This is a genomic window from Mesorhizobium sp. Root157, from assembly GCF_001427385.1.
Taxonomy (GTDB): Bacteria; Pseudomonadota; Alphaproteobacteria; order Rhizobiales; family Rhizobiaceae; genus Mesorhizobium.
On sequence record NZ_LMGJ01000008.1, the window covers coordinates 1 to 56,321 of the forward strand.

Annotated in this window: 53 protein-coding genes, 2 tRNA genes and 2 pseudogenes (1 of these 57 running past the window's edge); 34 read left to right on the plus strand and 23 right to left on the minus strand. The window is 62.5% G+C overall.

Translation table 11 applies throughout. The annotated features are described in order from the left end of the window. Positions 1–110: 110 nt before the first annotated feature. Positions 111–794: pseudogene (locus tag ASD64_RS06925) on the minus strand (IS110 family transposase); the annotation flags it as partial. A gap of 148 nt (positions 795–942) precedes the next feature. On the opposite strand from ASD64_RS06925, the pseudogene ASD64_RS20520 reads away from it, so the two are divergent. The 5 genes and pseudogenes from ASD64_RS20520 to ASD64_RS06955 form a co-directional block, all read left to right on the plus strand. Then, a pseudogene (locus tag ASD64_RS20520) lies at positions 943–1,294 on the plus strand (integrase core domain-containing protein); the annotation flags it as partial. 97 nt (positions 1,295–1,391) lie between these two features. Then, complete coding sequence (locus tag ASD64_RS06935; protein WP_056102803.1) at positions 1,392–2,048, plus strand: amino acid ABC transporter permease; 657 nt, start codon at positions 1,392–1,394, stop codon at positions 2,046–2,048. A 978-nt stretch (positions 2,049–3,026) separates the two neighbouring features. Further along, the gene (locus ASD64_RS21635; protein WP_056103037.1) at positions 3,027–3,287 is read left to right on the plus strand and encodes a DUF3489 domain-containing protein; all 261 of its coding nucleotides are present in this window, start codon (positions 3,027–3,029) and stop codon (positions 3,285–3,287) included. A gap of 5 nt (positions 3,288–3,292) precedes the next feature. Further along, complete coding sequence (locus tag ASD64_RS06950) at positions 3,293–3,766, plus strand: DUF2924 domain-containing protein (RefSeq protein ID WP_056102809.1); 474 nt, start codon at positions 3,293–3,295, stop codon at positions 3,764–3,766. After that, entirely contained in the window at positions 3,763–5,451 is a 1,689-nt protein-coding gene (locus ASD64_RS06955) for a recombinase family protein (protein WP_056102812.1), read from the plus strand. The genes ASD64_RS06950 and ASD64_RS06955 overlap by 4 nt, the downstream gene beginning before the upstream one ends. A 218-nt stretch (positions 5,452–5,669) precedes the next feature. On the opposite strand, the gene ASD64_RS06960 is transcribed toward ASD64_RS06955, so the two are convergent. Further along, positions 5,670–5,746 (minus strand) — tRNA-Arg (locus ASD64_RS06960). Between the two features lie 136 nt (positions 5,747–5,882). Then, positions 5,883–7,046: a M20 aminoacylase family protein gene (locus ASD64_RS06965; protein WP_056102815.1), complete on the minus strand. Its 1,164-nt coding sequence runs from the start codon at positions 7,044–7,046 to the stop codon at positions 5,883–5,885. Positions 7,047–7,268: 222 nt separating this feature from the next. On the opposite strand from ASD64_RS06965, the gene ASD64_RS06970 reads away from it, so the two are divergent. Together ASD64_RS06970 and ASD64_RS06975 are read left to right on the plus strand one after the other, a co-directional pair. Further along, complete coding sequence (locus tag ASD64_RS06970; RefSeq protein ID WP_056103041.1) at positions 7,269–8,387, plus strand: D-alanyl-D-alanine carboxypeptidase family protein; 1,119 nt, start codon at positions 7,269–7,271, stop codon at positions 8,385–8,387. Positions 8,388–8,394: 7 nt separating this feature from the next. Beyond that, positions 8,395–9,516, plus strand: coding sequence for a CobW family GTP-binding protein (locus ASD64_RS06975; protein ID WP_056102818.1), 1,122 nt, complete (start codon positions 8,395–8,397; stop codon positions 9,514–9,516). A gap of 218 nt (positions 9,517–9,734) precedes the next feature. Here the strand turns inward: ASD64_RS06975 and ASD64_RS06980 are convergent, their stop codons facing one another. The 4 genes from ASD64_RS06980 to ASD64_RS06995 all read right to left on the minus strand — a co-directional run bounded on the left by ASD64_RS06980 (position 9,735) and on the right by ASD64_RS06995 (position 13,503). Further along, positions 9,735–11,030, minus strand: a complete 1,296-nt coding sequence (locus ASD64_RS06980) for a L,D-transpeptidase family protein (protein WP_056103044.1) — start codon at positions 11,028–11,030, stop codon at positions 9,735–9,737. 342 nt (positions 11,031–11,372) lie between these two features. Next, on the minus strand, positions 11,373–12,323 hold the full coding sequence (locus ASD64_RS06985) for an acetyl-CoA carboxylase carboxyltransferase subunit alpha (protein ID WP_056102821.1): 951 nt from the start codon (positions 12,321–12,323) through the stop codon (positions 11,373–11,375). Positions 12,324–12,418: 95 nt separating this feature from the next. Continuing rightward, on the minus strand, positions 12,419–13,336 hold the full coding sequence (locus ASD64_RS06990; RefSeq protein WP_056102824.1) for a site-specific tyrosine recombinase XerD: 918 nt from the start codon (positions 13,334–13,336) through the stop codon (positions 12,419–12,421). A gap of 17 nt (positions 13,337–13,353) precedes the next feature. Continuing rightward, a complete protein-coding gene (locus ASD64_RS06995; RefSeq protein ID WP_056102828.1) occupies positions 13,354–13,503 on the minus strand; it encodes a hypothetical protein in 150 nt (49 codons plus the stop codon). Positions 13,504–13,646: 143 nt separating this feature from the next. On the opposite strand from ASD64_RS06995, the gene ASD64_RS07000 reads away from it, so the two are divergent. The 3 genes from ASD64_RS07000 to ASD64_RS07010 are packed head-to-tail and all read left to right on the plus strand — an operon-like array spanning position 13,647 to position 16,263. Further along, positions 13,647–14,243 (plus strand): shikimate kinase, encoded by a 597-nt coding sequence (locus ASD64_RS07000; protein WP_056102830.1) that lies wholly within the window; start codon positions 13,647–13,649, stop codon positions 14,241–14,243. Then, positions 14,240–15,355 carry a 3-dehydroquinate synthase gene (aroB, locus tag ASD64_RS07005; RefSeq protein ID WP_056102833.1) on the plus strand — a complete coding sequence of 372 codons (1,116 nt, stop codon included), beginning with the start codon at positions 14,240–14,242 and terminating at the stop codon, positions 15,353–15,355. The genes ASD64_RS07000 and aroB overlap by 4 nt, the downstream gene beginning before the upstream one ends. Then, positions 15,352–16,263: a transporter associated domain-containing protein gene (locus ASD64_RS07010; protein ID WP_056102836.1), complete on the plus strand. Its 912-nt coding sequence runs from the start codon at positions 15,352–15,354 to the stop codon at positions 16,261–16,263. The genes aroB and ASD64_RS07010 overlap by 4 nt, the downstream gene beginning before the upstream one ends. Here ASD64_RS07010 and ASD64_RS07015 read toward each other — a convergent pair. The 4 genes from ASD64_RS07015 to ASD64_RS07030 all read right to left on the minus strand — a co-directional run bounded on the left by ASD64_RS07015 (position 16,211) and on the right by ASD64_RS07030 (position 18,246). Next, entirely contained in the window at positions 16,211–16,921 is a 711-nt protein-coding gene (locus ASD64_RS07015; RefSeq protein ID WP_056102839.1) for an aquaporin, read from the minus strand. The genes ASD64_RS07010 and ASD64_RS07015 overlap by 53 nt on opposite strands. Beyond that, positions 16,918–17,445, minus strand: coding sequence for an arsenate reductase ArsC (locus tag ASD64_RS07020; RefSeq protein ID WP_056102841.1), 528 nt, complete (start codon positions 17,443–17,445; stop codon positions 16,918–16,920). The genes ASD64_RS07015 and ASD64_RS07020 overlap by 4 nt, the downstream gene beginning before the upstream one ends. Then, positions 17,442–17,828, minus strand: a complete 387-nt coding sequence (locus ASD64_RS07025) for an ArsR/SmtB family transcription factor (protein ID WP_056103047.1) — start codon at positions 17,826–17,828, stop codon at positions 17,442–17,444. Before ASD64_RS07025 ends, ASD64_RS07020 begins: the two co-directional genes overlap by 4 nt. Positions 17,829–17,943: 115 nt before the next feature. Beyond that, positions 17,944–18,246: a BolA family protein gene (locus ASD64_RS07030; RefSeq protein ID WP_056103050.1), complete on the minus strand. Its 303-nt coding sequence runs from the start codon at positions 18,244–18,246 to the stop codon at positions 17,944–17,946. A gap of 158 nt (positions 18,247–18,404) precedes the next feature. Between ASD64_RS07030 and ASD64_RS07035 the strand changes: the two genes are divergently transcribed. The 5 genes from ASD64_RS07035 (at position 18,405) to ASD64_RS07055 (ending at position 23,485) form a co-directional block, all read left to right on the plus strand. Further along, positions 18,405–19,022, plus strand: coding sequence for a J domain-containing protein (locus ASD64_RS07035; protein ID WP_056102844.1), 618 nt, complete (start codon positions 18,405–18,407; stop codon positions 19,020–19,022). A 126-nt stretch (positions 19,023–19,148) separates the two neighbouring features. After that, positions 19,149–20,135, plus strand: coding sequence for a cobaltochelatase subunit CobS (gene cobS, locus ASD64_RS07040; protein ID WP_056102845.1), 987 nt, complete (start codon positions 19,149–19,151; stop codon positions 20,133–20,135). 12 nt (positions 20,136–20,147) lie between these two features. Further along, positions 20,148–20,495: a GFA family protein gene (locus ASD64_RS07045; RefSeq protein WP_056102848.1), complete on the plus strand. Its 348-nt coding sequence runs from the start codon at positions 20,148–20,150 to the stop codon at positions 20,493–20,495. 12 nt (positions 20,496–20,507) lie between these two features. After that, entirely contained in the window at positions 20,508–22,406 is a 1,899-nt protein-coding gene (cobT, locus tag ASD64_RS07050; RefSeq protein ID WP_056102851.1) for a cobaltochelatase subunit CobT, read from the plus strand. A gap of 44 nt (positions 22,407–22,450) precedes the next feature. Continuing rightward, the gene (locus tag ASD64_RS07055) at positions 22,451–23,485 is read left to right on the plus strand and encodes an esterase-like activity of phytase family protein (protein ID WP_082549892.1); all 1,035 of its coding nucleotides are present in this window, start codon (positions 22,451–22,453) and stop codon (positions 23,483–23,485) included. A gap of 834 nt (positions 23,486–24,319) precedes the next feature. Here ASD64_RS07055 and ASD64_RS07060 read toward each other — a convergent pair. Both ASD64_RS07060 and ASD64_RS07065 read right to left on the minus strand, forming a co-directional pair. Next, a complete protein-coding gene (locus tag ASD64_RS07060; protein WP_056102853.1) occupies positions 24,320–24,529 on the minus strand; it encodes a DUF1737 domain-containing protein in 210 nt (69 codons plus the stop codon). Between the two features lie 43 nt (positions 24,530–24,572). Then, positions 24,573–25,454, minus strand: coding sequence for an HpcH/HpaI aldolase/citrate lyase family protein (locus ASD64_RS07065; RefSeq protein ID WP_056103056.1), 882 nt, complete (start codon positions 25,452–25,454; stop codon positions 24,573–24,575). A 94-nt stretch (positions 25,455–25,548) separates the two neighbouring features. Here ASD64_RS07065 and ASD64_RS07070 point away from each other — a divergent pair, with 94 nt between their 5' ends. Then, a complete protein-coding gene (locus tag ASD64_RS07070; RefSeq protein ID WP_056102857.1) occupies positions 25,549–26,718 on the plus strand; it encodes an NAD(P)/FAD-dependent oxidoreductase in 1,170 nt (389 codons plus the stop codon). Positions 26,719–26,942: 224 nt separating this feature from the next. Here the strand turns inward: ASD64_RS07070 and ASD64_RS07075 are convergent, their stop codons facing one another. Beyond that, positions 26,943–27,365, minus strand: a complete 423-nt coding sequence (locus tag ASD64_RS07075; RefSeq protein ID WP_056102860.1) for a metallopeptidase family protein — start codon at positions 27,363–27,365, stop codon at positions 26,943–26,945. Positions 27,366–27,563: 198 nt separating this feature from the next. On the opposite strand from ASD64_RS07075, the gene ASD64_RS21640 reads away from it, so the two are divergent. From ASD64_RS21640 to ASD64_RS07090, 3 genes are read left to right on the plus strand one after another with little or no spacing between them, the layout of a single operon-like run. Beyond that, the gene (locus tag ASD64_RS21640; protein WP_244480731.1) at positions 27,564–28,499 is read left to right on the plus strand and encodes an ImuA family protein; all 936 of its coding nucleotides are present in this window, start codon (positions 27,564–27,566) and stop codon (positions 28,497–28,499) included. 28 nt (positions 28,500–28,527) lie between these two features. Then, positions 28,528–29,922 (plus strand): Y-family DNA polymerase, encoded by a 1,395-nt coding sequence (locus ASD64_RS07085; RefSeq protein WP_244480732.1) that lies wholly within the window; start codon positions 28,528–28,530, stop codon positions 29,920–29,922. Beyond that, positions 29,919–33,332 (plus strand): error-prone DNA polymerase, encoded by a 3,414-nt coding sequence (locus ASD64_RS07090; protein WP_056102865.1) that lies wholly within the window; start codon positions 29,919–29,921, stop codon positions 33,330–33,332. The genes ASD64_RS07085 and ASD64_RS07090 overlap by 4 nt, the downstream gene beginning before the upstream one ends. 46 nt (positions 33,333–33,378) lie before the next feature. On the opposite strand, the gene ASD64_RS07095 is transcribed toward ASD64_RS07090, so the two are convergent. The 4 genes from ASD64_RS07095 to ASD64_RS07110 form a co-directional block, all read right to left on the minus strand. Continuing rightward, entirely contained in the window at positions 33,379–33,585 is a 207-nt protein-coding gene (locus ASD64_RS07095; RefSeq protein ID WP_056102868.1) for a Trm112 family protein, read from the minus strand. Positions 33,586–33,599: 14 nt separating this feature from the next. After that, a complete protein-coding gene (locus tag ASD64_RS07100; RefSeq protein WP_056103061.1) occupies positions 33,600–34,271 on the minus strand; it encodes an LON peptidase substrate-binding domain-containing protein in 672 nt (223 codons plus the stop codon). A 149-nt stretch (positions 34,272–34,420) separates the two neighbouring features. Next, positions 34,421–35,398: a thioredoxin gene (gene trxA, locus ASD64_RS07105; protein WP_056102871.1), complete on the minus strand. Its 978-nt coding sequence runs from the start codon at positions 35,396–35,398 to the stop codon at positions 34,421–34,423. Between the two features lie 79 nt (positions 35,399–35,477). Then, positions 35,478–35,975 (minus strand): prolyl-tRNA synthetase associated domain-containing protein, encoded by a 498-nt coding sequence (locus ASD64_RS07110; protein WP_056102874.1) that lies wholly within the window; start codon positions 35,973–35,975, stop codon positions 35,478–35,480. Positions 35,976–36,187: 212 nt separating this feature from the next. On the opposite strand from ASD64_RS07110, the gene ASD64_RS07115 reads away from it, so the two are divergent. From ASD64_RS07115 to ASD64_RS07155, 9 genes are all read left to right on the plus strand, one after another. Next, positions 36,188–36,262, plus strand: a tRNA-Gly gene (locus tag ASD64_RS07115). A 1,054-nt stretch (positions 36,263–37,316) separates the two neighbouring features. Beyond that, positions 37,317–40,607 (plus strand): helicase-related protein, encoded by a 3,291-nt coding sequence (locus ASD64_RS07120; protein WP_056102877.1) that lies wholly within the window; start codon positions 37,317–37,319, stop codon positions 40,605–40,607. A 39-nt stretch (positions 40,608–40,646) separates the two neighbouring features. Continuing rightward, complete coding sequence (locus ASD64_RS07125; protein WP_056102880.1) at positions 40,647–41,030, plus strand: RNA-binding S4 domain-containing protein; 384 nt, start codon at positions 40,647–40,649, stop codon at positions 41,028–41,030. A gap of 153 nt (positions 41,031–41,183) precedes the next feature. Continuing rightward, positions 41,184–41,522, plus strand: coding sequence for a ferredoxin FdxA (fdxA, locus tag ASD64_RS07130; protein WP_056102883.1), 339 nt, complete (start codon positions 41,184–41,186; stop codon positions 41,520–41,522). 355 nt (positions 41,523–41,877) lie between these two features. After that, positions 41,878–42,459 carry a CarD family transcriptional regulator gene (locus ASD64_RS07135; protein ID WP_056102887.1) on the plus strand — a complete coding sequence of 194 codons (582 nt, stop codon included), beginning with the start codon at positions 41,878–41,880 and terminating at the stop codon, positions 42,457–42,459. A gap of 401 nt (positions 42,460–42,860) precedes the next feature. Continuing rightward, entirely contained in the window at positions 42,861–43,994 is a 1,134-nt protein-coding gene (alr, locus tag ASD64_RS07140; protein WP_056102891.1) for an alanine racemase, read from the plus strand. A 344-nt stretch (positions 43,995–44,338) separates the two neighbouring features. Next, on the plus strand, positions 44,339–44,758 hold the full coding sequence (gene rnk / locus ASD64_RS07145) for a nucleoside diphosphate kinase regulator (protein WP_056103064.1): 420 nt from the start codon (positions 44,339–44,341) through the stop codon (positions 44,756–44,758). Between the two features lie 17 nt (positions 44,759–44,775). After that, positions 44,776–45,318 (plus strand): hypothetical protein, encoded by a 543-nt coding sequence (locus ASD64_RS07150; RefSeq protein ID WP_056102894.1) that lies wholly within the window; start codon positions 44,776–44,778, stop codon positions 45,316–45,318. 21 nt (positions 45,319–45,339) lie between these two features. Then, the gene (locus ASD64_RS07155; protein WP_056102897.1) at positions 45,340–46,593 is read left to right on the plus strand and encodes a D-amino acid dehydrogenase; all 1,254 of its coding nucleotides are present in this window, start codon (positions 45,340–45,342) and stop codon (positions 46,591–46,593) included. 47 nt (positions 46,594–46,640) lie between these two features. Here the strand turns inward: ASD64_RS07155 and msrB are convergent, their stop codons facing one another. The 3 genes from msrB to ASD64_RS07170 form a co-directional block, all read right to left on the minus strand. Continuing rightward, positions 46,641–47,042 carry a peptide-methionine (R)-S-oxide reductase MsrB gene (gene msrB / locus ASD64_RS07160; RefSeq protein WP_056102900.1) on the minus strand — a complete coding sequence of 134 codons (402 nt, stop codon included), beginning with the start codon at positions 47,040–47,042 and terminating at the stop codon, positions 46,641–46,643. 83 nt (positions 47,043–47,125) lie between these two features. Next, positions 47,126–48,316: a vWA domain-containing protein gene (locus ASD64_RS07165; RefSeq protein ID WP_056102906.1), complete on the minus strand. Its 1,191-nt coding sequence runs from the start codon at positions 48,314–48,316 to the stop codon at positions 47,126–47,128. Positions 48,317–48,326: 10 nt separating this feature from the next. Beyond that, positions 48,327–48,773 (minus strand): GNAT family N-acetyltransferase, encoded by a 447-nt coding sequence (locus ASD64_RS07170; RefSeq protein ID WP_056102909.1) that lies wholly within the window; start codon positions 48,771–48,773, stop codon positions 48,327–48,329. 321 nt (positions 48,774–49,094) lie between these two features. Here ASD64_RS07170 and ASD64_RS07175 point away from each other — a divergent pair, with 321 nt between their 5' ends. Together ASD64_RS07175 and leuD are read left to right on the plus strand one after the other, a co-directional pair. Beyond that, on the plus strand, positions 49,095–49,577 hold the full coding sequence (locus tag ASD64_RS07175; protein ID WP_200957812.1) for a glyoxalase superfamily protein: 483 nt from the start codon (positions 49,095–49,097) through the stop codon (positions 49,575–49,577). A gap of 145 nt (positions 49,578–49,722) precedes the next feature. Beyond that, positions 49,723–50,328 carry a 3-isopropylmalate dehydratase small subunit gene (leuD, locus tag ASD64_RS07180; RefSeq protein ID WP_056102912.1) on the plus strand — a complete coding sequence of 202 codons (606 nt, stop codon included), beginning with the start codon at positions 49,723–49,725 and terminating at the stop codon, positions 50,326–50,328. A 29-nt stretch (positions 50,329–50,357) separates the two neighbouring features. Here the strand turns inward: leuD and ade are convergent, their stop codons facing one another. Beyond that, on the minus strand, positions 50,358–52,058 hold the full coding sequence (gene ade / locus ASD64_RS07185) for an adenine deaminase (RefSeq protein ID WP_056102916.1): 1,701 nt from the start codon (positions 52,056–52,058) through the stop codon (positions 50,358–50,360). A 227-nt stretch (positions 52,059–52,285) separates the two neighbouring features. Between ade and ASD64_RS07190 the strand changes: the two genes are divergently transcribed. From ASD64_RS07190 to ASD64_RS07205, 4 genes are all read left to right on the plus strand, one after another. Continuing rightward, entirely contained in the window at positions 52,286–53,128 is an 843-nt protein-coding gene (locus ASD64_RS07190) for a hypothetical protein (protein WP_056102919.1), read from the plus strand. 37 nt (positions 53,129–53,165) lie between these two features. Beyond that, on the plus strand, positions 53,166–53,561 hold the full coding sequence (locus ASD64_RS07195) for a RidA family protein (protein WP_056102922.1): 396 nt from the start codon (positions 53,166–53,168) through the stop codon (positions 53,559–53,561). 117 nt (positions 53,562–53,678) lie between these two features. Beyond that, positions 53,679–54,782, plus strand: a complete 1,104-nt coding sequence (leuB, locus tag ASD64_RS07200) for a 3-isopropylmalate dehydrogenase (protein WP_056102925.1) — start codon at positions 53,679–53,681, stop codon at positions 54,780–54,782. Positions 54,783–54,890: 108 nt separating this feature from the next. Beyond that, positions 54,891–55,784: a DMT family transporter gene (locus ASD64_RS07205; RefSeq protein WP_156460048.1), complete on the plus strand. Its 894-nt coding sequence runs from the start codon at positions 54,891–54,893 to the stop codon at positions 55,782–55,784. A 6-nt stretch (positions 55,785–55,790) separates the two neighbouring features. Here the strand turns inward: ASD64_RS07205 and ASD64_RS07210 are convergent, their stop codons facing one another. Beyond that, positions 55,791–56,321, minus strand: the end of a protein-coding gene (locus tag ASD64_RS07210) for a DEAD/DEAH box helicase (RefSeq protein ID WP_056102931.1). 1,326 nt of this gene lie beyond the right edge of the window; 531 of the gene's 1,857 nt are visible here — the last part of the coding sequence; its start codon lies off the right edge, out of view — the gene reads right to left on this strand; it ends in the stop codon at positions 55,791–55,793.

Here is a 56,321-nt window from a genome sequence, read left to right on the forward strand (position 1 = left end):
TCGACACGGCGAGCTTCGATGGAAATTCTGCGCTCATCTACTGATCCTCTCAAAAACGAGGGGTCAGTTCTTCGTTTCGTTCGGGGGTCAATTTCTCATTTCGCCTGACACTCGTAAATATCCATCAGAATCTGTGACTTGCTGACCTTGCGGCCAACGACATCCCAGGCTGCCTTGACGAACTCCTCCTTCGTCAGCGCCACGATGCTTGCCGGTGTCGGAAAGGCATCGAGGAAAGCGAAGAACCAGTCGCTGCGGCTGTTTCCCCGAAAGCGATCGATCTCGGGAAAATACAGCGGCAGGTAATGCGTCAGGATGCGGTGCTGGATCTCGGTCTTGGCCCTGGCGATCGCTTCATGCGTCTTCGACAGTTCCTGCACGTCGTTGATGCCGGCGCGCAGCGGATCATGATAGCGCTGCGTCGCTTGGATTCTCAGCATGTGCAGGATCACCTGCGCATCCTTGGGATCGTTCTTGTCCCAGCTGTTGTGCAAGGCCTCCCGGGTCCGGGCGAGCGCCAGCGACGACACCAGCCGCACCTCGAAACCGGCCTCAGTCAGGCGCCATGCGATGGGTCTGTGATAATTGCCCGTCGCTTCGAAGCCGCAGATCACCGGTCGGCCATACGCCCGCAGAACATCGATCAGCCGGTCGTGCTCAGCACGGCTGTTGAGGACCGAAAGGCGACGGCGGCGCTTTTGCCCTGACGCTTCGATCAGGACCTCATTGCGCACCTTGGCAATGTCGATCGCTACCAGGACTGCATCGGCGGGTGTAGAATCTGCAACGGTCATGGTCGGTCTCTCCGGAATGGGTTGTGAACATTCACATTCTAGAGAAACCTTGACTGGCCATGGCCACCTCGACCGGTGCGCGCCTGCAGCGAAAAGCTGCGCGCACCGTCGTCTCGGCGGTTCCCTCTCTTCCTTCCGTAGGTGCTACGGCCCGTCCTACATCGCCGCCGAACTCGCCGAGTGGATCGACGCCAACGGCATGAGCCATGTCCGCGGAGCGCCACTTCACCCGCAGACCCAGGGCAAGATCGAGCGCTGGCACCAGACGCTCAAGAACCGCATCCTGCTCGAAAACTACCTCCTGCCAGGCGATCTCGAGCGGCAGGTCGCGGCCTTCGTCGAGCATTATAACCCATCGCCGCTACCACGAGAGCCTCGGCAATCTAACCCCTGGCGACGTCTACTTCGGTCGCGGCGACATCATCATGCTGGAAAGGGAAAGGATCAAACTCGAAACCATCAGACAACGCCGCTTGCTTCACCGGGAAGCAGCCGCATAAAATGACAACCCGGATGGGCCAGAGCCTCAGTTAGCTCACGCCGCCAGTTGTCCCAAAATCCCTGACGACGGACACGTTACGATGTCAGAAGCGGCCGATGATTTGGCATCAGTTGGCGACACTGACCGGCAGCTATTCGCTTGCACTGCGCGGGTTAGGCATGACGGTGATCCTGTCCGCCCTCAGCCTCATTATAGGCACAATGCTTGGATTTGCACTCGGTATTGCCCGCGCTGAGGGTGGGCGCATCCTTTCGTCATCCATCGACGTGTGGGTGGACCTGATCCGCGGAACGCCGTTTCTGGTGCAGGTGTTCATTGTCTTCTTCATCCTGCCGGAGGTGGGTATCGAACTAGACGCATTCTCTGCTGGAGTCATATCGCTCTCCAACATGGCAGCCTGCTTCATCTGCGAGATAGTGAGGGCAGGGGTTGCAGCTGTTCCGAGAAGTCAGGCGGAAGCAGCAGCCACGCTCGGGTTACGAAGGTGGCAGCGCATGCGCCTTGTCGTCATACCACAGGCCATGCGACTGATTCTGCCGCCACTGGTTGGGCAGTATGTGCTGCTAATCAAAGATTCTTCGGTAGTCTCCGTCATTGGTCTAACAGACCTGACACGGATCGGATGGCTGGTAGTACAGCGCGTGCCGAACGGGCTGCTTGTCTTCGCACTGATCGGGCTCGGATACTTTCTAGTTTGTTATCCCCTTATTCTTTTAGCACGGCGGTTGGAAAGGCGAATGCGTGCCCAATAGATCGCGAAGGGAACGGTGGTGCGTTGGTAAGCGGCCGTGGAGAGAATACCTAGACATAGCACGAGGGGACCATCCTGCCTCCTCATCGCAAAACCGGCGACACGCGACAACTTTACCATCTTTAAATGGCGGTAATAAGGTCCGAACGAATGGGGGCTACAGAAAGCTGGCCGACCGCCAGCATCAACCTAACGGGCGGTCTGTCAGTCAGCCTTAAGCGCGTCTCGCCATCCTGTCCGCTGTCCAGACGTCACAAACCACTGGACTTCTTTGTGCACCCAAGCGTGTGTGTCGCGACCTTGACGGGAGCGCGACATGGGGAAACGATCGGATAAATACCACGCTCGACGAGAAGAGGAGGTCTTGCTCGATCTGCTTGATAGGATGGAGCCAGACCTAAGATTGTTGGAGGGCTCAGTGTCGGTGCTCCGGGCTTTGTCCGAGGCGAGCGACGCTGTCGAGCCAGTTGCCATGGAGGCAATGGCTCATTTGGCGGGCGAAAGCCTCGAACGGGTCGCATTGCGATGGCGCGAGGCGTGCGGTGTCTTGCGAAAACGGTGAAGGCTGTCGGCTAAGTCTACCCGCCGTAGGGTCCGATCTCACATGAAAGCCTGTCAACCATTACCTTCATTTATTTGCCGTTGATCAATTCCCAACTAATCGGTGGACTTCTGCTGCAAAGCAAGCATTCGTTTCTCACGACGCGGGCTGATAAATAGCCGACGTCGAGGTGCAACTTCTCTCCGCCCGCCTTTGTGCGGGCTTGGGTCAGTGCAGGTACTGGATTTTCCAGCGCGTCACTTTGCATTGATGGAGAGCACCATGACCCAGACCATAATCGCGACAACTATACCGGCACCTAACCCTGCCATTGGACGCATCACATCCAGGAGCACGGCTCCCGCGTCACCGACCGCTGATACGACCCTCCCGATTCATGGGTCGAAGGCAATACCTGCGAAGACCAAACCCTCTCAATTGAAGAAGTCAGGACGACATAAGGAGTCCGGCAGTCGGGACCAGATTTCCAAAGCCGACATCATCCTGAAGAAGCTTCGGCTGGTTCGTGGCGTAACGATCGCGCAGATAGTGGAAGCGACAGGATGGCAGGCGCATTCGGTGCGCGGCTTTCTGTCCGCGGTGGTACGAAAGAAGCTCGGGCTCGATCTGGTGAGCGAGGTCGGCAAGGATGGGCTGCGTCGCTATCGCATTGTCGAGCGTGACAGCGAGACGGCGTGAGTACCATGCGCAGTACGCCGGACATTCATGCCGAAGTTGCAGCCTTGAACGACCTCTCACGAGATAATCTCGCAGAGCGATGGCGGAAGGTTTATGGCTATCCGCCACCGAAGGGTGCCCGCCGTGATTTTCTGCTGCGCACCGCTGCCTGGCATCTCCAAGCCAAGCGGCTTGGCGGCTTGCCCTCAGACACGCGCAGGCTACTGCGCGTCGCAGTGACGAACGTCGAGAAGCAGTTGGTCTTCAAGGAATCTCAGACTGCTGTCCTGGAGCCTAAGATTGCAGCACAAGACGCTCAGCCTCGTAAGCAACTTTCGCCTGGTATGCGACTGGTTCGCGAATGGAATGGACGCAGCCATATTGTCGATGTGCTGGAAGAGGGCTTTGCCTTTGAAGGCAGATTGCACAAATCGCTGACTGCGATCGCCCAGCAGATCACGGGAACGCACTGGTCCGGACCGAGGTTCTTCGGACTATGAGCGCGCTACAGAAGAAGCTGCGCTGTGCGGTCTATACCCGCAAGTCGACCGAGGAAGGCCTCGACCAGGAGTTCAACTCGCTCGACGCGCAACGCGAGGCCTGTGTCTCATTTATTGCCTCTCAGGCCGGGCTGGGTTGGCGTGTCGTAGCAGACCCGTACGACGATGGCGGCATCTCCGGCGGCACGATGGACCGTCCAGCACTGCAGCGACTATTGCAGGACGTTCGCGACAGAAAGATCGATGTGGTGGTGGTCTACAAGATCGACCGCCTCACCCGATCTCTCATGGACTTCTCCAAAATCGTCGAAGTCTTCGATGCCAATGACGTATCCTTCGTCTCGGTGACACAGCAGTTCAATACCACCACGTCGATGGGCAGGCTGACGCTCAATGTCTTGTTGTCCTTTGCCCAGTTCGAACGGGAGGTTACGGCAGAACGCATCCGCGACAAGATTGCCGCTTCACGCAAGAAGGGCATCTGGATGGGTGGTTCGGTGCCGTTCGGCTATCAAGCAATCGACAAGAAACTGATCATCGACCCGGAAGCTGCCAAGAAAGTTCGATCGATCTTCAGCCGCTATCTCGAACTCAAATCCGTCTTTCTCCTGCTGGAAGAGCTAAATTCGGGTGCCTGCGACGCGGACGGCTCATCGGCATCGAACTCACAGAAGCGCACGTTCTATTCGCGAGGTATGCTTTATCATCTGCTGTCCAATCCGGTTTACATCGGCAAGGCCAGACACAGGGACATGGTCTACAACGGAGAACATCAAGCCATCATCGACGACGAGACCTTCGCATCGGCTCAGGCGATTTTGAAAGCCCAGGCACCTCATCGCAAGAGCAGAAACCGCAGCCAGAGCCTGCATCTGCTCACCGGCCTTCTCTTTGATGAAACCGGGGATCGGCTAAGTCCGGTGTTCACCACCAAAGGTGAGCGACGCTTTCGCTACTATGTCTCCCACCGGCTTGAGATTGGAAGACGAAACGATCCGACAGGATGGCGGCTGCCGGCTGAGGATCTTGAGCAAACCGTTCTTTATCAACTGGGTCTGATCCTTCGCGATGAGGTCCGATTGTCCGAATGGGGCAACACAGTATCGCCGAGCGCCCACATCGAAACCGTGATTGCGAAGGCAGCTCAGCTTCGTAAGGCGCTAAAGACAGCATCCCATGTTGAATGCGCCAAGATGCTGAAGGCCCTGCTTCGATCGATTCGCATAGGGCCCGGCGAGATGGTGCTGGAGATCAATCCTCATGCTGTGCTCGAAGTAAGCCATTGTACCGATGAAAGACAGCATGACGGTCAGGAACAACAACAATCGGTAACGATCACCGTACCGTTTACGCTCCGACGCAGGGGTTTTGAGTCCAAGCTTGTTCTGGAAGGCTCTTCTGGCCGCCAACAACCTGATGACAACCTCATCGAACTGTTGGCTAAGGCCCACGTTCTGCTCGGCATGCTCACTGATGGTTCAGGTCGCACTATTGCCGATGTAGCAAATGCCGCCGACATCCACGTGGCCGATGTCAGCCGCATTCTTCCCCTTGCCTTCCTCGCGCCAAAGGTCACTGACGCCATCTTGCGCGGCCGCCAGCCCGTAGAGCTTACCGCTCGCTCCTTGGCGCGGGACGATCTTCCAATGCTATGGTCCGATCAGCGCCAACAGTTCGCCGTCTAGGCCAGCAACTGAGCCGATCCAGGTAAATCTCCAAGCATCAGCGCTGAAATCTATTGGGCACGATCTGCGCTCGAAAGAGACGATACGGCAATTTGGCCCAATACTCAGCCCCAAAGTGCGTCTCTGATCCAACAGTTCGGCTTAACCGCGCACTAAGCGACGGAAATGACGAGGCTTTTCTACCACCTCACAAGAAGTCGACAAAGAGCCTGACTGAGTGGTGATCCCGACAGGAATCGAACCTGTGACCTACAGATTAGGAATCTGCCGCTCTATCCTACTGAGCTACGGGACCACTCGGGCAGACACATAGCGGCTTGCGGGCGCTTCGCCAAGCCGATCCCTCGTGAAAAAGCCGGCCGATCCGCAAAATGAACACCTGCCGCCCGCGTCTCGAATACCCTTGGACAATCCCGCGGCGCGGCCTCGCCTCATGCGGCAAGCGCCGTCTCCGCCAGCTTGACCCAATAGCTCATGCCGTGGGCGATCGCCTCGTCGTTGAAATCGTAGGCCGGATGGTGCAGGCCGGCGGTAGCGCCATTGCCGATAAAGATGAAGGCGCCGGGCCGGGCTTCCAGCATGTAGGAAAAGTCCTCGCCGCCCATCACCGGCGGCATGGCGCGGTGCACCTGCGTCTCGCCGGCGACGCCGGCCGCGATGTCGCTGGCGAAGACCGTCTCGTCGGGGTCGTTGAAGGTCACCGGGTAGTTGGCGTCGAAATCAAGCTCGACCGCCACGCCGAACGCCGCGGCCACGCCGGCGCAGACGGCGCGAAGCCGTTCCTCGGCGAGCTTTGCCACTTCCTTCTTCAGCGTGCGCACCGTGCCGGCCAGTTCCGCCTTCTCGGGAATGACGTTGTAGGCGTCGCCGGCATGGAACTTGGTCACCGACACCACCACCGCCTCGACCGGGTCGACATTGCGCGATGCGATGGTCTGCAGCGCCCCGACCAACTGGCTGCCGACGACGATGGGGTCGAGCGTGCCGTGCGGCATCGCCGCATGCCCGCCGCGCCCCTTGACGCGAATGGTGAATTCAGCCGTCGCCGCCATGATCGGACCGGGGCGAATGGCAAACTGCCCGACCGGCAGGCCAGGCATATTGTGCATGCCGAACACCCTGGCGATGCCGAAGCGCTCCATCATGCCGTCCTTGACCATCTCGTTGCCGCCGCCGCCGCCTTCTTCCGCCGGCTGGAAGATCACCGCCACCGTGCCGGCAAAATTGCGCGTTTCGGCCAGGTACTTGGCCGCGCCGAGCAGCATGGCCGTGTGGCCGTCATGGCCACAGGCATGCATCTTGCCGGGAACCGTCGAGGCGTAAGGCTTGCCGGTGATCTCCTGGATCGGCAGCGCGTCCATGTCGGCCCTGAGGCCAATGGTGCTGCCGCTGCCCAGATTGCCACGGATGACGCCGACGACGCCGGTCTTGCCCAGCCCCGTCACCACCTCGTCGCAGCCGAACTCCTTCAGCTTGCCGGTGACGAAGGCCGCCGTCTCGAAGACGTCGAAGTTCAGTTCGGGCATCTGGTGCAGATGGCGACGCCAGGCGGCGACTTCATCCTGCAGTTCTGCGGCACGGTTCAGGATCGGCATGTTTGTCACACTCGCTTGGTGGTCCAGGGACTTTTATGCACTTGGGCTGGCCCTGCCAAAATTGTGAAAGGCTGAACCTTTGCCATGTTGATGTCACATAGGCTAAATAGCACCAGCGCGAAAGCTGCCGGGCAGGCCCCAACCGGCAGGCTGATCGAATTTCGTGCGGAAATCTTAGGAAGCCGCATGCGGCCACGGCAAGAGGCGATTTCGAATTTCACGATGACAAGCACGCATTTCCTGAAACGCGCACTGTTTGGCGCGCTTGTGCTGGCCGCATCCGCTGCCCCGGCGCTGGCCAATCCCGCCCTCGTATTCGACCTCAAGGACGGCCAGGTCCTGCAGCATGAAGACGCCTTCAAGCGCTGGTACCCGGCTTCGCTCACCAAGCTGATGACGGCCTATGTCACCTTCCGTGCCCTCGAAGCGGGCGAAGTGGCGCTGGACTCGCCGATCAGGATGACCCGGACCGCCGTCAACCAGCCGCCCAGCAAGATGGGCTTCAAGGTCGGCCAGGTCATGCGCCTCGACAACGCCTTGAAGATGATGCTGGTCAAGTCGGCCAACGACGTCGCCATGGCGATCGGCGAAAACATCGGCGGCTCGCAGACGGAATTTGCCCAGCGCATGAACGCGGAAGCCGCGCGGCTCGGCATGAGCAACAGCCATTTCGTCAATCCCAACGGCCTGTTTTCGCCGGACCAGTACATCACCGCGCGCGATCTCGGCCTGCTGGTCACGGCGCTGCGCCGCGATTTCCCGCAATATACGTCATGGTATGGCATCGAAGGCCTGGCCGTCGGCAAGAAGGCGATCCCCAACTACAACCTGCTTGTCGGCCGCTACCCCGGCGCCGACGGCATGAAGACCGGCTTCGTCTGCGAATCGGGCTTCAACCTGATCGGTTCGGCGACGCGCAACGGCCGCACACTGGTTGCCGTCGTGCTGGGCGAACAATCCGGCATCACGCGCGCCGAGCGGGTGGCGAAAATGCTCGACCAGGGTTTTGCCGCGCAAGGCGGCGCCACCGTCACCTTGCCCGCCCTGCCGAGCTATGGCGACACCACCTCATTTACCGACATGCGCGCCGAAATCTGCGAGAAGAAACCGGCAGCGGAACTCTCCGAAGCAGCGCCCGCCGAAAAGAAGGACGCACCGAAATCGGTTTTCCGGCAGAAGCTGACAAATCCCACGCTGGTCGCGGTCGGGCTTGGCGGTGCTACCGGCCCGCTGCCCAAGGCGATGATCGGCAAGATCGAATATGCCGATGTGCCGGTGCCAGGCTGGCGTCCGGACCTGCCGCCGCCAGTCCGGGCCGAGCCGACCGCGCAAGGCGGCTGAACGCCCAATGGCCACATTCCCCATCCCCGTATCGGTCATCACCGGCTTCCTCGGCGCCGGCAAGACGACCTTGCTCAATCGGCTGCTGAAAGACCCAGCGCTCGTCGACACCGCCGTCATCATCAATGAATTCGGCGACGTCTCCATCGATCATCTGCTGGTCGAACAGGCGTCCGACGGCATCATCGAGCTTTCCGACGGCTGCCTTTGCTGCACGGTGCGCGGCGAACTGGTCGACACGCTGGCCGAACTCATCGACCGCCTGCAGACCGGCCGCATCGCCAATCTGTCGCGCGTCGTTATCGAAACCACAGGGCTGGCCGATCCGGCGCCGGTGTTGCAATCCATCATGGCCCACCCGGTGCTGGTGCAGGCGTTCCGGCTCGACGGCGTCGTCACCATGGTCGACGCGGTCAATGGCGCGGCCACGCTCGACGCCCATGTCGAGGCGGTGAAGCAGGCGGCGGTCGCCGACCGCATCGTCGTCACCAAGACCGATCTGGTCGCCGGCGAGGGCGAATTGGCGGCTTTGCGCGCTCGCCTGCACCTGCTCAATCCCGGCGCCCCCCTGATCGATGTCGGCAAGGCAGGCGTTTCCGAATTGTTCGACTGCGGCCTCTACAATCCCGCCACCAAATCGGCCGACGTGCGCCGCTGGCTGGGCGAAGCGGCCGACGAGCACACACACGACCATGGGCATGACCATCGGCACGATCATGCCCACGCCCATCATGACCACGACCACGGCCATCATCGCCACGATGCGCGCGTCCGCACCGATACGCTGGTCCATGACGGTCCCTTGCCGTTCTCGGCCATCGAAATGTTCCTCGATCTTTTGCGCTCCACCCATGGCGAGCATCTGCTGCGCATGAAGGGCATCATCGAACTGACTGACGACCCGTCGCAGCCGCTGGTGGTCCATGGCGTCCAGAAGATTCTGCATCCGCCGGCCCGCCTGCCGGCCTGGCCGGACGAGCGGCGCGGCACTCGTTTGGTGCTGATCACGATGGACATGCCGCAGGACTACATCAGCCGGCTTTTCGCAGCGCTCACCAACCGGCCACAGGTCGACACGCCCGACCGCGTGGCGCTGGAGAACAACCCGCTTGCCATCGCCGGGCGATAACGCAACGAAACAGCGCCGCCCCCGTCCGGGGCGCGACCTCTCAACCTCATCATCCCGGAATTCCCTTTCGAGCGGAGAGAGAAAGGAATGTCCTGGCATCCGGCCGGTGTGGTGGCGCGCAGGGCCGGTGAGGGGGAAGCGCGAACGTTGGTTGGTGCGAGAGGCGCAGCCAACCTGGAAATGCACCGATCCAGAAAAACAGGCTCGCCGCTGAAAACTCAGCCGCCGAACATGCCGAGCAGCCGCTTCTTCAGCTTGGAAACGGTGCCGTCGGACTGCGCGGTCTGCATCTCGGACGCAGGCGCTGCTTCGACCGGCTGCTGGACGGCGACAGCGGCAGGCTGTTGCTTGGCAGCCTTGGCTGCGGCCTTTTCGGCAGCGAGTTGCTGCTGGGCAAGTTCCTTGGCGGCCTTGGCGGCCGCGACCGCAGCAGCCTTTTCTTCCGCTGCCTTCTGCTTGGCGGCCTTTTCGGCATCCAGCGCGGCCATCTTTCGCCCGGCCGGCGAATCGATACGGCCCATGCGCTGGGTTTCTGTGACCGTGCCGTCGGTGTTCAGTGACGGCGGCTCGATCGGCACGCGTTCGCCACGGGCGCGCTTGCGCGTCCATTCCGAAACGATGTTGGCTTCCTTGATCCCGGCAATGGTCGGCTTCGGCGCCGGCGTCGAGGTGTTGACGGCGCTGTTGAAGGCGGCCTCATAGGTGCTTTGATAGGCGCTGTAGGCCATCCTCAGCGAATCCGGCTGCGTGGTGGCCGGGCAGGTGCCGGCCGGGTCGAAGCCCTGCCCGTCGGCCGCGATCTGGTTGAAGACGTAGCGCTTCTCGCACACGTCCACCTTCGGCGGCACCTTGGTCACTTCGAAATTGTCGTAGCCGGCCTTCAGCATCTTCCAGAACTCGTAGTTCGGGTCGTTGCGGTAGCGCGCCATGTTGGCGGCGGTCATGCGGAAGGGAAAAGCCTGGATCTGGAACTCGGTCTGGCCGCCCTTGAAAGCGTCGCGGCCGAAGGCGTAAATCTCCTCGATCTGCGGATCGGTCATCGAATAGCAGCCGGACGAGGAGCAGGCGCCATGCACCATCAAATTGGAGCCGGTGCGGCCGTTGACGCGGTCATAGGCGTTGGGATAGCCCATGTTGAAGGCGAGGTGATACTGCGAATTCGGCTTCATCTGCGCCGGGCGCACCGTGTAGAAGCCTTCCGGCGCCTGGCGGTCGCCTTCGGTGAATTTCGGCCCCAGCTTGCCCGACCATTTGCAGATGTCGTAGCTGGCGATGATGTCGTAGCGGCCGTTGCTCTTCTGTTTCCAGATTTCGAGCTTGCCTTCTTCCTTGAAGATACGGGCCATGACCGGCGCGGTTCGGCTCATGCCCTTCTTGCTCATCTCGGCGAGAACCTTGGCCGGCAATTGCCGGTTGGCGTGCTGCGGGGCGAAGTCGCCAACCGACGATTCGGTGCAGCCGGCAACGCCGAGAGCAGCCACGATAAGTCCAGCACGAGCAAATTTGGCCAGCAAGGATGCAGTTTTCGTCATTTTTCCCATGCCCCGGCCTTTTGCAGCCGGGCCGAACAACCGAACATCGACGGACACTAAGCCCGTTAACCTTGAAAATTCCTTACCGCAAGTGGCGCGAAAAACCTCTCACGGCTTTGTCATTGGGCCAAACCAGCGGCATTTTTGTGGCGCAAATGCGCACAAGGCGTTGGCCCGCAGCGCAGACCATCTGGAAATTCGCTCTGGCGAGGCAAATGGTGTGGTTTTCGAGAACCGGAGCGGAGCGTACGTTAAGGTACGTGAGCACCGGAAGCGCAGAAAGCCGCATCAGTTGCCCGCCGGAGTAGAATTACCAAAGGTCTCCTAGAGGCTGCGGCCCATGGCGAGATACTTCTCGCGCCGCTGCTCGCGGAAATCGGCATTGGTGCCGGCAAATTCCTTCATCGTCTTCGCGATCAGGTCGCCGGTCGAGGCAATCACCGTCTCGGGCGCACGGTGCGCCCCGCCGAGCGGTTCTGGAACGATCGCGTCGATGATCTTGAGGCCGAGCAGGTCCTGCGCCGTGATTTTCATGTTGGTGGCCGCGTCCTTGGAACGCGTCGTGTCGCGCCACAGGATCGAGGCGGCACCTTCCGGGGAAATCACCGAGTAGATCGAATGCTCCAGCATGTAGACCCGGTTGGCGGTGGCGATTGCAATCGCCCCGCCCGAGCCGCCTTCGCCGATCACCACCGAGATCGACGGAACCTTGAGCGCAAGGCAGGCAGAGGTCGAGCGGGCGATGGCCTCGGCCTGGCCGCGTTCCTCGGCGCCGACGCCGGGATAGGCGCCCGCCGTATCGACGAGCGTGATCAGGGGAATGCCGAAGCGGTCGGCCAGTTCCATCAGCCGCACCGCCTTGCGATAGCCTTCCGGCCGTACCGAGCCGAAATTGTGCCTCAGCCGGCTTGCCGTGTCGGAGCCCTTCTCCTGGCCGATAATGGCCACAGGCTCGCCCTTGAAACGGGCAAAGCCGCCGACGATCGCCTGGTCCTCGCCATAGGTGCGGTCGCCGGCCAGCGTGGTGAAATCGGTGAACAGGCCCTTGATGTAGTCGAGGCAGTGCGGCCGGTCGGGATGGCGCGCCACCTGCACCTTCTGCCATGGCGTCAGCGCCTTGTAGGCATCGCGCAGCGCGTCGCGCGAGCGCTTTTCCAGCCGGGCGATCTCGTCGGCGACATCGACTGCCTCGCCGCTCTCCGCCAGCTTCTTCAGTTCGAGAATCTTGCCTTCGAGATCGGCAACCGGTTTTTCGAAGTCGAGGTAATTGTACATTCGTGAGCTGACCAGTGCGCCGTAAACGACGAGGGTTGATGCCTGCCGCCGGATGAGCAAGCGCTAAATGTCGCCCTCACATAGCGGCATGAGCGCTAGTCGGCAAGCGGATGGTGGTCATTGACCAGCCGCACAAGCCGCTCCTCCAGCACATGCGTGTAAATCTGGGTGGTCGAGATGTCTGCATGGCCGAGCAACTGCTGGACGGCGCGCAGATCCGCGCCGTTTTGCAGCAAATGGCTGGCGAAGGCGTGGCGCAGCACATGCGGCGACACCTTTGCCGCGGATATCCCGGCGCGCGCGGCCAGCCCCTTCAGGTCGCGGGCAAACACCTGCCTGGCCAAAAAACCGGTATCGGAAGCAGCCGGAAACAAAAACGGGCTTTCAGCAAGAGCCGGCGCGCGCGTGCGTTCCGTCAGCCAGGCGCGCATTGCCTGCCGCGCCTTGCCCGACAGCGGCACCATGCGTTCCTTGTCGCCCTTGCCGCGCACCACGAAAAAGCGCTCGTCGCGCAGCGCCACCGTCACCGGCAGGCTGACCAGTTCGGAGACGCGCAGGCCTGTCGCATAAAGCACTTCGACCAGCGCATGCAACCTGAGCGCCGCCACATGTTCAGCTGCGCCCGCCGAAGCGTCGGCGGCTTCCACCGCCGCGCAGTCCAGCAGCAGCCCCGTCTCCGCCTCGCTCATCGTCTTGGGCAGCGGGCGGCCTTTTTTCGGACTGTCCAGCGTGCCGGTCGGATCATCGCCCCGCAGCCCCTCGGCATAGAGGAACTTGAAGAACTGGCGCAGCGCCGACAGCTTGCGGGCCTGCGAGGTCGACGCAAAACCCCGTGCGGCGATGCCGTCGAGATAGACGCGTATGGCTGAAGTGTCGGCGCCGGCCAACCCGCCGGCGATTTCGCCCGACGCATCGTCGAGATCGCGGCGGTAGGAATCCAGCGTGTTCCTGGCCGCGCCGCGTTCGGCGCTCATCATTTCAAGGAAGGCTTCGATGCGGGCCGCGCTGTTCATTCAGGTGGGAACCTACGCTATTTTTGCGGCAGAAGCTTTTCCGCCGGGATACGCACGCTGAGTTCCGCCTGTTTCGGCTCGACGAACATCACCAGCGCAAACATCGCGCCATAGACGATGCCGGCCAGGACGGCGAGAGTGACGATGAAGCGGAACAGTGTCGGCATGAGTTGTGGTAAGTCCTGACCCTGTTTCTGGCTCGCCGCCCGAATCTGTTCCCTTATGGGACGCCAATTCGGTCATTTCAAGTATACAACACAGCAACACGCAAGCTTGACGCAACCGGGCTTTTCATGTCGATACGCCAGCGATGAACGCTCAATCTGCAATCGAAACGGATGTCGACCAGGCAGCCCTGCTGGAAAGGCTGGGGCAGCGCTCCATCGTGCTGGTTGGCCTGATGGGCGCCGGCAAGACGGCGATCGGCCGCAAGGTCGCCACCACGCTCGGCCTTGCCTTCGTCGACAGCGACCAGGAGATCGAAGACGTCTCGCGCATGTCCATCCCCGAGCTGTTCGACCTTTACGGCGAGCCGGAATTCCGGGCGCTGGAGCAGCGTGTCATCGTCCGCGTGCTGGAAGGCGGCCCGCAGATCCTCTCCACCGGCGGCGGCGCCTACATGAATGCCCAGACGCGCGAGGCGGTTCGCGCCAACGGCGTTTCGATATGGCTAAAGGCCGACCTCGACCTTTTGATGGAACGGGTGTCGAAGAAGCAGAACCGGCCGCTGTTGAAGAACGACAATCCGCGTGCCGTCCTGGAAAGCCTGATGAACGAGCGCTACCCGGTCTACGCCACCGCCGACCTGACCGTGGTGACCCGCGACGAGCGCAAGGAAGTCATCGCCGCCGAGGTCATCGAGGCGCTCGGCAGGCATCTTTCCAACATCCGCGAGGACAAGTCGTGAGTGCAGTCGTTACCGTCGAAGTCGGCCTGGGCGAGCGCGCCTACGACATTCTCATCGGCCCCGGTCTCCTCGCAGGCGCCGGCACGGAGATCGCCAAGCGGCTGCCCGGCACCCGCACGGCCATCGTCACCGACGAGAACGTCGCCGCCAACCACCTGGACGCGCTGAAGGCCGGCCTCGAGGCGGGCGGTATCCCAGCCTCAGTCATCGTCCTTGCCCCCGGCGAAAAGACCAAGAACTTCGAAGCCCTGCAGCAGGTTGTCGACGGCGTTCTGGCGGCGAAGCTGGAGCGCGGCGATGCCGTCCTTGCGCTGGGCGGCGGCGTCGTCGGCGACCTCGCCGGCTTCGCCGCCGGCATCGTGCGGCGCGGCATGCACTTCGTGCAGGTTCCGACCTCGCTTCTGGCGCAGGTCGATTCCTCCGTCGGCGGCAAGACCGGCATCAACAGTCCGCGCGGGAAAAACCTGGTGGGCGTGTTCCACCAGCCCAAACTGGTGCTGGCCGACACCGGCGTCCTCGATACGCTGCCGTTGCGAGAATTCCGCGCCGGCTATGCCGAGGTCGCCAAATACGGGCTGATCGACCGGCCGCGGTTTTTCGCCTGGCTGGAAAAGAACTGGCAGGACATATTCGCCGGCGGACCCGCCCGCATCGAGGCGATTGCCGAAGCCTGCCGGGCCAAGGCCGATGTCGTGGCGCGCGACGAATTCGAACAGGGCGACCGGGCGCTGCTCAACCTCGGCCACACCTTCGGCCATGCGCTCGAGGCTGCGACCCGCTACGACAGCGCCCGCCTCGTCCACGGCGAGGGTGTCGCCATCGGCATGGCCCTGGCGCACCGGTTCTCCACCCGCCTCAATCTTGCCAGCCCGGACGATGCGGCCCGCGTCGAAACCCATCTCAAGGCCGTCGGCCTGCCATGGCGCATGGCCGATATTCCGGGCGAATTGCCGGATGCCGAGGCGCTGCTCGGCTTCATCGCCCAGGACAAGAAAGTGCAGCGCGGCGCGCTCACCTTCATCCTGACGCGCGGCATCGGCCAATCCTTCATCGCCAGGGACGTGCCGACCTCCGAGGTGCTCTCCTTTCTCAAGGAGAACCACCCGGGATGAGCGAGGCCGGCTGGATCGTCGCCGGCCTGTTCGCCACAGCCGGCCTTGCCGCTTTCCTGCTGCGGGATCGTCTCGCACGGGCGGCGGGCTATGCTCCGCTCAGCCAATCCCCGACAGGAAGCGGCGAACGGCGCGAGGAAGCCCAGCGCCCCGGCAATGGCAGCCGGCAGGACGAACGCAAGCGCCTCGACGACCGCTTCGAGCTCGATGAACTCGAAGTGTCGGACGTCATGGTCCACCGCACCAACATGCGTTCTGTCAACGCCGACAACGCACCCGAAGCCGTTGTCCGCGAGATCCTGCAAAGCCCCCACACCCGCATGCCTTTGTGGAAAGGCTCCCTCGACAACATCGTCGGCGTGCTGCACGCCAAGGACCTGTTGCGCGCGCTGAACGATGTCGGCAACGACTTCTCCCGCATCGATGTGATGAAGGTCGCGGACAAGCCGTGGTTTGTGCCCGACACCACCACGCTTCAGGAACAGCTCAACGCCTTCCTGCGCCGCAAGGCGCATTTCGCCATCGTCGTCGACGAGTATGGCGAGGTCGAAGGCCTGGTGACGCTGGAAGACATCATCGAGGAAATCGTCGGCGAGATCGCCGACGAGCACGACATCGACATGCAGGGCGTCAAGCAGGAGGCCGACGGTTCGGTCGTGGTCGAAGGCACGGTCGCGATCCGCGACCTCAACCGCGCACTGGACTGGGACCTGCCCGACGAGGAAGCGACCACCATTGCCGGCCTCGTCATCCATGAAACGCAGTCGATCCCGGAGGAGAAGCAGGCCTTCACCTTCCACGGCAAGCGTTTCGTGGTCATGAAGCGCGACAAGAACCGCATCGCCCGGCTGAGAATCAGGCCGGTATCCGTCGAGGCCGAGCCTCAGTCTCTACGGAAGCAGGATTAGGCCTCGGCCAGAAATACCGTGCCGCAGCGATTGCCATCGCCGCTCCGATCAACTGGGCGATGACAAAGCCCACCACGTGCTGCGGCAGGATGCCGGCGGGCGTCGCCGTGAACGCGCGCATCACCGTCATCGCCGGATTGGCGAAGGCCGTCGAGGCGGTGAACCAGTAGGCTGCGCCGATATAGAGGCCGACCGCCGCCGGCACCACCGTCGGGGTCCGCGCCACGCAGCCGAGGATGACAAGGATCAGGCCGAACGTCGCGATGCCTTCCGCCAGCCAGTGCCCTGACCCCGTGCGGGCGGTAGCTGCCATTTGCAGGATCGGCAGTTCGAACATGGCGTGCGCCGCCCACACCCCGATCAGGAAGCCGGCAAGCTGGGCAAGGCTGTAGGGCATGACATCGCGCCACTTCAATTGCCCGTTGGCGGCGAAGGCGAGGCTGACGGCGGGGTTGAGATGCGCGCCTGAGACCGGGCCGAACAGCCAGATCAGCACCACCAGCATGGCGCCGGTCGAGGTCGAGGTGACAAGCAGCGCAAGGGCGTCCGAGCCTTGCGCCAACCGCTCGCCCATGATGCTCGACCCGACAATGGTGGCGAGCAGGAAGGCCGATCCGAGCGCCTCGGCGATGAGCCGTCTGGAAAGCGGTTCGTTCATGGCTTGTTGCTCGCCGCCGGCGAGGCGCCTTCCGCCTTGCCGATTTCGGCGAGGTGGCTTTTGACGGCGAGATGGTCGAGCTTGTCCAGCGGCAGGGCAAGAAACAGCGAGATACGGGTCTTCATGTATTTGAACGCCGTGACAAAAGCCGTTTCCTTCTCGAGGTCGGTGCCGGTGACGTGCGAAGGATCGTCGATGCCCCAATGCGCCGTCGCCGGATGGCCGGGCCAGACCGGGCATTGCTCGCCGGCGGCATCGTCGCAGACGGTGAAAACGAAGTCCATCGACGGCGCATCCGCAAAAGAAAATTCGTCCCAGCTTTTGGAACGCAAGCCGTCCGTCGGATAGCCGTAGCTGTCCAGCACCTTCAGGGCGAAGGGATTGACCTCACCCTTGGGATAGCTGCCGGCGGAATAGGCATTGAAGTGCGGCGCGCCGTCCTTTCGCAGGATGCCTTCGGCCAGGATGGAGCGCGCCGAATTTCCGGTGCACAGGAAAAGCACGTTGAATGGTCGGTGGGTCATGACGAGATTGCCCGGTTGGAGATCGTTTTGTCCGGGCTTGCCCGGCCCGGAAGACAGCACGGCGTGAGCGCGGTGATGAGTGGCGCGCAGACCTCCGCCTTGCCGTTGCAACAGTCCCTGAGCAGGAACAGCACAAGCTCACGCAATGACGGCAGGTTGGCGCGATAGAGGATCGAACGGCCCCGCCGCTCGCCGGACACCAGCCCGGCGCGCATCAACACGGCCAGATGTGCCGACATGGTGTTTTGCGGAACGTCCTCCAGCCGCGCCAGTTCGCCGGCAGCTATGCCTTGCGGCTCGACCGCCACCAGCGACCGGAAAGCCTCAAGCCGGGTAGGCTGCGCCAGCGCCGAGAGCACGTCGATTGCGGTTTGCGTATCCATATATCCGGAATAATGGATATACATGACGGCTGAATGACAAAGCCTGCTCAGGAACAGGCAGCGGTTCGCCGTCGAGCCGGTCGTGGGGCCGGCCGTGGAGCCGAAATGTCCGCCATCACCACCTGACGGCTTCGCCCGGCGCCGCGGCCTCGATGGCCAGCGCGTGCAGGCCGGCCTTGATTTCCACGGCGAGCGCGGCGTTGACGGCGCGGTGCCGGTCCACCCTGCCCATTCCGGCAAACGCCGGTGCGACAATTCGTACCCGGAAATGCGTCTCGCCCTTGCCGTCGAACTCGGCGACGTGGCCGTCCTCGACATGATGGTGGCCCGCATGCAGATGGCTTTCGTTGATGACGGCCAGCCGCTCGGGCGAAAACGCCTCGGCAAGCTTTGCTTCCATCGTCGCCTGCATGGACATCCGCGTCATCCTTCACCACATAGGCGTTACCGCCATAGAATCTGTCGCCAAAAATCTGGTGCTTGCCAGCATTAAGCCGCGATTCAGCGGTTAGGGAGAACAATCGCGAAAATGTCAATTCTTGTTTCGCGCCGGCTATCGGCTCATACATCGGTGAAATGAAAGCGTACCCGAAATATTTCGAAAAGATTCGCATCCGCCCCGAGAAGGATGCGGAACTGAAGTCGCGCGCGCCGGCTTGCCAGTGGGATGGCTGCAAGGAGCCGGGCACGCACCGCGCACCGGTCGGGCGTCTCAAGGAAGGCGAATACTTCAAATTCTGCTTCGATCACGTTCGCGAATACAACAAGGGCTTCAACTATTTCTCCGGCGTCTCGGATTCCGAGATCGCCCGCTTCCAGAAGGAAGCGATGACCGGCCATCGGCCGACCTGGAAGATAGGGGTCAACACCAGCACCCGTTCGGCCCCGGATTTTGCCCAGCAGCGCTCGGGCCGCGCCGGCTACCACAACCGTATGCGCGACCCCTTTAACCTGTTCAACGATCCCCACGATCACGGCACCCCGCGTGAACGCAAGGCCAAGCCCCTTGAGGCCAAGGCGCTGGAAACGCTTGGCCTTGACGCAATGGCGACTGGCAAGGACATAAAGGCGCGCTATAAGGAACTGGTGAAGCGTCACCATCCGGATGCGAATGGTGGCGACAGAGGTTCGGAAGACCGGTTCCGCGATGTGCTTCAGGCCTATCGCGTGCTCAAGCAGGCAGGCCTGTGCTGAGCAACCAGCGGGCCAAGGCGTTTTTCCAACTTTCATCCGGTTGGAAAAGGCTTTAAGACCGCCCCCGGACAAAATCTTGATTGCCGGCGAAGCGCATCTGTTCGCCTGGGGAGACGTTGAGACGTTATGAACAAGGTCGAACGCGATATCGCCAACCTGCCTGACACGACGGTGTCGGTGAAGGAAAAGTTTGGTTTCGAGTCAAAGATGCTCGTGCCGGCCTATTCGGCGGCCAGCGAGCACGTGCCCGACATCGATCCCGACTATCTGTTCGACAAGGCCACCACCATGGCGATCCTGGCCGGTTTTGCCTACAACCGCCGCGTCATGGTCTCCGGCTATCACGGCACCGGCAAGTCGACCCATATCGAGCAGGTCGCCGCCCGCCTCAACTGGCCGTGCGTGCGCGTCAACCTCGATAGCCACGTCTCCCGCATCGATCTCGTCGGCAAGGACGCCATTGTGCTGCAGGACGGCAAGCAGGTCACCGAGTTCCGCGACGGCATCCTGCCCTGGGCCTACCAGCACAATATCGCGCTCTGCTTCGACGAATACGACGCCGGCCGCCCCGACGTGATGTTCGTCATCCAGCGCGTGCTGGAGAGTTCGGGCCGCCTGACGCTGCTCGACCAGAGCCGCGTCATCCGCCCGCACCCGGCCTTCCGCCTGTTCGCCACCGCCAACACGGTCGGCCTCGGCGACACCACCGGCCTCTACCACGGCACCCAGCAGATCAACCAGGCCCAGATGGACCGCTGGTCGATCGTCACCACGCTGAATTACCTGCCGCACGACAACGAGGTCGCCATCGTGCTGGCCAAGGCCAAGCACTACCGCGACGCCAAGGGCAAGGAGATCGTCAACAAGATGGTGCGCGTCGCCGACATGACGCGCTCGGCCTTCGTCAATGGCGACCTTTCCACCGTCATGAGCCCGCGCACCGTCATCACCTGGGCCGAGAACGCCGAGATCTTCGACGATGTCGGCATGGCTTTCCGCCTCACCTTCCTCAACAAGTGCGACGAGCTCGAACGCGCCCTGGTGGCCGAGTTCTACCAGCGCGCCTTCGGCGAAGACCTGCCCGAGAGCGCCGCCAACGTCGTGCTCGGCTAACCGGAGGATGCTGTGACCCATCAGGGCGGTTGCCATTGCGGAAAGGTCCGTTTTCAGGTCGATGTGGACCTCTCCAGCCCCATCACCTGCAACTGCTCCTACTGTTCCAAGCGCGGCAGCATGCTGGCCTTCACGCCGGCGGAAAGCTTTTCGCTTGAAAAGGGCGACGGCGACCTGACCGAGTATCGGTTCAACACGAAGACGATCGCGCACCTGTTCTGTGCCTCGTGCGGCATGGAATCCTTCGCGCGCGCCACCATGCCCGACGGCATCAGGATGGTCGCCGTCAATGTGCGCTGCCTCGACGGGGTGGACGCCGATGCGCTCACGTCCCAGCGCTTCGACGGGCGCTCGCGCTGATAGGCAAGATTGATGGCGGGACCGGGCGACAACACACGCGGCAAACCGAAGACGGGCTCTGAAGCCGACAGCTTCAAGCGCGCCGTCACCGTTTGCATGCGCGCCATTTCCAACGACAAGGAATTGGAAATCGCCTTCGCCAAGGACAAGCCGGCGCTGGCCGGCAACCGGGCGCGGCTGCCGGAACTGCCGAAGAAGGCGTCGAAGACCGACATCGCCGTTACCCGTGGCCTCGGCGATTCCATGGCGCTCAAGCACGCTTGCCACGATAGCCGCATTCACACCCGGCTGGCCCCGGAGGGCAAACAGGCCCGTGCCATCTACGACGCCGTCGAGCAGGCGCGCGTCGAGGCGATAGGATCGCGCGCCATGGCCGGCGTCGCCGACAATATCGGCGTCATGCTGGAAGACAAATACGCCAAGGCCAATCTCGCCGAGGTTCGCGAGCAGGCTGACGCACCGCTGGAGGAAGCTGTGGCGTTGATCGTGCGCGAGAAGCTGACCGGCCGCGCCGTACCCAAGAGCGGCGAGCGGATGGTCGAGCTGTGGCGCGACTGGATCGAGGAAAAGGCCGGTTCCGACCTGGAAGGGCTGACCGACAAGCTCGGCGACCAGCAGGCCTTCGCCCGCGTCGTGCGCGACATGCTGGCCTCGATGGAAATGGCCGAGGAACTCGGCGACGACGAGGAAAGCGAAGACACCGAGGACAACGACGACGACCAGCCGCAGGGCGAAGACCAGAGCGAGGACGGCGGCGAAGACGAATCCGGCTCCGAGCAGTCCCAGGCCGAGGACGCCGAGACTTCCGACGACGACCAGTCCGCCGCCGAGACCGAAGCGTCGGACGCCACCTCCGACGATCTTTCCGACGAGGATGATGACGACGCCGAGACGCCGGGCGAAGCGCGGCGCAACGACAACCCCTTCAACAATCTGTCGAAGGATGTCGACTACAGGGTCTTCACCACCACCTTCGACGAAACCGTCGGCGCCGAGGAACTGTGCGACGAGGAGGAACTCGACCGGCTGCGCGCTTTCCTCGACAAGCAACTCGCCAACCTGTCCGGTGTCGTCGGCCGCCTCGCCAACCGCTTGCAGCGCCGGCTGATGGCGCAGCAGAACCGCTCCTGGGACTTCGACCTCGAGGAAGGCTATCTCGATCCGGCTCGCCTGGTGCGCGTCGTCATCGACCCGATGCAGCCGCTCTCCTTCAAGCAGGAGCGCGACACAAAGTTCCGCGACACCGTCGTCACCCTGGTGCTGGACAATTCCGGCTCCATGCGCGGCCGCCCGATCACCGTTGCCGCGACCTGCGCCGACATCCTCGCCCGCACGCTGGAGCGCTGTGGCGTCTCGGTCGAGATCCTCGGCTTCACCACCCGCGCCTGGAAGGGCGGACAGGCTCGCGAGAAGTGGCTGAAGGACGGCAAGCCGGCCAATCCCGGCCGCCTCAACGACCTGCGCCACATCATCTACAAGTCGGCCGACGCGCCATGGCGCCGCGCCCGCCGTAACCTCGGCCTGATGATGCGCGAAGGCTTGCTGAAGGAAAACATCGACGGCGAGGCCTTGCTTTGGGCGCACCAACGGCTCATCGCCCGGCCCGAGCAGCGCAAGATCCTGATGATGATCTCCGACGGCGCGCCGGTCGACGATTCCACTTTGTCGGTCAATCCCGGCAACTATCTGGAGCGCCATTTGCGCGCCGTCATCGACCTGATCGAGACCCGTTCGCCGGTCGAATTGCTCGCCATCGGCATCGGCCACGACGTCACCCGCTATTATCGCCGCGCCGTCACCATCGTCGACGCCGAGGAACTGGCCGGTGCCATGACCGAACAACTGGCCGGGCTGTTCGAGGAAGAGCATTCGCGCGACCGTCGTGGCGGTGGTCTCAGGCGGGCTGGATGAGCGGGCTTTCTTTGCCTCTCTTTCGCACGGTGTTTTCCAGCTTTATGCTCCATGACGTAGAATACAGGCTTCGCCGGTATCGGCTGGCACGACTTGCGGCACCGATCCTCGCACTCGCCACCCTGCTTTCGCCAGCCCTCGCTGCCACGCCCGTCGAAGCCATCGAGGTTTCCGCCCGTCCGGTCACGCAGTTCCGTATTGGACACGAGGAAAAGAATTTCGGCCCGCTGGAATTCGTCGGCGGGATCGAAATGACCTCTTCGTCCCGCAACTTCGGCAGCGTGTCGGCCATGCGGTTCCTGAAACCCGGCAGCGACTTCATCGGCGTTACCGACACGGGTTTCTGGCTCTTCGGCAGCATCGTCCACGATGCCGGGCAACGCCCGGCCGGCGTTCGCAACTTCCGCATGCAGCAGATGGTCGACGTAAACGGCAAGCCGGCCGACATCAAATGGGAGGTCGATGCGGAAGGCCTCGGCGTCAAGGACGGCGTGGCCAGCGTCGGCTTCGAGCGCGACCATCGCGTCAGTCAATTCAAGATCACGCCGGACGACATGACCATGCCGTTCGGAAATCTCGACTTCCTGGTTCCGGCACACGAATTGCGCCAGAACCGCGGCTTCGAGACCGTGACCTGGTCCAGCCCGGCCGGCCCTTTAAAGGGCGCGCTGGTGGTGGTTTCTGAAAAAAGCCTCGACAAGGCCGGCAATATCTTCGCCGCCGTGCTGGACGGCCCGCGCAAGGGGGTTTTCACCGTCAGGCGCGAAGGCGATTTCGACATCACCGACGGCGCATTCCTGCCTGGCGGCGACCTGCTTTTGCTCGAACGTAGCTTTTCGATGGCGCGTGGCGTCAGGATGCGGTTGAGGCGCATCGCCGGCGACAGCATCGCCAAAGGCGCGCTGGTCACCGGACCGGTGCTGTTCGAAGCCGACATGGCCTACCAGATCGACAATATGGAAGCGCTCGACATCTGGATCCGCAACGACGGCGCAACCATTGTTTCGCTGATGTCGGACGACAACCAGTCGATCCTGCAGCGCAACCTCTATCTCGAATTCGTTCTCCACGACGATTGAGCCGTCACAGGATCAGACCGACTGGAAAGCTGGAGCGCACCTCTCCACCTCGCCATCCCGCAATTCTCTTTCGAGCGGAGCGGGAAAGGAAGTCCGGGATCCATTCGCGACGGTGCGGTGGCCTGTCAGCGGTCGAGAATGGGGATCGATCCACCCACTCGCCGTTCCCACCCCATCGCCAACTCATTGTTTCCAATCACCTACCGCAAAAATCTCTCACCGCCCTTTTCCACGCCCTCTCAACCTCTTCCATAATCGGTGCCATCGCTTCTGCGGGAAACTCGGTGCGCACCGGGTATCGAGGGGAAGCGTCGGTGCCGGATTGGTCGCATGACGGTGTGCGGCTGGGTGATGAGCGGTGAGGCAAGACCACCGGACGGGCGGCCGCAAGGTCGCACTAAATTACTAAACGAGCGTCCGAACGGCCGCCCGTCTTCCCGACCTCTCAAGCGAGGTCAGTTCTTTGACAAAGGCCAGACGCGAAAGCGGGCGTGGCGATGAATAAGCATATCCATCCCGTCGTCATCCTAGGGCGGAGCAGGCCGAAGGCCGTTGCGCAGACCCTAGGATCCATGCCGTGACATCCCGGCAGCGCGCAAATGGCGCAAAAGCAGGCCACCATTCTGAGCCGCCCTGCACCACACAATCCTAACGGCATGGATCCTCGGGTCGCGCCTGTCGCTACGCTCTGGCTTGCCCGAGGATGACGAAGCGGAAAACACCCCGTCATCCCGGAAGCGAGCGGAGCACCGCGATGGCGATGCTGTCCGGGATCCATTCCGTGACTTTGCAGCATTATTCTGGGCGGCAGTGCGCCAAGGGTACGGAAAATCCTCACCAATCGCTGAGCTTGGTCTCCCCGGCCACGTAGTCCTGGCCTTCGATGTCCTTCACCACGGCCTGGCCGCAGCGCATGACCTTTTCCTTCTTGTCATAGGCATAGGTCGGCGAACCATAAAGGTGCCAGCCCTTGTTCAGCGCTGCCGTGACCTTGTGGCAAAAGGTGGCGTCGTCGATCGCGGTGAGGAAGCGGTAGAGTCTCATGTCTTTTCCCTGGCGCAAATGGATAGGGACGTTGCTGTCTTGATCATGCGCCGATGCCGGCGGCTTTCGCCAGCAGTTTTTCGGCCTGTGCCAGATGCAGCCGCTCGACCATCCTGCCACCCAGCACGACCACGCCCTTGCCGGCGTTTTCCGGCAAGGCGAACATGCCGGCAATCGCCCTCGCCTCCGCCAGCGCCGCAACGGATGGCGCGAAGGCAGCGTTAGCCGCCTCGATCTGCGCCGGATGAATGACCGTCTTGCCGTCGAAGCCCATGGCCGCCGCTTCCGCGCATTCCCGCGCGAAGCCGACCGAATCGCTGAAATGGTTGAAGACGCCGTCGACCACGTCGACGCCGCCTGCACGCGCGGCCAGTACCATCTGCATCAGCCACGGCACCAGATAGCGACGGTCGGGAGTTGCCTGAATGCCGGTTTCCTTGACCAGATCGTTCGTTCCGGCAACGAAACAGCTCAGCCGCGAAGCGGCATCGCGGCCAAGCTCGGCAATGGCGCCGATGTTCATCAGCGCCTTCGGCGTCTCGACCATGGCCCACAGCTTGACCTCGTCCGGCACAAAAGCCTCATCGAGATGATCGCCGGCTTCGAGGATATCGCGGGCGGTATCGACCTTGGGCAACAGGATGGCGTCCGGCTCGCAGGCGGCAGCCGCGGCGAGGTCGTCGGCGCCCCACTGGCTGGTCAATGCGTTGATGCGCACCACCATCTCGCAGCGGCGCGCCGGGCGATTGGCAAGGATGCCAGCCAGTTTTTCCCGCGCCGCCGCCTTTTCAGCAGGAAGCACCGCATCCTCCAGATCGATGATGACGGCATCGCAGGCGAGCGTGGCGATCTTGGCCAGCGCCTTGTCGTTGGAGGCGGGAACGTAAAGAACGGAACGGCGGGGGCGGACAGGATTCTGGGACATCTGGTCTTCTTGCCCGGCAAAGCTGGCCCTTGCAAGAGCTTGTGACAAAGTGGCGAAAGCTGTTTCATCGAACGCAAGAACCGGGGCGAGCCACATGGCAAACTACGACATCGTGATCATCGGCGGAGCGATCGTCGGCGCCTCGCTTGCCTACTATCTGCGCGGCGAGGGTTTTTCCGGCTCCATCGCGCTGATCGAGCGCGACCCGCAGTTCGCCCATTCGGCGACGACGCTTTCGGCGGCCTCCATCCGCCAGCAATTCTCGATCCCCGAAAACATCCGCCTGTCGCAGTTCACGCTGAAGCTGTTCCGGCGGCTGAAGGAAGAGTTCGGCCCCGACGCCGAGATCGACTTCCACGAGGGCGGCTACCTCATCCTCGCCAGCGAGACGGGCCTTCCCGTCCTCAAGGCCAATCACGACACCCAGGTCGCCGAAGGCGCCGACATCGTGCTCGAGGATGCCGCCACGCTGGCACGCCGCTTCCCCTGGCTCTCGGGCGAGGGCATCAGCGCCGGCGCCTATGGCGTTAGCGGCGAAGGCTGGTTCGACGCCCATGCCTATCTGCATCTTTTCCGCAAGGCGCTGCGCGGCAGGAAGGTGGATTTCATCACCGCTTCCGCCACCGCGATCGCCCGCAAGGGCAATCGCATCGCCAGCGTGACGCTGGACAATGGCGAAGTGCTTGAAGCAGGCATCGTCGTCAACGCGGCCGGGCCGAATGCCGGCAAGGTGGCGGCGCTGGCCGGGCTTGAACTGCCGGTCGAGCCGCGCAAGCGCAACGTCTTCGTGTTCGAGGCGCACGAGAAATACGTCGACATGCCGTTGCTGGTCGATCCGAGCGGCATCTATGTCCGCCCGGAAGGCTCCGTCTACATCACCGGCGGCGCGGAATCGGAGGAAGGCGAACAGGCGGCTGACCCGGCCGATTTCGAGCCGGAATGGGGCCTGTTCGAAGACGTCATCTGGCCGACGCTCGCCACCCGCATTCCCGCCTTCGAAGCCATCAAGATGACACGCGCCTGGGTCGGCCACTACGACTACAACACCCTCGACCAGAACGCGGTGATCGGCCCGCATCCGGAAGTCGCCAACTTCATTTTCGCCAACGGCTTTTCCGGCCACGGCCTGCAGCAGGCGCCGGCGGTCGGCAAGGCGTTGTCGGAACTGATCGTGCATGGCGGCTACCGCAGCGTCGACTGCACAGCCTTCGCCTATCAGCGGGTTGCGGAAGGCCGGGCGTTCCGGGAACTCAACGTAATCTAGGACCAATCGACATTCAGGTTTCGGGCGTGGCGCGAGCCGGATTTCGGTCCTGAAAAGGAGAAAAGCGCAAGGCGGTGTTGACCACCGTTGAGCACCCATTTCCGCGTCGCGAACCCTCGACGGTGGTCCACACCGCCTTCGGCTCCGCTCCTCGAACTGAGCGATTTTTGCTCATACCACGCCTCAAACCCTGAATGTCGATTGGTCCTAGAGGGCTGGAAGCCCTATTCGGCGGCCGTTTCGATACGCTCCATGTCGTCATCCGACAGGCCGAAATGGTGGCCGATCTCGTGGATCAGCACGTGATTGACGATATCGCCCAGCGACTCCTCATTCTCGGCCCAGTAGTCGAGGATGGCGCGCCGGTAGAGCGTGACCCGGTTCGGGCCTTCGCCGGTCGCCGGGTTCCAGCGCTCGGCGATGCCGCGCCCCTCGAACAGGCCGAGCAGATCGAACGGCGTTTCCAGCGAAAGATCGTCCATGATCTCGTCAGTCGGAAATTCCGCGATCTGGATGACGATTTCGCCGGTCAGCTTGCGGAATTCCTCCGGCAGGTGCGCGTAAGCCTCCAGCGCCAGCATCTCCAGCTCTTCCATCGAAGGCGAAAGCTCGCTGTGCCAGTTTCGGGTCTTGTAGATGCGGGCCATTCTGTGTCCTTTGCCCGGCGCATATAGGCTTTTGCGCGGCACTCGGCAAACGGCAACACAATCAACAAATCGCCCTACTCGTCCCAAGAGGAATAAATTCCGCAGCATCCCGCTTGACTCTTTGCCCAAGCTCTGGAATCCATAAGAACATAACAGGAACATTAACTCTGGAAATCGACCGTCATGGTGACAAGCGCCGTGGCGCGGGAAACCGTTTTTGCCCTGCGCCGCCAGATAGCCAAGATCGAAGGGACGCTGCCGGAACGGCTGGCTGACCCCGGTGCCGAGGCGATCGTGCTGCGCGGCAACGGGCGGGTACTGGGCACTGCTGACCGGGCCGTCACTGGGGTTCCGTCACTGGACGAGGCTTTGGGTGGTGGCTTGCCCAAGGCGGCGCTTACCGAGATCCATGGCCGGCAGATACGCGACGCCGCTTCCGCGACCGGGTTTGTACTGGCGCTGGCCGGCCTGCTCATGGGGCAGCCCTCCGCGAAACAGCCTATGCCGCTTCTATGGGTCGGTACCGGCAGCATGTTCGCCGAGGCGGGGTTTCCTTATATGCACGGGATTTCATCGCTCTTTGGCATCGCACCGCAATCCATGCTGTTCGCCGAGGCGCCGCAACCGGTCGACGCACTGTGGATCGCGGAAGAGGCGGCGGCGCTGAAGATGCTGGCCGCCGTCATCCTCGAACTGCCAGGCAACCCACGGCATCTGGATCTCACCGCGACACGCCGCCTGCATCGCCGCGCCGCCGAGGCAGGCCGGCCGGTTTTCCTGCTCCGGCATTCGGCAGAGATCGAGTCGACGGCGGCTCCGCTGCGCTTCGTCGTCACACCGGCGCCCGCAGGCATGCGGCGCTTCCTTGGGCGGCCCCTCGCAGGGTCGATAGGGCCACCTGCCTTCACGGTCGATCTGCACAAGAACCGACTGGCGCCTCCCGCGCGCTTCATCCTGGAGTGGAACGCCCATGAACGCAGCTTCGAACAACGCACAGCCGAGTTCCAAGACGGGACACAGGATCCTGTCGCTCTGGCTCCCTTATCTCAGCGTGGAACGGATATGGCGGCGACGGCTGGGGCGCGCATGGCGTTCGACCTGTTCCGCTTTACCGCCGCTGGTCGTCAGTCATAACGACAAAAATACGCAACGCATTGCTGCGTTGGATCGGCGGGCCGAGTCCTTGAACCTCAAGCGCGGCATGGGCATGGCCGACGCGCGCGCCATGCAACCCGGCATCGATGTTGTCGATGCCGATACGGAAGCAGACCTGCGCATGCTGGAGGCCTTGGCCGACTGGTGCGACCGCTACACGCCGCTTGTAGCGCTCGATGGTGTAGACGGCCTGTTTCTCGACATTAGCGGCTGTAGCCACCTGTTCGGTGGCGAAGAGGCCCTTCTCTCCGAGATGCTGCGTCGCTTCAACGAGCAAGGTTTCGACGCACGCGCAGCCATTGCCGGCACAGCCGGCACAGCATGGGCCGTCGCGCGGTCTCAGGGGCGGGCAATCGTGACCGATGGCGATGAGGCGGACTGGCTGGCGCCGCTGCCGCTCGCCGCGCTGCGGCTTGATACTGAAGTCTGCGCGGCGCTGGAGGCTGTCGGCTTGCGCACCGTCGGTGCCGTCATGGCAGTGCCGCGCGCGCCAGTGACCCGGCGGTTCGGCAAGGCGCTGCTCCTGCGTCTCGACCAGGCGCTCGGCCGGATCGACGAGGCGCTGTCGCCGCGCATGCCAGTGCCCGAATTGTCGGCTGAGCGCCGCTTGGCGGAACCGGTCACAGATGTGGAGGAGGTCGAGCGTGTCATCCTTCCTCTGGCGGGATCGTTGAAGGAAGCTCTGGAGCGACTGGGCGCCGGCGCGCTGACTCTGCATCTCCTGCTGTTTCGCGTCGATGGCGGTGTCATTCGCCTGTCGCTCGGCCTGTCGCGCCCGACGCGCGACCCGGAACGGATCGGCAAACTCTTCCATGAAAGGCTCGCCGCGCTCGGGGAGAGCCTCGATATGGGGTACGGATTCGACCTTATCCGGCTGTCGGCCCTGTCGCTCGGCCCGCTGGTGCCGAAACAGACAGGTCTTGCCGATGACGGCGACGACAACGAGGCCAATCTTGCCCTCTTTATCGACCGCGTTGGCGCGCGTTTTGGCCGAGGCGTCATCTGCAAGCCGATTCCCGTCGCCAGCCATCTACCGGAACGCGCGGTCGCACTTTTTCCCACGGCGGAAGCGCCCGATCTCACCCCGCAGGAGATTGTGCGGGCCTTGCAGGCGGACAGACCATTGCGTCTGCTGCGCCGGCCGGAGCCCGTCGAGGTCATGGCGGAAGTTCCGGAGGGTCCGCCGGTTCGCTTCCGCTGGCGGCGCGCGCATTACCGCATCACCCGATCCGAGGGGCCGGAGCGCATCGAGCCTGAATGGTGGCTGACGTCGGATGGTAAGGCGAAAGATTATTTCTGCGCCGAGGACAGTGACGGTCGCCGCTACTGGCTTTACCGCGAAGGTCTCTACGGAAACGCAGGCGCAGCGCCGCGCTGGTTTCTGCACGGCGTATTCGCATGACGACGAAACCATTGCCGCCACGCAGCACGCCAGTCGACCCGCTTTATGTCGAGTTCGGCACACAGTCCAACTTCTCACTTCTTCGCGGGGCTTCGCAGCCGGAGGAACTGGTGATGGCCGCGTGCCTTCTCGGTCATGCCGGCATGGGGCTGGCCGACCGCAACACGGTGGCGGGCGTTGTGCGCGCATGGAGCCAGTCGAAATCTATTCACATCGAAAACAAGGCCGAACCGGAAAAATCTATCGAACCTGTGCATTTGCCCTACCATCCCGGCTGCCGTCTGGTCTTCGCCGATGGAACACCGGATATCCTTGCCTATCCGCGCGACCGTGCAGGCTGGGGACATCTGTGCCGCATGCTCACGCAGGCCAATATGCGCGGCGGAAAGGGTGCGCCGCTGCTTTATCAACGCGACTTGTTCGAATGGGGCGACCGCCTCTCACTTGCCGTGTTGCCGGGCCTCGACGGCGGCGAGGAAGAGACGCTGGCGCTGCTGCGCGGTCTGCGCCATCGCTTCGGCACGGCACTGCGATTGGCCGTCGCGCCTGCTTACGGCGGCAGCGACCGGCTGCGGCTGGAGCGGGCAGCCGCATTTGCCGCGGCCGCACAAGTGCCGCTCATGGCAGTCAACGACGTGCTCTACCACAGCGCGGAGCGACGCCCCTTGCAGGACGTGCTGACGTCTATCCGCCTCAACGTACCCGTCGCCCGGGCTGGGCTTGAACTCGCAGCCAATGCTGAGCGCCACATGAAGTCCGGCGCCGAGATGGCACGCTTGTTCCGCAACCACCCCGAGGCGCTCGCAGAGACGCTGCGCTTCGCGGAGGAGGTCAAGTTTTCGCTTGACGAACTCAAGCACAATTATCCCGAGGACACGACGGAGCAGGGCGTCGATCCGCAGGCCGAACTGGAGCGGCTGGCTTGGGAGGGAGCGCAAAGGCGCTATCCCGCCGGCATCCCGCAAAAGATCAAGGACATCATCCCGTATGAATTGAAAATTATCGCGCAGAAGAAATATGCGCGCTATTTCCTCACCGTGAACGACATTGTGCGCTACGCACGGGAGAAGGCAGACGTCCTGTGCCAAGGGCGCGGCTCAGCTGCCAATTCCGTCGTCTGCTTCTGCCTCGGCATAACGGAAGTCGATCCGATCCTGATGGAGATGGATCTGCTGTTCGAGCGCTTCGTATCGATCGAGCGCGATGAGCCGCCGGATATCGATGTTGATTTCGAACACGAGCACCGCGACAAGATCATTGCCTACATCTACGAGAAATACAGCGCAAAACGCACCGCGCTGGCGGCAGCTGTAATCTGCTATCGCGGCCGCTCCGCGCTCCGCGAAGTGGCCAAGGCGATGGGACTCTCGCAGGACACCCGCGATGCTCTTTCCGGTTCACTGTGGGGTTGGTGGTCGTCGAAGCTCGGTAAACACGAGGCCAATGCCGGTGGACTCGACTCTCGGCAGGCGCTCTCACGCCATGTCATCGACCGCGCCAACGAGATCATGGGTTTTCCCCACCATCTGTCCCAGCATGTCGGCGGCTTCGTCATCACCAAGGACCGCCTCGATGAGATCGTGCCCATCGTCAAGACGGGCATGGAAGAGCGCAAGATGGTCGAATGGGACAAGGACGACCTCGATGCTGTCGGCATTCTCAAGGTCGATATACTGGCGCTGGGCATGCTGTCCTGCCTGAAGCGCGCCTTCACCTTGCTGGAAGCGCACTACCGCGTCCGCGATCGCCATGGCCGACCGGTCACACTCGCGACAATGCCGAAAGAAGATCCGAAGGTCTACGACATGATCTGCCGCGCCGATACGCTTGGCGTTTTCCAGATCGAGTCGCGCGCCCAGATGTCGATGCTGCCGCGTCTCAAACCTCGCAAATTCTATGACCTCGTTATCGAGGTCGCCATCGTACGGCCCGGCCCGATACAGGGTGATATGGTGCATCCCTATCTTCGCAGGCGGCAGGGGAAGGAGAAGGTCGAGTACCCAAGCGAGGTGCTGAAGAAAATCCTCTCGAGAACCCTTGGCGTGCCACTTTTCCAAGAACAGGCCATGAGCATTGCCATCGAGGCGGGGGGCTTTTCCCCTGGCGAGGCCGACCAGTTGCGGCGCGCCATGGCGACCTTCCGGCGCAACGGCACTATCCATGATTACCGCCAGCGCATGATCAGCGGGATGGTGGCGCGCGGCTATGAGCAGGAGTTTGCCGAGCGCTGTTTCAAGCAGATCGAAGGCTTCGGCGACTACGGCTTTCCCGAAAGTCATGCGGCCTCTTTCGCATTGCTTGTCTATGCCTCCTGCTGGTTCAAGACCTTCTATCCGGACGTCTTTTGCACCGCGATCCTGAACTCCCAGCCCATGGGTTTCTACCAGCCGGCCCAGCTCGTGCGCGATGCCCGCGACCACGGCGTCGAGATCCGCGAGGTCGATATCAACTTCTCCGCCTGGGATAGCCTGCTGGAAAAAGCTCCTTTCGATCCCGGCCGCATCCTCAAGCGCCACGCCGAAATGCGCGGCGTCATTCAAACTCGTCACGCCGTCCGTCTAGGCTTCCGGCAGGTCAAGGGCCTTTCGAAGGCCCGCATGAACGCGTTTATCGCGCAGCGCGGCGAAGGCTACGGTTCCGTTCGCGATGTCTGGTTACGCTCCGGCCTCGATGTCGGCGAGATCGAGAAGCTGGCCGAGGCCGATGCCTTCCGTTCCATTGGCCTCGACCGCCGGGCAGCACTTTGGGCGGTGCGAGCGCTGGGCGGCAAAAATGCAGCCGAAAAGCTGCCGCTATTTGATCGGCAGGCCGTGCACCTGCGCGACCTGGAACCCGGAACGACACTTCCCGAAATGCCGCTCGGCGAACACGTCATTCACGACTATCGTTCGCTTGGCCTGTCGCTGAAGGCCCATCCGGTCGCCTTCGTGCGTCAGCGGCTCGATGCGGCAGGCGTCATCCCGAACGCCGCCTTGCCGTCCATTCCCGATAGACGGCGCGTTTCAGTCGCAGGCCTCGTGCTGGTGCGGCAACGGCCAGGCAAGGGCAACGCCATTTTCCTGACCCTGGAAGACGACAATGCCATCGCCAACATCATCGTGTGGCCACGCATATTCGACCGTTATCGGCCCGTCATCATGGGTTCGCGCTTCATCCGCGTCACCGGCAAGCTGCAGTCGGAATCGGATGTGGTCCATATCGTTGCCGACAGGATCGATGATCTTTCACCCTGGCTGTCGGCCTTGCTTGAGGAAAGCCAAATGGGCTCAAACACCCTGCAGACCGACACACCCTCCGGCTTACCCTGGAAAAGACGCCAGGATGAACAGGTGCGTCATACGCAACAGAAGCTGGAAGTAATGACGCGCAAGGCGCGAAGCGTCATGCCGAAGGGACGAAATTTCCAATAATCGTGTTCCAGCCCCCGGTCGGCTGTCGCCGCGCAGCCAGGCCGTCCTACTTCTTCTCAAGCCCGATCGAACGTGCCTCGGAAGGCAACATGATCGGGATGCCGTCCCTGACCGGATAGGCGAGTTTCGCCAACCTTGACACCAGTTCGCTGCGCTCGGCATCCCAGCTAAGCGGCCCTTTGGTCAGCGGGCAGGCCAGCAGTTCAAGGAGCTTGGGGTCGACTTGCGATTTGCGTCCGCCGCGTTCTGCCATACGATTCCTCCCGCTCATTGCAGGCTCGACCCAAATTCCTCACTATCGCGCACCAGCGCTATTTCGGTGATGGCAATCAGCGTCTCGGCCCGCGTTTTAAGGTCCGCCGCCTCCAGCAGAGCCTGTTTTTCCGCCGGACCGTAAGGGGCCATCATCGACAGCGCGTTGACCAGAATGGCATCGTCGGCGCGGCTGACACTTTCCCAGTCTGCCTCGAGATCGTTGGCCTGCAGATAGGCCCGAAAAGCCTTGAGCAAGGCCGGGCGGTCCACGCCGCTGGCTCCCGCATCCTCTTCGAGATCGCCCAGGAAAGGCGTGACCCTGCATTGGCGAAACGCTGTTTTCACGGTGAGCTCGTGCATAAGCCTGAAGCGGCACACCCCTTGCAACGCGATCAGGTAGCGGCCATCACCGCTTTCCGTCAACGAGGTGATCCGTCCGAAGCAGCCGACGCTGCACAGTTGCGGCGTCCCGTCCTCGCGAACCGCTCCATCAAGACTGGGCTGAACAAGACCGATCAGGCGATTGGTGGCCAAAACATGGTCGACCATTTGCAGATAGCGCGGCTCGAAGATGTTGAGCGGCAGCCTGCCACCAGGCAGCAGCAAGACACTTTCGAGCGGAAACACGGCAACGCTAAGCGGTAAGTCGGCTTCCCGCCGGTAATGTGCGTTTCCAGCCTGCATGCCGTTCTCCGCTGGCGCACCCACGACGGCGCGCGCTACTCCGATGGCGTTCCAATCTGCGCCAAAGCCGGCTGCTTTTCCACGGCGCCTGCAAATCGCCGGATCAGTCGAGCATCGCGTCTTGGTACCAGACTGCCGGTGCCGCCGACTCAGGAAAAAAGCAGCGACGACAACTTTCGACGCGCCGACAGGGTTGCTTCGTCGGCCATGCCCCAGGCTTCGAAGAATTGCAGCAACTGGGCGCGTGCGCCGTCGTCGTTCCAGGTTCGGTCGGTCTTGATGATGGCAAGCAGGCCATCGGCAGCCTTGTCCCGTTCGCCCATGGCATTGTGGATCATTGCCAACTCGAACCGGGCCTGGTGGTCCTTCGGGTTCTGCTCCAGCCGCTTTTCCAGTTCCGCCGGATTGCCGAGATTGGCCGCCTGGGCGGCCAACGAGATTTTGGTGCGCACGGCAGCAAGCTCGGGGGCGTCGCGCTTGTCTTCCGGCACGCGTTCCAGCACGGCATCGGCACCCGCGCTGTCGCCGGCTTCGAGAAGCAGATCGGCCAGACCGGCGATCGCCTCCACCGCATCGGGCGCTTCCTGGAGAACGGCGTCGTATATGTCGGCTGCGGTTTGCATGTCGCCGGCACCGCGCGCCTCCGCAGCGGCCGCGAGCGCTTCCGCGATTGCTGCCTTGCCGTCGCCCTTGCCGCCGACCTTCTCGATGAACTCGCTGATCTGGCTTTCGGGAATTGCGCCCATGAAGCCGTCGACTGGCTGGCCATCCTTGAAAGCGATGATCGCGGGGATCGACTGGATGCCCAACTGACCGGCGATGGACGGATGCTCGTCAATGTTCATCTTGACCAGCTTGACCTTGCCGCCGGCCGCCTTGACCGCCTTTTCCAACAGCGGGGTGAGTTGCTTGCAAGGGCCGCACCAGGGCGCCCAGAAATCCACCATTACCGGCTGTTTGCGCGATTCCTGGATGACGTCGGCGGAAAAACTCGCCGTCGTCGCGTCCTTGATCAGGTCGGCCGCCGGTTCTGCAAGCCGCGTGCCGGCCGCATCCCCGGCATTGGCTCCATAGCTCACCGTGGTCGCGTACTGGCCAGAGGCGCCAAACGGATTGCTGTCACTCATCTTTTCACCCCTATCCGTCAAACCGCGCAGGCGAATCGCGTCACTGCACCGGAAGCTTTTTCGTTCCCCAATGTGGCGATCAAGCCGAGACTTTCAAGATAACAGGATCGTGCCCTGTTGCCTTGATGAATTTGACCAGATCGCTTGCCGCGATCGATGTCGTCGCTTCATTGGTCAAAGGGTGCGCATTGATGATGGCATTGTCCATCAGCGCTTCGTCCAGCACCATCTTGACCCTGCACCCGGTATCGTTGAGGAGACCGAACACCGTCACCGCGCCCGGAACCACGCCGAGAAGCTCCATCAGCATGTCCGGCTTGCCGAACGAAACGCGGCCGGCTGCGCCGATCACGTGATGGATCTGCTTGAGATCGACTTCCGCCTCCTCATCGACGGTGACAAGGAAGAAATTGTCCTTCTTGTCCTTCAAGAACAAGTTCTTGGTGTGGCCGCCCGCAATCTCGCCGCGCAGGGTTTGTGAATCGGCCACCGTGAACAGCGCTGCATGGCGTTTGGTCGAAACGGTGATGCCGAGTTGCACAAGAAAGGCGAAAAGGTCGGATTCGATCTTCGGCATGGAGCGCTTTCCGTAAGGGACGCGGAATGCCGTTTATGGCCAATGAGCGCCACAAGACAAGGCGCAATGTGAGCGTGCCCGGCCAAGTGGCTGTAAATCCTGAGCAGCGGCCCGCGTTTCGTGCATTCCGGCCAAAAACGCGGCGATTTCCCTGTTGCAATCGCCGTGCTCTTCGGCCATATAAGCGCGGCTTGCGGCTCAAGGCCGTGCGAGCGGGTGTAGCTCAGGGGTAGAGCACAACCTTGCCAAGGTTGGGGTCGAGCGTTCGAATCGCTTCACCCGCTCCAGTTTCCTTCGGGGGATTAAGTGTCGAAAAGCCGCGGTTTTCCGCGGCTTTTTCGTATCTATCACGATTGAAAAGATGGCCCGAAATCGAGCGGTTCGACGCTAGAGCATGTCGCCCGAAAGTGGAAACCGGTTTCGGGATCACGACATGCGTAGAACCAGAGATTGAGGCGCGTCGCATGAATCCGTTTGAGCGCGACGCGCTGTAGGTCGCATGCGGGTTGCAAGCCTGCGGATTCGAAGCAGCGTTAAACTACGGCGTCGATCGAGCGCGCGGCAGAGCGGCTTCGCAATGCCGCAGAGAAGTGTCGGCAATTTCGCCCAACGGCGTCCATCCTCGGAAAGTTCGTGAGTGGATTGCCAGGAGGCGCCGATCCATCGTTCCTGAAAACGATGATGCGAGTCCATCGGCATCGGCCACTGTACCAATCCGGCACGCAAAGCTTAACGAAGCAGCGCCTTCAACCCGACGCTCCATCGGCTGGCCTGTGGATTGTCGGTGGATAACCTGTGCACGACACAAGATGTTGCGGTGAACGAAACGAGAAAATCCGCGCATCGCTGATTCGTCGCCGATTCGTTCCGGCTTTGGCCTGAACGTTAACAGAAGCCGGCTCGGCCACCCCGCAACTGGTTAAAATGCGTTAAGAAAAACGAGTTGTTTCATGACCTTGCAACCTTGACAGGCATAGCTTGCCAACCGTTGCCGATCACCTGCCGGCAAAGGTTAACCGCCGCAGTGGCCTAGGGCAAAGCCGAGTTTTTCCTGATTCAGCATCTGGTGCGTTAGCAGCATGAAAAATCTATATATAGCCGTGAACAAATCATGAATTCAGATAAGTCAGTGATTCGTCGCTGATTCGTTCCAGACTCGTTCCAGAGGTTAATATCCGCGGCAGGAAGCGGCATTGAAGCGCCGCTTCGCGTGCCCTGTGGAACATTGCGGCTTTCGCCTCGGCGCGTAAATGCCTATGTGTCGTCGGGATCGGAGACGATCCTTGTTCGCCCCCGTGTGCGGGCATCCGGCAGCGTGGCCAGAGAGACCTTTCCCAGCCGATGAACATCCGACCGAAAAATCATGGGCCGCTGATCCTTTCGGGGCGCGATGTGACTGCGGTTTTAGGCCCCACCAACACCGGCAAGACGCATCTCGCCATCGAGCGGATGGTGGCGCATGAAAGTGGTGTCATTGGCCTGCCGCTGCGCCTTTTGGCGCGCGAGGTCTATGGCCGCCTGTGCGAAAAGGTCGGTGCGGCAAAGGTCGCATTGGTTACCGGCGAGGAAAAAATCCAGCCGGCAGGGGCGCGCTACGTCGTATGCACCGTCGAAGCGATGCCGCGCGAAACCGATGCGGCCTTCGTCGCCATCGATGAGGTGCAGCTCGCCGGAGATCTCGAACGCGGTCACATCTTCACCGACCGCATCCTTCACCTGCGCGGGCGACAGGAGACGCTGCTTTTGGGCGCCGCGACGATGCATGGCATCCTGCAAAAGCTGCTCAAGGGCATTTCGGTGGTGACAAGGCCGAGGCTGTCGCACCTGGCTTATGCGGGATCGAAGAAACTCACCCGCCTGCCGCGACGCTCGGCCATCGTCGCTTTCTCGGCGGACGAGGTCTACGCCATCGCCGAACTGATCCGCCGCCAGCAGGGGGGTGCCGCTGTCGTGCTGGGCGCGCTTTCCCCGCGCACGCGAAACGCTCAAGTCGCGCTCTATCAGTCCGGCGACGTCGACTATCTGGTTGCAACCGATGCCATCGGCATGGGCCTCAACCTCGATGTCGACCACGTGGCGTTTGCCCAGAACCGCAAGTTCGACGGTTATCAATTTCGCCAGCTCACCGCGGCCGAACTCGGCCAGATCGCCGGGCGCGCAGGTCGTCATCTGCGCGACGGCACCTTTGGCGTCACTGGACAGATCGACCAGTTCGACGACGATCTGGTCCAGAAGATCGAAAGCCACGATTTCGAGCCGGTGAAGGTGCTGCAGTGGCGCACCGCAAATTTCGACTATGCCAGCCTCGAGGCACTGAAGCGCTCGACCGAAACCAACGCGCCGGTGGAAGGGCTGACGCGCGCGCTGCCGGCAGTCGATGCGCAGGCGCTCGAACATCTTTCCCGCGACGAGGAAATTCGTAGCCTTGCCACCGGTCGCGAGCGTGTCGCCATGTTGTGGGAAGCCTGCGCACTGCCCGACTACCGCCGCATCGCGCCGGCCCAACATGCCGACCTGATCGCGTCCATCTATATGGATCTGGCCAAGCGCGGCCACGTCGATGAAAATTACATGGCCGAACAGGTCCGCCGCGCCGACACCACGGACGGCGACATCGACACGCTGTCGCACCGCATCGCACAGATCCGCACGTGGACCTTCGTCTCCAACCGCCCGGGCTGGCTTGCCGATCAGGCACACTGGCAGGAAAAGACGCGCGAAATCGAAGACAGATTGTCGGATGCGCTGCATGAGCGGTTGACGAAACGCTTCGTAGACCGCAGGACTTCCGTCCTCATGCGCCGCCTTAGAGAAAACACCATGTCTGAAGCCGAAATCAGCCCAACCGGAACGGTCCTCGTCGAGGGGCACCATATGGGCGAACTGCAAGGGTTCCGCTTCACCGCCGACCAGAGCGCCGGCGGCGAGGATGCCAAAGCGGTGCGCCAAGCCGCGCAAAAAGCGTTGGCCGCCGAATTCGAGGCCCGGGCCGAACGCTTTGCCGCATCCGCCAACGCCGATATCGCACTGGGGTCGGACGGCACGTTGCGCTGGATCGGCGCTCCTGTCGGCACGCTGGTCGCCGGTGAAGATGCACTGAAACCCCGTCTCGTGCTTCTTGCCGACGAGCAGTTGACAGGCCCTGCGCGCGACAAGGTCGCTGCGCGCGCCGAGCGCTTCGTAAACTTCCAGATCGAGACTCTGCTGAAGCCGCTGATCGACCTCAAGGCTGCCGAGCAGCTATCGGGCATAGCGCGCGGCATCGCCTTTCAGCTTGTCGAGCATTTCGGCCTGATCAACCGCCGCGACATCGCCGAGGACATGCGCTCGCTCGATCAGGAGGGGCGCGCTGCGCTGCGGCGGCTCGGCGTGCGCTTCGGCGCCTATCATGTCTTCGTACCGGCCCTCATCAAACCGGCACCGGCAGGGCTGGTGACGTTGTTGTGGGCACTGAAAAACGATGGCAAGGAAAAGCCGGGCTTCGGCGACGTGGTCAATGCGCTCGCCACCGGCCGTACATCGGTAGTGATCGATCCCGCCTTCGACAAGACGTTCTACCGGCTTGCCGGCTACCGCAATCTTGGCCGCCGGGCCGTGCGCATCGACATTCTGGAACGCCTCGCCGACCTGATCCGTCCGGCCACAAACTGGAAGCCCGGCCTCGGTACGCGCCCTGATGGCGCCTATGACGGCAGCGCCTTCATGGTGACGCCTCCGATGATGTCGATCCTCGGCGCGACCGCCGACGATATGGAAGAAATCCTCAAGGGGCTTGGCTATCGGGCCGAACCCAGGCCCGCTGCCGAAGTCAAGGCGAGGCTGGAGGCTGAGGACGAAGCCGCGCGCCAGGCCGCCGAAGCCAAGGCCACCGAAGCCAGGGCCGCCGAGGAGGCGGCTGCGGAGGCACAGGCAATTGCCGAAGCCCAGGCAACCGAAACGATAGCGCCTGATGACGACGCTTCGGGAGCGCAAACGTCCGGCGACGAAGCTGAGATAGCGGTGGCGGAGATCGACGCTGTATCCGCGGATGATGCCGTTGACGAAGTACCGCCGACCCCGGATGCGGCAGTTGCACCCGAAATCGTCGCAGAGATCGCAGAAGCGGTAGTCGTGCAGTCCGATGCAGAGCCCGTCGCGGCGACCGAAGCGGCGGTTGAAGCCGCTGCCGCAACGCCGGTGCCGGACGAAGCTCCAGCGGATGGGGCAGAAGTCTCGCCGGAAGCGGAAGAACCCAAGCCCGTCCTTCTATGGCGGCAGGCGAGGTTCGAGCGGCATCGTGGCGGCCAGCGGCAAGAGCAGCGCCAGCGCGGCGGCCAAGCGCGCCATAAACGAGCAACTGGTACGGAAGCCGAGCCGCAAAAGGAAGGCGGCGGCAAAACCGCCAACGGGCAACGCCGACGCTTCGATCACGACCGAGCCAAGAGCGGCAAGCCGCAAGGCGAGGGGCGTCCCGACCGCCGCGAAGGCAAGGCCCAAGGCGAGCGCCCGGACCGGCGAACCGACTGGAAAGCCGGCAAGGGCGGCGGTAAACCGCAGTTCCAGGCCAAGCCGCGCGAGGAGCGGCCGGCGCGCTTCGATCCGGATTCGCCGTTCGCCAAGCTCGCCGCGCTGCGCGACCAGTTGAAAAAATAGCGGGGCCGGATGCCAGACGCCTTCGGTTCCAACTGATCCATGGTTGCCGACGGTCGCCAGCGTATCGACAAATGGCTGTTTTTCGCTCGCGCCGTAAAATCACGCTCGCTGGCGGCAAAGCTGGCTCTGGGCGGGCGCGTACGCATCAATCGCGACAAAGCAGCGCAGGCTTCCGATACGGTGAAGCCTGGCGATGTCCTGACCATCACGCTCGACCGCAGAATCCTGGTTTGGAAGGTGCTTGATACGGGCTCGCGGCGCGGGCCATCGGACGAAGCCCGCAAGCTCTACGAGGACTTGTCACCGGCACCGGCACCATTGAGCGGCGCGCCCGACGCGCTGGCCTCGTTGCGTGACATCGGCAGCGGGCGTCCGACCAAGAAAGAGCGCCGCCAGACCGACAGGTTGCATGGCAAGGATTGAATATGCGGAGATCGCCGCATCTGCGCCTGTTTCGTTTCGTTCTGGCCCAGAATCCACGTCGGACGCGGCCTTGCAAGCGGCCGGCAAAGGCGTTACCTCACCATCGGAAGACCTGCCTGATGACGGGAAAAGCGGGCGATCCCGGAGCTGCCTATGACCTACGTCGTGACCGACAACTGCATTAAATGCAAGTACATGGACTGCGTCGAGGTCTGTCCTGTCGACTGTTTCTACGAAGGCGAGAACATGCTCGTCATCCATCCGGACGAGTGCATCGACTGCGGCGTGTGCGAACCTGAATGCCCTGCAGATGCAATTAAGCCTGACACCGAGCCCGGCCTCGACAACTGGCTGCAGCTCAACGCCGAATATGCCGACAAATGGCCCAATATTTCGGCCAAGAAGGAAGCGCCCGCCGACGCCAAGGAATTTGACGGCGAGCCCGGCAAGTTCGAGAAGTATTTTTCATCCGAGCCCGGCGAAGGCAACTGAGCTTCGGACGTAGTATGTCGTCACACGATATCGCCATGAGACGGCTCGCGCAGTCGCGGCGCTGCCTGTTGCCGTTAGCGCATGCAGCAAATTCTTGATTCTTCCGACTTTTTGTGTTACATATCCAGTAACATGCCGGTGACACAACGTCGATTTATGGCGCAGACGCCCCAAATCACTGAAAGGTGAATCGTACAATCCGGACCAGAGCAATCTGGACGATGGGGTCGCTTTGGTGCGGTCCACGGGTCCTGGCTTTTCCGGTAGGTTCATCTGTTGCGCGGCAATGCCGGTTCATCCGGCCAAACGTGTTCGGCCGGCTTGTTGCCGGCCCTAACAAGGAGTCTAGGGCGTAATGGCAACCAGCATCCCGCAGAAGAAGACTGCCCCCGCGCGTCACGGTTTCAAGACCGGTGAGTTCATCGTTTATCCGGCGCATGGCGTTGGCCAGATCGTTTCCATCGACGAGCAGGAGGTTGCTGGGCACAAGCTTGAGCTTTTCGTGATCGATTTCCAGAAGGACAAGATGCGCTTGAAAGTGCCGGTCGCGAAAGCGACCTCCATCGGCATGCGCAAACTGTCGGAAGAAGATTATGTCGAGCGCGCGCTCAAGGTCGTGCAGGGTCGTGCCCGCGTCAAGCGCACCATGTGGTCGCGCCGTGCGCAGGAATATGACGCCAAGATCAATTCGGGTGACCTGATCTCGATCGCGGAAGTGGTGCGCGATCTTTACCGCGCCGATAACCAGCCGGAACAGTCATACTCCGAGCGCCAGCTGTACGAAGCGGCGCTCGACCGGATGGCACGCGAGATTGCGGCCGTGAACCGCATGTCGGAAACCGAAGCGGTGCGCCTCATCGAAGTGAACCTCAATAAGGGTCCGAAGCGCGGCGCGAAGGCCGACAACGAGGAAACCGAGCAGGAAGAAGCCGCCTGAGGTAAATCGCCTGATGCAGGTCGCCCGAAATTCGGGACAACGACAAGCATAGAAGCAGGCACTTGGAGCGCAGCCAGCGAATCTGAAGGATCGCGACTAGGATCGTAGTGACGAATTCAGGAACCCGGCCCCTGTGGCCGGGTTTTTCGTTTGACGGTTCCGGGCAGCTCGCCCATCGCCGCATGAAGTTGCACGACACAAGGTTCTCTTGCCTGCGAGCTCGTCAGCCGAACCAGCAGACAACCGGGTTTCCGTGCGAAATCCAACCTGTGTGATCCGCATATGTGCACCATCTTCGAGGAAACGGGGGCATTTTGGAGGGATCGTGCGTCCGATAGATGTTACAAGCATGGGCGTACCATTTGAACGGCTAAACGCGAAAGAACTTGAGGGTCCGCGGCATGAATCAGATCTCGCTGGAGCACAGGGCCGTAGCACAGGAGCCTGTGGCGGAAGGTGCGGTTCTTACCATCGATCTCGACGCTGTCCGTGAAAACTACCGCCGTTTGAAGGCGAGACTTGGCGCCACCCGTTGCGCCGGCGTGGTCAAGGCGGACGGCTATGGGCTCGGCGCGGTGCATGTCGCGCGGGCACTGGCGGCGGAGGGCTGCGACACTTTCTTTGTGGCACATGTCGGTGAAGGCGTTTCGCTGCGAGACGCAATCGGCGCAGGGCCGACGATCTACGTGCTGAACGGCGTTCCCCCGGGCGCTGAGCGCGATGCGGCGTCGTCCGGGCTTGCCGCCGTCATCAACAGCCTCGAGCAGCTTTCAGCATGGCGCAAAGCCGCCAGGGACACAGGTCTCAAACTACCGGCGGCGGTTCAGGTCGACAGCGGCATGTCCCGGCTTGGCATGCCCGCATCCCAGGTGGCGTCTGCCGCATCCGACCCGCAAGCATTCGAAGGCATCGCGGTTGCGCTCGTCATGAGCCACCTTGCCTGCGCCGATGAGCCTGCTCACCCGGCCAACGAAGCGCAACGGGTCGCGTTCGAGCAATTGCGCGCCATGCTGCCTCCGGCGCCAGCATCGTTGGCCAATTCGTCAGGTATTTTCCTCGGCACGGCCTTCCATCACCAACTCGCCCGTCCAGGGGCTGCCCTCTACGGCATCAACCCGACGCCGGGGCGCGACAACCCGATGCTGCCGGTGGTACGCCTGGAAGCCAAGGTGATCCAGACCCGCTCCGTCTCCGAGGGTGTGGGGATCGGCTACGGCCATACTGTCATCACGAACGACGCTACTGCGCTGGCAACGATCTCGCTCGGCTATGCCGACGGATGGCGCCGTCGAGCCGCCGCCTCAGCCTATGTCGACGGCGTTCGCCTGCCGTTCATCGGGCGCGTCTCGATGGACTCCATCATCCTCGATATCTCGGATCTCCCTGAAGGCCGGCTGCACGCAGGCGACATGGTCGAGATGATCGGGCCATCGCAGACGCTCGATGAAGTTGCCGGATTTTCCGGCACCATCGCCTATGAGGTCCTGACCAGTCTTGGCCATCGCTTCCAGCGACGCTATCTCGGCGAGCCATGAGCGGTTTCGACACGCTTGACAAGCAGCCTCTGGTCGGCAAGGCTCCTTCGATGAGCAACCTTGCCCATATACAGACCTGTTTCAGGGTGTGTCCGATCGCGGGAGCGTAGCCCCGGCACGGCCGTATTCGGCCGCGCGCAGCGGGGCGTTTCTTAAACAAAACTGAAAACCCGGAGCGCTTCCGCATGCTGCGAAGCGCTTCTTCAGCACGAAACCGTCGCTTCAAGCTTTTGAAGCTATGCATTGCCTTCGGTCAGACCGGTAACTTCCCGACAGCCATGCAAAAGGGCGACCGGCAGCGCGCCCTGAAATCCGCGCCGCCAACATCAAAAAGGTTCAATCACATGCGCGAAGCAACCAAGCATCGTACGCAACTCGACATCACGGTCAGCGCAGTCGATCACGACAGGCTGACCAGCCTGGCTCGCACAGCGCTCGACCGCTTGCCGGATACCGCCGAGGAATTGTTGTCGGAAATGGACCGCGCCACGATCGCCAACGCCGATGCCATGCCGGCCAGTGTGGTGCGCATGGGCTCGACAGTGACGTTCCGCAGTGGCGGCGACGACACCAAGCGGATCACGCTTGTCTATCCCGGACAGGCTGACATCGCCGAAAACAAGATCTCCATCCTGACCCCGCTGGGCACGGCCCTGATCGGCCTTGCCGCCGGCCAGTCGGTCGTGTGGAAAGCGCGTGACGGCAAGGAACGCGTCCTCGATATCGCCGAAGTCGAGCCACCCACGCTCGACGTCCAGTCATGACATCAAGGAGAAGTGAGATGGGCGACGTGACGTGCCGTTTGACCAGCAAGGACTTCTCCATACTGGAAGTCATGCTGGAGCGACGCATCGCGTCCGGCGACGCAATCCTGCCCTTGCTGGAATGCAAGATCGCCAACGCCAGCGTGGTCCTCGTCGAATCGATCGAGGCCAATGTCGTGACGCTCAACAGCCGGGTGATGTTCCGCATCAATGGCGGGCCGGCCGAGACACGTACGCTGGTGCAGAACGAAGTGCGCGACATGGTCGGCGTCGGCCTACCCATTACGACCATGCGCGGGCTGGCTATGCTTGGCCTGAGCGAAGGCCAGTCGGCGCTGATCGAACGCTCGACCGGCGAGACCGAACTGCTCCTGCTGGAAAAAGTGCTCTACCAGCCGGAGGCGGCGCGGCGGCAGCACGCCGCCATATCGGCAGCGCCCCAGCGTCCGGCGCTGCGGCTGGTCCACAGCGCTTCAGCTGATGTCACACCCCTTGGCGAGCGGTCGGAAATCCGGCAGAGAGAGCCGTATGACGATGACCCCGGCCCGTCCGCGGCCTGACAGGGGACCAAGGAGCATTAAATGAAAGTACTGGTGCTGGGCGGTGGTGTGATCGGTGTCACCACTGCCTATTTTCTTGCCGAGGCCGGTCATGAAGTGACGGTGCTCGACCGCCAGCAGGGCCCGGCACTGGAAACCAGTTTCGCCAATGCGGGCGAAGTCTCTCCGGGCTACTCCTCGCCCTGGGCCGGACCCGGCGTTCCGGTCAAGGCGATCAAATGGCTGTTGATGAAATACGGGCCGCTGGTGGTGCGGCCTGCGCTTGACCCGCATATGTGGTCCTGGCTGGTGCGCATGCTCGCAAACTGCACGCAAGCGCGCTATGCCCGCAACAAGGCGCGCATGGTGCCGATTGCCGAGTACAGCCGCGATACGCTGAAAGCCCTGCGCTCTTCCACAAACATCGCCTATGACGAACGCGCCAAGGGGACGCTGCAACTGTTTCGCACCCAAAAGCAGCTCGACGGCATCGGCGGCGACGTCGAGATTCTCAAGCAGTACGGCGTGCCTTTCGAAGTGCTCGACCCGCAGGGCTGTATTGCCGCCGAACCGGGACTGGCTGCGGTGCGCGGCAAGTTCGTCGGCGGCCTCAGGCTGCCGGGCGACGAGACCGGCGACTGTCAGATGTTCACCGAGCGGCTGGCCGAGATCGCCACCGGCGGCGGCGTCAAGTTCGAGTTCGGCGTGACTCTAAACGGTATCTCGGTCGAGAACGGCCGCGTTACCGGCGTTGCCACCAGTGCCGGCAATCGCACCGCCGACGCCTATGTCATGGCGATGGGCTCCTATTCGCCGATCTGGATGCGCAAGATCGGCCAGTCGATCCCGGTCTATCCCGTCAAGGGCTATTCGATCACCGTGCCGATCATCAAGGCGGATACGGCACCGGTATCGACGGTGATGGACGAGACCTACAAGGTGGCCATAACCCGGCTTGGCGACCGCATCCGGGTCGGCGGCACGGCGGAAATCTCAGGCTATGACCTCAAGTTGCACGAAGGTCGGCGCAAGACGCTCGAACATTCCGTCACCGACCTGTTTCCGGGGGCGGGCGACGTTGGCGCCGCGACGTTCTGGACGGGCTTGCGCCCGATGACGCCGGATGGGCCGCCGATCATCGGCCAGTCCAAATTTGCCAATCTCTACCTCAACACCGGGCACGGCACGCTTGGCTGGACCATGGCTTGCGGTTCGGCCAAGGTGCTGGCCGATATCATGTCCGGGCGCAAGCCCGACATCGACGCCAGCGAACTGGGTCCAGGCCGCTACGCCTGACAAAGAGACCGGCATCGGGGCCTGTGCCTTGAGCCCGCCCTCGGCGGTCAGGCCGGCTGGAAGTTCAGCGCCACGCCGTTGACGCAGTAGCGCAGACCCGTCGGCGGCGGGCCATCGGGAAAGACGTGACCAAGGTGGCTGCCGCAAGTGGCGCAATGCACCTCGGTGCGTACCATGCCGTAGTTGCGGTCGGTGGTGGTCTCGACCGCCCCCGGAACCGGGTCGTTGAAGCTCGGCCACCCGGTACCGCTCTCGAATTTGAGCGTCGCTTCGAACAGCTTGCTGTCGCAGCCCGCGCACGTGAAAGCCCCCGCCCGGTGCTCGTGCAGCAGCGCGCAGCTTCCGGGACGCTCGGTGCCGTGGTTGCGCATGACGGCGTACTGCTCGGGGCTCAGGCGGGCGCGCCATTCGGCATCGGTGCGGGTCACGGGATAGGTCTGGGTTTCCATGTCGGTCTCCTGCAATCGCGGCTCCAGTCGGCGCCGTCTCTTCGCACAAAGATAGGCATTCGTTACGCGGCTGCCCAGCGCCTTCAGTGCTTGCGCGACAACTCCCGCGTCGCGGCCTCCAGTCCGGCAAGCGTCAGCGGGAACATGCGGCCGCCGAAAAGTTCGCGCATGACGCCGATCGAATGCGTGTAGGCCCAATGCTTTTCGGCAGTGGGGTTCAGCCAGATCGCATTCGGCCACTGGGCGAGCACGCGGGCGAGCCAGGCCGCGCCTGCCTCCTCGTTCCAATGCTCGACCGAGCCGCCCGGATAGGTGATCTCGTAAGGGCTCATCGATGCGTCGCCGACAAACACCACCTTGTAGTCGGGGCCGTATTTGCGAATGAGATCAAAGGTCGGCAGGATTTCGGCGCGCTGGCGGCGATTGTCCTTCCACACGCCTTCGTAGACGCAGTTGTGGAAGTAGAAATATTCGAGCTGGCGAAATTCCGCCCGCGCCGCGGAAAACAGTTCCTCGACCGTCTTGATGTGATCGTCCATCGAGCCGCCCACATCGAAGAACATCAAAAGCTTGACGGCATTGCGCCGTTCCGGCCGTGTCTTCACGTCGAGATAGCCGTGCTCGGCGGTGGCGTGGATGGTGCCGGACAGGTCGAACTCCTCCTCGGCGCCATCGCGCACCCAGCGGCGCAACCGTTTCAGCGCGATCTTGATGTTGCGGGTGCCAAGCTCGACGCTGTCGTCGAAATTGCGGAACTCTCGCTTGTCCCACACCTTGACGGCGCGCCGGTTGCGGCTGCCGTCCTGGCCGATGCGCACACCCTCGGGATTGTAGCCATAGGCCCCGAAAGGCGAGGTGCCGGCGGTGCCGATCCACTTCGAACCGCCCTGGTGGCGGCCCTTCTGCTCTTCGAGCCGCTGCTTCAGCGTCTCCATCAGCCTGTCGAAGCCGCCCAGCGCCTCGATCAGCTTCTTGTCCTCTTCTGACAGGTGCTTCTCGGCCAGTTTGCGCAGCCATTCTTCCGGGATTTCGGCCACCTCCACCGGCGCTTCGCCGGATAGGGCTTCGACGCCCTTGAAGGCATGGGCGAACACCTGGTCGAAGCGGTCGATATGGCGCTCATCCTTCACCAAGGCCGAGCGGGCGAGGTAGTAGAAGCCTTCCACGTCGTAGTCGACGAGGCCAGCCTCCAACCCTTCCAGCAGCGACAGATATTCCCTGAGCGAGACGGGAATTTTTGCGGCCTTCAGTTCGAGGAAGAAGGGGATGAACATGGTGGTTGTTCTATAGCAGATCGTATTCGATGAAACCCGTCCTTCGCGCCACATGGTCGTAGAGCCGGCGCGCGGTGGCATTGGTTTCGTGGGTCATCCAGTAGACATTGGTGACGCCCCCTTTGGCGGCTTCCTGGCGCACCGCCTCGATCAGCGCAGCGCCGACACCCTTGCCGCGCGCTGCGGGGTCGGAGAACAGGTCCTGCAGATAGCAGTTGTTGACCAGCGACCAGCCGGAACGGTGGTAGAGGTAGAGGGTCAGCCCGACCGCCTTGCCGTCGAGCAGGGCGATGAAACCATTGGGCTCGAATTCGCCGGGCGTGAACAAACGTTCCCAGGTCTTGGCATAGACCTCTTCCGGCAGGACGGTTTCGTAGAAGGCGAGATAATCGGTCCACAGCCGGCGCCATTCGGCATGATCGGATTGCTCAAGCGGGCGGATGATGATGCCGGTCATATTTGTCCTGCTCCCTTTTGCAAGCCTTGGAAGTTAGCGGCTGGTTGCCCGCATGGCGATGGTGCAGGGCCGGTTTGTGGTTGGGCCGGCGCGTTTGCTTCGCAAGCTGGTTGGCATACATATTGAGGCGAGTTTGACGTTTTCGTCCGCAATGCCTATCTGAGCATCATCAAGGGCGGGAAGCCCCTGCCGTCCGCAGCCTCTCGAGGCCTGGTGAAGCTTCCTTCGATCAAGATCGTTTCCCTGTCGATGTGACGGCCGAAACGGCAATGCGGACGCCCGTTCGAAAACTGCCGTTCACCGATCGCAAGGAGCGAAACCATGACCATTGGTCGAACCACACACGAAATCAAAACCTCTCAAGTTCCGGATGCCGTGCAAGGCCACAAGGCGGCGGCCAAGCGGCTTCGCTCGGCACTTGCCGAAGACGGCATCGCCATAACCCACGCCAAGGCGCTTGAACTGGTGGCGAAACAGAACGGCGTGCGTGACTGGAACACGCTTGCCACGCAACCCGCCGCCGCCGCCGCCGAACAGAATGCGACGACCCCGTTTGCGGTTGGCGACCAGGTTGCCGGCACCTTCAATGGCCGCGACGCGCGTGGCCGCATCATCGGGCTTGAAGAGACCATCAAGCCGAACCTGTGGCGCGTGACGGTGGCCTTCAACCCGCCGGTCAATGCGGCGACGTCGCAACTGTTCACCGCCGAAAGGCGGCGCGTTCAAATGGTGGTGGGCGCAGACGGCCGCTCGCGCCGGCTCACCGGCACAGAAACAGGCGTGATGAAACTGAAGCGGGCCTGAGACCAGCTTCTCCTGACATGGATGACAAAAAAGGCGGCTGGCAACGGCCGCCTTTCATTTGCCCCGCCCCCTGCCTTTCATTTGACGTCACCTTTGTGTAAAGCGGGAGCCAGCAATTCCCGCAACGACAATACGGGCTCAAGCCATGGACAAGTTCACCAAGCTCACCGGCGTCGCAGCGCCTTTGGCCATCGTCAATGTCGACACCGACATGATCATTCCCAAGGACTACCTGAAGACGATCAAGCGCACCGGGCTTGGCAAGGGCCTGTTCGCCGAAATGCGCTTCAATGAGGACGGGTCGGAAAACCCCGATTTCGTGCTCAACAAGCCGGCCTACCGCAACGCCCAGATCCTCGTCGCCGGCGACAATTTCGGCTGCGGCTCGAGCCGCGAGCATGCGCCGTGGGCGCTGCTCGATTTCGGCATACGCTGCGTCATCTCGACCTCGTTCGCCGACATCTTCTACAACAACTGCTTCAAGAACGGCATCTTGCCGATCACGGTCAGCCCCGAAGACCTTGACAAGCTGATGGACGACGCGTCGCGCGGCGCCAACGCCACCATCTCGGTCGACCTGGAAGCCAAGGAAATCCGCGGGCCGGATGGCGGCGTCGTCACTTTCGACCTCGACGACTTCAAGCGTCACTGCCTGCTGAACGGCCTCGACGACATCGGCCTGACCATGGAAAAAGCCGGCTCGATCGCCAGCTTCGAAAAGAAGAACGCCGAGTCGCGCCCCTGGGCATGAACCGCATCTAGAACCGGGCTTGAGCCAGTTCAGGTGCCGATGATCTCAAAGCGATCGACATCGACCATGCCCTTGTCGGTGATCTTCAGATGCGGGATCACCGGCAGCGCAATGAAGGCCAGTTGCAGGAACGGCTCCTCCAACGTCGAGCCGAGTTCGTAGGCGGCCTTGCGCAGCACCCTTAGCTCATCGCGAACCGTCTCGTAGTCGGCCAGGCTCATCAGTCCTGCGATCGGCAGCGGCAGTTCTGCCAGCACCTTGCCGTCGCGCACCACGACGAAGCCGCCCTCGATTTCACCCAGCCGGTTGGCGGCCACGGCAATGTCCTCGTCCGAGGTTCCGACCACGCAGATGTTGTGGCTGTCATGGCTCACCGTCGAGGCGATGGCGCCGTGCTTGAGGCCGAAGCCGTGCACGAAGCCGGTGGCGATGTTGCCGTTCTTGCCGTGGCGCTCGACCACCGCGATCTTGACCACGTCGCGGACGAGATCGCCTTCGACGCCATGATTGCCGACGGCAAGCTCGAACTCCAGGCTTTCGGTGATGATCTTGCCGGGGATGATGCCGATGGCGCGGGTCTTGCCGCTGTTGGACGAGGCGCGGAAATCGGCCGGAGCGACACGCCGTGCCTTGACGCTGTGGCGCCCGACCGCAGCGACCGGCTTGCGCGCGGCAAACAGCGCATCCGAAACGACACGGCCCGCCGAAAGCACCATCTCGGCACGGCAGTCCGCCAGCGTGTCGAGCACGACGAGATCGGCGCGCCAGCCCGGCGCAACGAGGCCGCGATCTCTCAACCCGAAGGCCCGGGCGGCGGAAATCGAGGCGGCGCGGTAGATGGCGAGCGGCTCGACGCCGGCGGCGATCGCGGTGCGGATCATGTGGTCGAGATGGCCGTGATCGGCGATGTCGAGCGGATTGCGGTCGTCGGTGCACAGCGCGATGAAGGGCGAATTGCGCTCGGTGATGATCGGCATCAGCGCCGCGAGATCCTTCGACACCGACCCTTCGCGCACCAGGATGTGCATGCCTTTGCGCAACTTCTCCAGCGCCTCCTCGGCGGTGGTTGTTTCATGGTCGGTGCGGATTTCGGCGGCGAGATAACCGTTGAGGTCGTAGCCGCGCAACAGCGGCGCGTGGCCATCGATATGACGGCCCTGGAAGGCCTCCAGCTTGGCCATGCACACCGGGTCCTTGGCCAGCACGCCGGGGAAGTTCATGAATTCGGCCAATCCGATGACCTTGGGGTGCGAGGCCAGCGGCAAAAGATCATCCACGGTGAGTTCAGCCCCGGAGGTTTCGAGGTGGGTCGCCGGCACGCAACTGGATAGCTGGACGCGGATGTCCATCACCGTCTCGGCGACGCTGTCGAGGAAGAAGCGGATGCCGTCCAGCCCCAGCACATTGGCAATTTCGTGCGGATCGCAGATCGCGGTGGTGATTCCGCGCGGCAAAACGCAACGGTCGAATTCGTGCGGCGTGACCAGCGAGGATTCGATGTGCAGATGCGTGTCGATGAAACCCGGCACGACGATACGGCCGGAAATGTCGATTTCCCTGGTGCCGCTATAGGGCGCGCAGGTGCCGACGATACGGCTGCCCGAGATGGCGATGTCGCCATCGACCAGTTCGCCGCTGACCAGATCGAAGAAGCGCCCTCCCTTGAGCACCAGATCGGCCGGCTCGCGCCCAACGCCCTGGTCGATCGTCCGTTCCAGCAAACTGCTCATTCCATTCCTGCTCCATGGAAAGCGCCATGCCTTGCAAGCGCCTCTTGCCGTTGCAATCGATACCAGAACAACAGCCGTTGCAAGCCGTACGGCCGACATCTCGTATGACCTCGCGGAAGGGACGGCTCGCATGGCGGCGGTGGACTTGGCCGCTTACCTTGCCTACTTTGCCCTGCCCCCAAGGATTCGAGCAAGGACCGGATCCCAACGTTACTGGAGGTACAGGCATGAAACACATTTCGCGGCTTTTTGCGGCCACTTGCTTGGCGTTGATGGCCTGCCAGGGTGCGGTGGCGCAGGAGGAAAAGCCGGCGCCGATCCCGTTTGCCGGCGGCACGCTGACCGTCACGCAGGTGGAAGAATACGGCGAAAGAACGCTGGCCTTCGACGGCAAGGAACTCGCCAAAGCCTACTTCGTTTATTTCAACGGCATCGTCAAAGTCGGCGGCGTCGATGTCGCCATGTTCGACGTCGGTGACGGCGGCAATGCCTGCGGGCCGGCCAAGGTCATGGTGTGGAAGCAGGAAGGCAATGAAGTGCAGCAGGCAAGCATCGGCGAGGACGATTGCGGCGCGCCGCCCGCCGGCGTCAGCGACGAAGCGATCTATTTCGTGCCATGGCTGCTCCCCGGCGCCTCGGCCGACGTGAAGAAATGGTCGCCGCAGACCGGTTTCGCGCTGGCCGGGCATTTGACCTACACGCCCGACGCCGGCAGCGGCTGGACGGACCTCGATCCGGCGAAATTCGACAACATCATCGACGCCTTCCACAACGAGGCGGTCTACGGCGAGGCGAAAAAGCTTCTTGGCGACGGCCTGACCGACATGGCGACCAGCCTGCTGGTCGGCAGCGGCATCGAAAAAACCGCGTCCGGCATCGCCTATGCAAGAGGCTGCGTGCCGCATGCCTGCGGTCTCGGCGACGGCTTCATGGCAATCGATACCAAGGGCAAGAAGCTCTATTTCGCACGCCAGAACGAGAAGACCGGGCCGGATGCCTGGCCGGCCTTGAAGGACTGGCCGGGCGAATTGCGCGATGCCATGGACAAGGCGCTGGCGCCGCCGCAATAGGCTGCAGGAACAGAGCGTTTCAGGAAGGCTGCCCGACATGCGCAAACTGATCTCCACCGGCTCGCCATTCGAAAAGACGGCCGGCTATTCGCGCGCCGTGGTGCAGGGCGACTGGTGCTTCGTCTCGGGCACCACAGGCTACGACTACGCCACCATGACCATGCCTCAGACGGTGGAGGAGCAGACGCGCAACTGCCTTGCGACCATCGCCAGGGCGTTGGCCGAAGGCGGTTTCGAACTCGCCGACGTGGTGCGCGCGCATTACTACATCACCGATGCGGAATTCGTAGGCCGGGTATTCCCGATCCTCGGCAGCTATTTCGGTGAGATTCGACCGGCTGCGACGATGATCGTCTGCGGGCTGAACGAGCCGGAAATGAAGATCGAGATCGAGGTGACGGCGCTTCGCCGAACGGCAAGCGGTCGGGCATGAGCGTCCGGAGCATCATCGCCAACATCCCGTCATATCGCTGAGCCGCTTTCAGCTTGCACGCCGCACGCTTGGCGTTTAGCAAGACCGCGATTGAAAACTTTGTTTGGGACGGCTCTCATGGCATCGAAAAATCTCTTCCTCCTGCCCGGCGACGGCATCGGCCCCGAGGCGATGGCGGAGGTCAAGAAACTGATTGCCGCCATGAACGGCAAGATGGGCAGCGGCTTTACCACCGACGAGGGCCTCGTCGGTGGCTCGGCCTACGATGCGCACGGCCAGGCGATCTCCGATGCCGACATGGAAAAGGCGCTTGCCGCCGACGCCGTGCTGTTCGGCGCCGTCGGCGGCCCGAAATGGGATGGCGTGCCTTACGAGGTCCGCCCCGAAGCCGGCCTGCTCAGGCTGCGCAAGGACCTCGAACTGTTTGCCAATCTGCGCCCGGCCATCTGCTATCCCGCCTTGGCCGCTTCGTCGTCGCTGAAGCAGGAGGTGGTCGAGGGCCTCGACATACTGATCGTGCGCGAACTGACCGGCGGCGTCTATTTCGGCGAGCCCAAGCAGATCATCGACCTCGGCAACGGACAGAAGCGCGCCATCGACACGCAGGTCTACGACACGTTCGAGATCGAGCGCATCTCGGGCGTCGCCTTCGAACTGGCGCGCACCCGTGCCAACAAAGTCTGCTCGATGGAAAAGAACAACGTCATGAAGTCGGGCGTTTTGTGGAAGGAAGTGGTGGCGCAGACGCACAAGGCCAAATATGCCGACGTAGCGCTCACCCACATGCTGGCCGACGCCGGCGGCATGCAGCTCGTGCGCTGGCCCAAGCAGTTCGACGTCATCGTCACCGACAACCTGTTCGGCGACATGCTTTCCGACGTGGCGGCGATGCTGACCGGCTCGCTCGGCATGCTGCCTTCCGCATCGCTCGGCGCCCCCGATGCCAAGACCGGCAAGCGCAAGGCGCTTTACGAGCCGGTGCACGGCTCCGCGCCGGACATCGCCGGCAAGGGCATCGCCAATCCGATCGCCATGATCGCCTCGTTTGCCATGTGCCTGCGCTATTCCTTCAACATGGTGGCGGAAGCCGACCGGCTGGAGGCGGCGATCGCGGCCGTGCTCGACGACGGCCTGCGCACCGGCGACATCATGTCGCCCGGCAAGACCGAGGTCGGCACCACGGCGATGGGCGACGCCATCATCGCCAGGTTCCTCAACTGAACGGCCATATCGGCGGCCGGCCATCCGGCCGCCACAAAAGCTTGTTCGTTACCGGTTCAGTGAGCAATCGACCCGCAGTTGCGGCGTCCGCGCGCGGGACAGCAAACCTTGAGCGTCCAACCCACTCCTTCCGCGCTGCCCACTTCTTCCGCGCTGCTCGGCATCGCCTTGATGGCTGCGGCAATGCTGCTCGTCCCCACGGTGGATGGCATCGCCAAGGCGCTGAGTGCGGCGCACTCGCCGCTTTACATCAGTTGGGCGCGCTACGCTTTTTCCTGCATCTTCGTGCTTCCCTGGGCGCTCTCTCGCCAGGGAAAGAACTTCCTGCCGCGCGAAGAGTTGCCCGCGCATGCCCTGCGCACCTTCTTCGCCGCGGCGGCAATGTGCTGCTTTTTCGTCGCCATTTCCTTTGCGCCGCTGGCCGATGTGACCAGCGCCTATTTCGTTGGCCCGATCATCGCCGCGATCCTGTCCGTCATTTTGCTGGGGGAAGCGCTGACGGCCCGGAAATTGGCGGCACTGGCGCTTGGCTTCATCGGCACGATCATCGTCGTCAATCCGGCCGGCGGCATGAATGGCGGCCTTCTGCTAGGCGTCGCTGCCGGCGCGCTGTTCGCGCTTTACATGATCGCCACGCGCAAGGCGTCGCGCGCCAGCGATCCTGTCAGCACCCTTGCCTTCCAGTGCCTGTTCGGCTCAATCATCCTCGCTCCGCTGGCGATCTGGAACTGGTCGATCCCGGCGATGGACGAGCTTGGCCTGCTGGTCCTCATGGGCGCCATCTCGGCAGCGTGTCATTTCATGACCATCAGCGCCTTTCGCCACGCGGAAGCCTCACTGCTCGCACCCTTGTCCTATCTCGAACTGCTGGGAGCGGTCGCAGTCGGCTACCTGGTCTTCAACGACCTGCCGGGCATTCGAATAGCAGCGGGTGCGGCCCTGATCGTCGCGGGCGGGCTTGTCCTGGTTCAACGCGGCCAGCAAGCCAGGCGCATGCCCTGAAAATACCTATTCAGGCCGCTTTTTCAGCTTTTTGGTTTTCGGCGGGCCGGATTTTTCGAACTTCGGCTTGCCCGGCTTTGTCGCCCAGGGTTTCTGCTCGGCGGCAAATGCGGGCTTTTCGCGCTTCTCGAAGGCACGTTTCGGTGCCGTTTTGTTGAAGCCTTCCTTGTGGAAATTCCCCTTGCCGCGATGCGGCTTCCTGTCGGATGGCGGCGGAGCGTAACCGGCCCTGGTCAGGTCAGGCAGGGCGTTCAGCCGCTTGACCACAATATTTCCCTGCACCTTGCGGTCCGGCCCGATCGCCGCAACAAAACGGTCGGCACTGTCGGCGGCGATCTGCACGAAGCTTTCTTCCGGCTGCATCTTGATGGCGCCGATCTCGCGCTTGGTGATGCCGCCGGTGCGGCACAGCATCGGGATCAGCCAGCGCGGTTCGGCGTTCTGCCGGCGGCCCACCGACAGCGAGAACCAGACGCTGTCGCCGAAATCGTCGCGACGGCTGGGCTGTTCGTCGCGATAGGATCGCTCGCCCTTTTC

Bases quoted from the DNA above. Each gene is read 5' to 3' on its own strand.
- ASD64_RS06935 (WP_056102803.1), top strand. From the start codon at position 1,392: ATGATTTGGCATCAGTTGGCGACACTGACCGGCAGCTATTCGCTTGCA.
- ASD64_RS06950 (WP_056102809.1), top strand. From the start codon at position 3,293: ATGCGCAGTACGCCGGACATTCATGCCGAAGTTGCAGCCTTGAACGAC.
- ASD64_RS06955 (WP_056102812.1), top strand. From the start codon at position 3,763: ATGAGCGCGCTACAGAAGAAGCTGCGCTGTGCGGTCTATACCCGCAAG.
- ASD64_RS06965 (WP_056102815.1), bottom strand. From the start codon at position 7,046: ATGCCGATCCTGAACCGTGCCGCAGAACTGCAGGATGAAGTCGCCGCC.
- ASD64_RS06970 (WP_056103041.1), top strand. From the start codon at position 7,269: ATGACAAGCACGCATTTCCTGAAACGCGCACTGTTTGGCGCGCTTGTG.
- ASD64_RS06975 (WP_056102818.1), top strand. From the start codon at position 8,395: ATGGCCACATTCCCCATCCCCGTATCGGTCATCACCGGCTTCCTCGGC.
- ASD64_RS06985 (WP_056102821.1), bottom strand. From the start codon at position 12,323: ATGTACAATTACCTCGACTTCGAAAAACCGGTTGCCGATCTCGAAGGC.
- ASD64_RS06990 (WP_056102824.1), bottom strand. From the start codon at position 13,336: ATGAACAGCGCGGCCCGCATCGAAGCCTTCCTTGAAATGATGAGCGCC.
- ASD64_RS06995 (WP_056102828.1), bottom strand. From the start codon at position 13,503: ATGCCGACACTGTTCCGCTTCATCGTCACTCTCGCCGTCCTGGCCGGC.
- ASD64_RS07000 (WP_056102830.1), top strand. From the start codon at position 13,647: ATGAACGCTCAATCTGCAATCGAAACGGATGTCGACCAGGCAGCCCTG.
- ASD64_RS07010 (WP_056102836.1), top strand. From the start codon at position 15,352: ATGAGCGAGGCCGGCTGGATCGTCGCCGGCCTGTTCGCCACAGCCGGC.
- ASD64_RS07015 (WP_056102839.1), bottom strand. From the start codon at position 16,921: ATGAACGAACCGCTTTCCAGACGGCTCATCGCCGAGGCGCTCGGATCG.
- ASD64_RS07020 (WP_056102841.1), bottom strand. From the start codon at position 17,445: ATGACCCACCGACCATTCAACGTGCTTTTCCTGTGCACCGGAAATTCG.
- ASD64_RS07025 (WP_056103047.1), bottom strand. From the start codon at position 17,828: ATGGATACGCAAACCGCAATCGACGTGCTCTCGGCGCTGGCGCAGCCT.
- ASD64_RS07030 (WP_056103050.1), bottom strand. From the start codon at position 18,246: ATGTCCATGCAGGCGACGATGGAAGCAAAGCTTGCCGAGGCGTTTTCG.
- ASD64_RS07035 (WP_056102844.1), top strand. From the start codon at position 18,405: ATGAAAGCGTACCCGAAATATTTCGAAAAGATTCGCATCCGCCCCGAG.
- cobS (WP_056102845.1), top strand. From the start codon at position 19,149: ATGAACAAGGTCGAACGCGATATCGCCAACCTGCCTGACACGACGGTG.
- cobT (WP_056102851.1), top strand. From the start codon at position 20,508: ATGGCGGGACCGGGCGACAACACACGCGGCAAACCGAAGACGGGCTCT.
- ASD64_RS07055 (WP_082549892.1), top strand. From the start codon at position 22,451: ATGCTCCATGACGTAGAATACAGGCTTCGCCGGTATCGGCTGGCACGA.
- ASD64_RS07060 (WP_056102853.1), bottom strand. From the start codon at position 24,529: ATGAGACTCTACCGCTTCCTCACCGCGATCGACGACGCCACCTTTTGC.
- ASD64_RS07065 (WP_056103056.1), bottom strand. From the start codon at position 25,454: ATGTCCCAGAATCCTGTCCGCCCCCGCCGTTCCGTTCTTTACGTTCCC.
- ASD64_RS07070 (WP_056102857.1), top strand. From the start codon at position 25,549: ATGGCAAACTACGACATCGTGATCATCGGCGGAGCGATCGTCGGCGCC.
- ASD64_RS07075 (WP_056102860.1), bottom strand. From the start codon at position 27,365: ATGGCCCGCATCTACAAGACCCGAAACTGGCACAGCGAGCTTTCGCCT.
- ASD64_RS07090 (WP_056102865.1), top strand. From the start codon at position 29,919: ATGACGACGAAACCATTGCCGCCACGCAGCACGCCAGTCGACCCGCTT.
- ASD64_RS07095 (WP_056102868.1), bottom strand. From the start codon at position 33,585: ATGGCAGAACGCGGCGGACGCAAATCGCAAGTCGACCCCAAGCTCCTT.
- ASD64_RS07100 (WP_056103061.1), bottom strand. From the start codon at position 34,271: ATGCAGGCTGGAAACGCACATTACCGGCGGGAAGCCGACTTACCGCTT.
- trxA (WP_056102871.1), bottom strand. From the start codon at position 35,398: ATGAGTGACAGCAATCCGTTTGGCGCCTCTGGCCAGTACGCGACCACG.
- ASD64_RS07110 (WP_056102874.1), bottom strand. From the start codon at position 35,975: ATGCCGAAGATCGAATCCGACCTTTTCGCCTTTCTTGTGCAACTCGGC.
- ASD64_RS07120 (WP_056102877.1), top strand. From the start codon at position 37,317: ATGAACATCCGACCGAAAAATCATGGGCCGCTGATCCTTTCGGGGCGC.
- ASD64_RS07125 (WP_056102880.1), top strand. From the start codon at position 40,647: ATGGTTGCCGACGGTCGCCAGCGTATCGACAAATGGCTGTTTTTCGCT.
- fdxA (WP_056102883.1), top strand. From the start codon at position 41,184: ATGACCTACGTCGTGACCGACAACTGCATTAAATGCAAGTACATGGAC.
- ASD64_RS07135 (WP_056102887.1), top strand. From the start codon at position 41,878: ATGGCAACCAGCATCCCGCAGAAGAAGACTGCCCCCGCGCGTCACGGT.
- alr (WP_056102891.1), top strand. From the start codon at position 42,861: ATGAATCAGATCTCGCTGGAGCACAGGGCCGTAGCACAGGAGCCTGTG.
- rnk (WP_056103064.1), top strand. From the start codon at position 44,339: ATGCGCGAAGCAACCAAGCATCGTACGCAACTCGACATCACGGTCAGC.
- ASD64_RS07150 (WP_056102894.1), top strand. From the start codon at position 44,776: ATGGGCGACGTGACGTGCCGTTTGACCAGCAAGGACTTCTCCATACTG.
- ASD64_RS07155 (WP_056102897.1), top strand. From the start codon at position 45,340: ATGAAAGTACTGGTGCTGGGCGGTGGTGTGATCGGTGTCACCACTGCC.
- msrB (WP_056102900.1), bottom strand. From the start codon at position 47,042: ATGGAAACCCAGACCTATCCCGTGACCCGCACCGATGCCGAATGGCGC.
- ASD64_RS07165 (WP_056102906.1), bottom strand. From the start codon at position 48,316: ATGTTCATCCCCTTCTTCCTCGAACTGAAGGCCGCAAAAATTCCCGTC.
- ASD64_RS07170 (WP_056102909.1), bottom strand. From the start codon at position 48,773: ATGACCGGCATCATCATCCGCCCGCTTGAGCAATCCGATCATGCCGAA.
- ASD64_RS07175 (WP_200957812.1), top strand. From the start codon at position 49,095: ATGACCATTGGTCGAACCACACACGAAATCAAAACCTCTCAAGTTCCG.
- leuD (WP_056102912.1), top strand. From the start codon at position 49,723: ATGGACAAGTTCACCAAGCTCACCGGCGTCGCAGCGCCTTTGGCCATC.
- ade (WP_056102916.1), bottom strand. From the start codon at position 52,058: ATGAGCAGTTTGCTGGAACGGACGATCGACCAGGGCGTTGGGCGCGAG.
- ASD64_RS07190 (WP_056102919.1), top strand. From the start codon at position 52,286: ATGAAACACATTTCGCGGCTTTTTGCGGCCACTTGCTTGGCGTTGATG.
- ASD64_RS07195 (WP_056102922.1), top strand. From the start codon at position 53,166: ATGCGCAAACTGATCTCCACCGGCTCGCCATTCGAAAAGACGGCCGGC.
- leuB (WP_056102925.1), top strand. From the start codon at position 53,679: ATGGCATCGAAAAATCTCTTCCTCCTGCCCGGCGACGGCATCGGCCCC.